Source organism: Promicromonospora sp. NPDC050262, assembly GCF_040655935.1.
Taxonomy (GTDB): Bacteria; Actinomycetota; Actinomycetes; order Actinomycetales; family Cellulomonadaceae; genus Promicromonospora.
Map to the genome: position 1 here is coordinate 1 of NZ_JBFAKX010000026.1, position 56,829 is coordinate 56,829.

General features: G+C 73.4%; 52 protein-coding genes (1 of these 52 only partly in view). 16 read left to right on the plus strand and 36 right to left on the minus strand.

What is annotated here, in order from left to right:
- Window positions 1-418 precede the first annotated feature (418 nt).
- The gene (locus tag AB0I29_RS25525) at window positions 419-1,639 is read right to left on the minus strand and encodes an MFS transporter (RefSeq protein ID WP_357486832.1); all 1,221 of its coding nucleotides are present in this window, start codon (window positions 1,637-1,639) and stop codon (window positions 419-421) included.
- A 94-nt stretch (window positions 1,640-1,733) separates the two neighbouring features.
- Between AB0I29_RS25525 and AB0I29_RS25530 the strand changes: the two genes are divergently transcribed.
- Window positions 1,734-2,714: a DUF5937 family protein gene (locus AB0I29_RS25530; protein ID WP_357486834.1), complete on the plus strand. Its 981-nt coding sequence runs from the start codon at window positions 1,734-1,736 to the stop codon at window positions 2,712-2,714.
- A gap of 7 nt (window positions 2,715-2,721) precedes the next feature.
- Here AB0I29_RS25530 and AB0I29_RS25535 read toward each other — a convergent pair whose 3' ends face one another.
- Window positions 2,722-3,510, minus strand: a complete 789-nt coding sequence (locus tag AB0I29_RS25535) for an MBL fold metallo-hydrolase (protein ID WP_357486836.1) — start codon at window positions 3,508-3,510, stop codon at window positions 2,722-2,724.
- Between the two features lie 131 nt (window positions 3,511-3,641).
- On the opposite strand from AB0I29_RS25535, the gene AB0I29_RS25540 reads away from it, so the two are divergent.
- Window positions 3,642-4,454: an alpha/beta fold hydrolase gene (locus AB0I29_RS25540; RefSeq protein ID WP_357486838.1), complete on the plus strand. Its 813-nt coding sequence runs from the start codon at window positions 3,642-3,644 to the stop codon at window positions 4,452-4,454.
- Between the two features lie 45 nt (window positions 4,455-4,499).
- Here AB0I29_RS25540 and AB0I29_RS25545 read toward each other — a convergent pair whose 3' ends face one another.
- The 3 genes from AB0I29_RS25545 to AB0I29_RS25555 all read right to left on the minus strand — a co-directional run bounded on the left by AB0I29_RS25545 (window position 4,500) and on the right by AB0I29_RS25555 (window position 7,969).
- On the minus strand, window positions 4,500-4,949 hold the full coding sequence (locus AB0I29_RS25545; protein WP_357486840.1) for a nuclear transport factor 2 family protein: 450 nt from the start codon (window positions 4,947-4,949) through the stop codon (window positions 4,500-4,502).
- Between the two features lie 597 nt (window positions 4,950-5,546).
- Complete coding sequence (locus tag AB0I29_RS25550; RefSeq protein ID WP_357486842.1) at window positions 5,547-6,239, minus strand: response regulator; 693 nt, start codon at window positions 6,237-6,239, stop codon at window positions 5,547-5,549.
- The gene (locus tag AB0I29_RS25555) at window positions 6,236-7,969 is read right to left on the minus strand and encodes an ATP-binding protein (protein ID WP_357486844.1); all 1,734 of its coding nucleotides are present in this window, start codon (window positions 7,967-7,969) and stop codon (window positions 6,236-6,238) included. Before AB0I29_RS25555 ends, AB0I29_RS25550 begins: the two co-directional genes overlap by 4 nt.
- A 203-nt stretch (window positions 7,970-8,172) precedes the next feature.
- On the opposite strand from AB0I29_RS25555, the gene AB0I29_RS25560 reads away from it, so the two are divergent.
- On the plus strand, window positions 8,173-9,609 hold the full coding sequence (locus AB0I29_RS25560; RefSeq protein WP_357486909.1) for an SLC13 family permease: 1,437 nt from the start codon (window positions 8,173-8,175) through the stop codon (window positions 9,607-9,609).
- 161 nt (window positions 9,610-9,770) lie between these two features.
- Window positions 9,771-10,325 (plus strand): small multidrug efflux protein, encoded by a 555-nt coding sequence (locus AB0I29_RS25565; protein WP_285101973.1) that lies wholly within the window; start codon window positions 9,771-9,773, stop codon window positions 10,323-10,325.
- Window positions 10,326-10,442: 117 nt separating this feature from the next.
- On the opposite strand, the gene AB0I29_RS25570 is transcribed toward AB0I29_RS25565, so the two are convergent.
- On the minus strand, window positions 10,443-10,844 hold the full coding sequence (locus AB0I29_RS25570) for a hypothetical protein (protein ID WP_285101972.1): 402 nt from the start codon (window positions 10,842-10,844) through the stop codon (window positions 10,443-10,445).
- Between the two features lie 45 nt (window positions 10,845-10,889).
- Here AB0I29_RS25570 and AB0I29_RS25575 point away from each other — a divergent pair, with 45 nt between their 5' ends.
- Complete coding sequence (locus AB0I29_RS25575) at window positions 10,890-11,531, plus strand: sigma-70 family RNA polymerase sigma factor (protein WP_357486846.1); 642 nt, start codon at window positions 10,890-10,892, stop codon at window positions 11,529-11,531.
- Between the two features lies 1 nt (window position 11,532).
- On the plus strand, window positions 11,533-12,045 hold the full coding sequence (locus AB0I29_RS25580; protein ID WP_357486848.1) for a hypothetical protein: 513 nt from the start codon (window positions 11,533-11,535) through the stop codon (window positions 12,043-12,045).
- Between the two features lie 30 nt (window positions 12,046-12,075).
- On the opposite strand, the gene AB0I29_RS25585 is transcribed toward AB0I29_RS25580, so the two are convergent.
- Together AB0I29_RS25585 and AB0I29_RS25590 are read right to left on the minus strand one after the other, a co-directional pair.
- Window positions 12,076-13,086 carry a zinc-binding alcohol dehydrogenase family protein gene (locus AB0I29_RS25585; RefSeq protein ID WP_357486850.1) on the minus strand — a complete coding sequence of 337 codons (1,011 nt, stop codon included), beginning with the start codon at window positions 13,084-13,086 and terminating at the stop codon, window positions 12,076-12,078.
- On the minus strand, window positions 13,083-13,637 hold the full coding sequence (locus AB0I29_RS25590; protein WP_357486852.1) for a PadR family transcriptional regulator: 555 nt from the start codon (window positions 13,635-13,637) through the stop codon (window positions 13,083-13,085). Before AB0I29_RS25590 ends, AB0I29_RS25585 begins: the two co-directional genes overlap by 4 nt.
- 73 nt (window positions 13,638-13,710) lie before the next feature.
- On the opposite strand from AB0I29_RS25590, the gene AB0I29_RS25595 reads away from it, so the two are divergent.
- The gene (locus AB0I29_RS25595; protein ID WP_285101967.1) at window positions 13,711-14,538 is read left to right on the plus strand and encodes a nuclear transport factor 2 family protein; all 828 of its coding nucleotides are present in this window, start codon (window positions 13,711-13,713) and stop codon (window positions 14,536-14,538) included.
- A 161-nt stretch (window positions 14,539-14,699) separates the two neighbouring features.
- Window positions 14,700-15,425, plus strand: coding sequence for a MerR family transcriptional regulator (locus tag AB0I29_RS25600; RefSeq protein ID WP_357486854.1), 726 nt, complete (start codon window positions 14,700-14,702; stop codon window positions 15,423-15,425).
- A gap of 48 nt (window positions 15,426-15,473) precedes the next feature.
- Here the strand turns inward: AB0I29_RS25600 and AB0I29_RS25605 are convergent, their stop codons facing one another.
- Entirely contained in the window at window positions 15,474-16,112 is a 639-nt protein-coding gene (locus AB0I29_RS25605) for an HD domain-containing protein (RefSeq protein ID WP_357486856.1), read from the minus strand.
- Between the two features lie 105 nt (window positions 16,113-16,217).
- Between AB0I29_RS25605 and AB0I29_RS25610 the strand changes: the two genes are divergently transcribed.
- Window positions 16,218-17,222: a DJ-1/PfpI family protein gene (locus AB0I29_RS25610; protein WP_357486857.1), complete on the plus strand. Its 1,005-nt coding sequence runs from the start codon at window positions 16,218-16,220 to the stop codon at window positions 17,220-17,222.
- Between the two features lie 73 nt (window positions 17,223-17,295).
- Here AB0I29_RS25610 and AB0I29_RS25615 read toward each other — a convergent pair whose 3' ends face one another.
- The 10 genes from AB0I29_RS25615 to AB0I29_RS25660 form a co-directional block, all read right to left on the minus strand.
- The gene (locus tag AB0I29_RS25615) at window positions 17,296-18,471 is read right to left on the minus strand and encodes a sulfotransferase (RefSeq protein ID WP_357486859.1); all 1,176 of its coding nucleotides are present in this window, start codon (window positions 18,469-18,471) and stop codon (window positions 17,296-17,298) included.
- Between the two features lie 108 nt (window positions 18,472-18,579).
- Entirely contained in the window at window positions 18,580-19,860 is a 1,281-nt protein-coding gene (locus tag AB0I29_RS25620) for a hypothetical protein (RefSeq protein WP_357486861.1), read from the minus strand.
- 219 nt (window positions 19,861-20,079) lie between these two features.
- Window positions 20,080-20,457 carry a metal-sulfur cluster assembly factor gene (locus AB0I29_RS25625; protein WP_020012947.1) on the minus strand — a complete coding sequence of 126 codons (378 nt, stop codon included), beginning with the start codon at window positions 20,455-20,457 and terminating at the stop codon, window positions 20,080-20,082.
- 10 nt (window positions 20,458-20,467) lie between these two features.
- Window positions 20,468-20,947, minus strand: a complete 480-nt coding sequence (gene sufU / locus AB0I29_RS25630) for a Fe-S cluster assembly sulfur transfer protein SufU (protein WP_285101961.1) — start codon at window positions 20,945-20,947, stop codon at window positions 20,468-20,470.
- A 31-nt stretch (window positions 20,948-20,978) separates the two neighbouring features.
- Entirely contained in the window at window positions 20,979-22,310 is a 1,332-nt protein-coding gene (locus AB0I29_RS25635; protein ID WP_285101960.1) for a cysteine desulfurase, read from the minus strand.
- A gap of 30 nt (window positions 22,311-22,340) precedes the next feature.
- Entirely contained in the window at window positions 22,341-23,111 is a 771-nt protein-coding gene (gene sufC, locus AB0I29_RS25640; protein WP_285101959.1) for a Fe-S cluster assembly ATPase SufC, read from the minus strand.
- A 32-nt stretch (window positions 23,112-23,143) separates the two neighbouring features.
- A complete protein-coding gene (locus tag AB0I29_RS25645) occupies window positions 23,144-23,488 on the minus strand; it encodes a non-heme iron oxygenase ferredoxin subunit (protein ID WP_357486865.1) in 345 nt (114 codons plus the stop codon).
- The gene (gene sufD, locus AB0I29_RS25650) at window positions 23,485-24,702 is read right to left on the minus strand and encodes a Fe-S cluster assembly protein SufD (RefSeq protein ID WP_357486867.1); all 1,218 of its coding nucleotides are present in this window, start codon (window positions 24,700-24,702) and stop codon (window positions 23,485-23,487) included. Before sufD ends, AB0I29_RS25645 begins: the two co-directional genes overlap by 4 nt.
- A 1-nt stretch (window position 24,703) precedes the next feature.
- Entirely contained in the window at window positions 24,704-26,140 is a 1,437-nt protein-coding gene (sufB, locus tag AB0I29_RS25655) for a Fe-S cluster assembly protein SufB (RefSeq protein WP_285101956.1), read from the minus strand.
- The gene (locus AB0I29_RS25660; RefSeq protein ID WP_357486869.1) at window positions 26,140-26,931 is read right to left on the minus strand and encodes a helix-turn-helix domain-containing protein; all 792 of its coding nucleotides are present in this window, start codon (window positions 26,929-26,931) and stop codon (window positions 26,140-26,142) included. The genes sufB and AB0I29_RS25660 overlap by 1 nt, the downstream gene beginning before the upstream one ends.
- Window positions 26,932-27,253: 322 nt before the next feature.
- Here AB0I29_RS25660 and AB0I29_RS25665 point away from each other — a divergent pair, with 322 nt between their 5' ends.
- From AB0I29_RS25665 to AB0I29_RS25690, 6 genes are all read left to right on the plus strand, one after another.
- On the plus strand, window positions 27,254-28,159 hold the full coding sequence (locus AB0I29_RS25665; protein WP_357486911.1) for an ABC transporter ATP-binding protein: 906 nt from the start codon (window positions 27,254-27,256) through the stop codon (window positions 28,157-28,159).
- Window positions 28,156-28,929 (plus strand): ABC transporter permease, encoded by a 774-nt coding sequence (locus AB0I29_RS25670; protein WP_357486871.1) that lies wholly within the window; start codon window positions 28,156-28,158, stop codon window positions 28,927-28,929. The genes AB0I29_RS25665 and AB0I29_RS25670 overlap by 4 nt, the downstream gene beginning before the upstream one ends.
- A gap of 383 nt (window positions 28,930-29,312) precedes the next feature.
- Window positions 29,313-30,527, plus strand: coding sequence for a S8 family peptidase (locus tag AB0I29_RS25675; protein ID WP_357486873.1), 1,215 nt, complete (start codon window positions 29,313-29,315; stop codon window positions 30,525-30,527).
- A 152-nt stretch (window positions 30,528-30,679) separates the two neighbouring features.
- Window positions 30,680-31,603, plus strand: coding sequence for a COX15/CtaA family protein (locus tag AB0I29_RS25680; RefSeq protein WP_357486875.1), 924 nt, complete (start codon window positions 30,680-30,682; stop codon window positions 31,601-31,603).
- Window positions 31,604-31,690: 87 nt separating this feature from the next.
- Window positions 31,691-32,695 (plus strand): ATP-binding cassette domain-containing protein, encoded by a 1,005-nt coding sequence (locus tag AB0I29_RS25685; RefSeq protein WP_285101951.1) that lies wholly within the window; start codon window positions 31,691-31,693, stop codon window positions 32,693-32,695.
- Window positions 32,692-33,513: an ABC transporter permease gene (locus AB0I29_RS25690; RefSeq protein ID WP_357486878.1), complete on the plus strand. Its 822-nt coding sequence runs from the start codon at window positions 32,692-32,694 to the stop codon at window positions 33,511-33,513. The genes AB0I29_RS25685 and AB0I29_RS25690 overlap by 4 nt, the downstream gene beginning before the upstream one ends.
- Before the next feature lie 120 nt (window positions 33,514-33,633).
- On the opposite strand, the gene AB0I29_RS25695 is transcribed toward AB0I29_RS25690, so the two are convergent.
- From AB0I29_RS25695 to AB0I29_RS25770, 16 genes are all read right to left on the minus strand, one after another.
- A complete protein-coding gene (locus AB0I29_RS25695) occupies window positions 33,634-37,326 on the minus strand; it encodes a BTAD domain-containing putative transcriptional regulator (protein ID WP_357486880.1) in 3,693 nt (1,230 codons plus the stop codon).
- 90 nt (window positions 37,327-37,416) lie between these two features.
- A complete protein-coding gene (locus AB0I29_RS25700) occupies window positions 37,417-38,598 on the minus strand; it encodes an FAD-dependent monooxygenase (RefSeq protein ID WP_357486882.1) in 1,182 nt (393 codons plus the stop codon).
- A gap of 174 nt (window positions 38,599-38,772) precedes the next feature.
- Window positions 38,773-39,756 carry a hypothetical protein gene (locus tag AB0I29_RS25705; RefSeq protein WP_285101947.1) on the minus strand — a complete coding sequence of 328 codons (984 nt, stop codon included), beginning with the start codon at window positions 39,754-39,756 and terminating at the stop codon, window positions 38,773-38,775.
- 75 nt (window positions 39,757-39,831) lie between these two features.
- Window positions 39,832-40,596, minus strand: a complete 765-nt coding sequence (locus AB0I29_RS25710; protein ID WP_357486884.1) for a DUF4230 domain-containing protein — start codon at window positions 40,594-40,596, stop codon at window positions 39,832-39,834.
- Between the two features lie 197 nt (window positions 40,597-40,793).
- On the minus strand, window positions 40,794-41,426 hold the full coding sequence (locus AB0I29_RS25715) for an NUDIX hydrolase (protein WP_020012930.1): 633 nt from the start codon (window positions 41,424-41,426) through the stop codon (window positions 40,794-40,796).
- Window positions 41,427-41,463: 37 nt separating this feature from the next.
- On the minus strand, window positions 41,464-43,140 hold the full coding sequence (locus tag AB0I29_RS25720; RefSeq protein ID WP_285101945.1) for a CTP synthase: 1,677 nt from the start codon (window positions 43,138-43,140) through the stop codon (window positions 41,464-41,466).
- Window positions 43,141-43,266: 126 nt separating this feature from the next.
- The gene (locus tag AB0I29_RS25725; RefSeq protein WP_357486887.1) at window positions 43,267-45,003 is read right to left on the minus strand and encodes a lipid II flippase MurJ; all 1,737 of its coding nucleotides are present in this window, start codon (window positions 45,001-45,003) and stop codon (window positions 43,267-43,269) included.
- Window positions 45,000-45,905, minus strand: coding sequence for a hypothetical protein (locus AB0I29_RS25730; RefSeq protein WP_357486889.1), 906 nt, complete (start codon window positions 45,903-45,905; stop codon window positions 45,000-45,002). Before AB0I29_RS25730 ends, AB0I29_RS25725 begins: the two co-directional genes overlap by 4 nt.
- 68 nt (window positions 45,906-45,973) lie before the next feature.
- Window positions 45,974-46,963: a copper transporter gene (locus AB0I29_RS25735; protein WP_285101942.1), complete on the minus strand. Its 990-nt coding sequence runs from the start codon at window positions 46,961-46,963 to the stop codon at window positions 45,974-45,976.
- Window positions 46,964-47,052: 89 nt separating this feature from the next.
- Window positions 47,053-48,276: a putative cytokinetic ring protein SteA gene (gene steA, locus AB0I29_RS25740; RefSeq protein ID WP_285101941.1), complete on the minus strand. Its 1,224-nt coding sequence runs from the start codon at window positions 48,274-48,276 to the stop codon at window positions 47,053-47,055.
- A 5-nt stretch (window positions 48,277-48,281) separates the two neighbouring features.
- Complete coding sequence (gene recN / locus AB0I29_RS25745) at window positions 48,282-50,036, minus strand: DNA repair protein RecN (RefSeq protein ID WP_285101940.1); 1,755 nt, start codon at window positions 50,034-50,036, stop codon at window positions 48,282-48,284.
- Between the two features lie 8 nt (window positions 50,037-50,044).
- The gene (locus tag AB0I29_RS25750; protein ID WP_285101939.1) at window positions 50,045-50,992 is read right to left on the minus strand and encodes an NAD kinase; all 948 of its coding nucleotides are present in this window, start codon (window positions 50,990-50,992) and stop codon (window positions 50,045-50,047) included.
- Window positions 50,989-52,020, minus strand: a complete 1,032-nt coding sequence (locus tag AB0I29_RS25755; protein WP_357486892.1) for a TlyA family RNA methyltransferase — start codon at window positions 52,018-52,020, stop codon at window positions 50,989-50,991. Before AB0I29_RS25755 ends, AB0I29_RS25750 begins: the two co-directional genes overlap by 4 nt.
- Window positions 52,021-52,025: 5 nt before the next feature.
- The gene (locus AB0I29_RS25760) at window positions 52,026-52,202 is read right to left on the minus strand and encodes a hypothetical protein (protein ID WP_357486894.1); all 177 of its coding nucleotides are present in this window, start codon (window positions 52,200-52,202) and stop codon (window positions 52,026-52,028) included.
- 213 nt (window positions 52,203-52,415) lie between these two features.
- Entirely contained in the window at window positions 52,416-53,423 is a 1,008-nt protein-coding gene (locus tag AB0I29_RS25765) for an HAD hydrolase-like protein (protein WP_285101937.1), read from the minus strand.
- Window positions 53,420-54,463, minus strand: a complete 1,044-nt coding sequence (locus AB0I29_RS25770; RefSeq protein ID WP_357486896.1) for a hypothetical protein — start codon at window positions 54,461-54,463, stop codon at window positions 53,420-53,422. Before AB0I29_RS25770 ends, AB0I29_RS25765 begins: the two co-directional genes overlap by 4 nt.
- Before the next feature lie 300 nt (window positions 54,464-54,763).
- Here AB0I29_RS25770 and AB0I29_RS25775 point away from each other — a divergent pair, with 300 nt between their 5' ends.
- Window positions 54,764-55,927 (plus strand): hypothetical protein, encoded by a 1,164-nt coding sequence (locus AB0I29_RS25775; protein ID WP_357486898.1) that lies wholly within the window; start codon window positions 54,764-54,766, stop codon window positions 55,925-55,927.
- A 25-nt stretch (window positions 55,928-55,952) separates the two neighbouring features.
- Here the strand turns inward: AB0I29_RS25775 and glcF are convergent, their stop codons facing one another.
- Window positions 55,953-56,829, minus strand: the 3' portion of a protein-coding gene (gene glcF / locus AB0I29_RS25780; RefSeq protein ID WP_357486900.1) for a glycolate oxidase subunit GlcF. The gene runs 488 nt beyond the window's last position; the window shows 877 of its 1,365 coding nt (coding positions 489-1,365); the start codon falls outside the window, past its right edge; it ends in the stop codon at window positions 55,953-55,955.

Below are 56,829 nucleotides of genomic sequence, written 5' to 3' on the forward strand. Positions count from 1 at the left end.
CAACCACGCCCGGCGAATCGACCCAGCCGGTCACCTGCTCGAGCCCGCACCCGGTCCCGACACCCCGACCTCTCCTGGACCCACCCCACCTGACCACCGCAGCACCGGAGCCGACATCCGCCACAACCTCACTATCTACGACCGCTGACCCCTTGAAACCAACCAACTGGAACAGCGGATCCGACGACAGGGCCGTCGCCCTGACGTCCACCGACCTGGGAGTAAGCTTCGGCAGCGGCTTCGGCGGTGGCCAGCTCTTTCCGTTCTTGTGAAAGAACGGCTGAAGCACGCGCGTGGGAAGCACTCCTCCGCGGACCTGATCGTTGGCATTGTCTCGTGCGCGACGAAGCCGTAGACGTCTCGCGGTCCCGAGCGCGCAGCGACCACTCGTCGAAAAGGCGGGGAAGTCGGTCGCGAGTCAGGTCGACTGCGGCCGCGGTCCCTGTCGGTGGGCGCGCAGGAGGAGCGGCAGGCTGACCACCAGCACGACGGCCCGGAGGGTTCCCGCGATCGGATAGCCGGCGCGAACACTGATCTCGTGGGCAATCAGCCCCCCGGCCAGCGCACCGAGCGGGATGAGTCCCCAGCCGAGCAGCCGGTAGACGCTGTTGACCCGGCCGAGCAGGGCGAGCGGGACCAGCTCCTGGCGGAGTGTGACCGTCAGGACGCTCCAGACCGCCGTGGCCAGGCCGCTGAGAGCAAGCAGCGCGGCAAGGATCCACGCGTCGGGGCTGAGCCCCAGGAGGACGAACACGACGGCGTTCACGGCCAGCGCCACGATCAGCACGGGCATCTGCCCGAACACCGTGACGAGCCGGGCGGCCAGCAGGCCGCCGAGCACACTCCCGACCGCGGCGACAGCAAGGAGCACGCCGTAGCCGGCCACGCTGACACCGAGCTCACCGGTCGCCAGCAGGACCAGGGTGACGTTACCGAGCTGGAAGCAGAACGTGTTGACCCCGAGCAGCAGAGCCAGGGTCCACAACAACCGGTGGCCGACGAGCCAGCGCAGACCCTCGATGACCGCCGGTCCTGCCGACCGGACGGCTCCGCGCGGCTGCGACATGCCCCGCAGCCTCGCCAGCAGGAGTGCGGAGACGACCAGGACCGCCCCGTCGAGCCCGAACGGCAGGGCGATCGCCAGCCCGAACAGGAGGCTTCCGACGGGCGGCCCGATGAAGCTCTGCCCCACGGTCGTGGCCAGGTACTGGCGGGCGTTGGCCCGGCCCAACAGCCGGTGCTCGACGATCTCCGGCACCACGGACTGGCTCGCGATCCCGTAGCCGACCTGGCCGACGCCGACCAGGAATGCCGCGACCATCAGCGCCACGACGTCCATGGCTCCGGCGGCGACCAGGACCGCCAGGGCCGTGACCGCGACCGCCTGGAAGGCCTGGGCTGACCGCATCACGGCGATCCGGCTGAACCGGTCCGCGATCGCCCCGGCCGGGAGCGCGAACAACAACCACGGGACGAAGCTCGCCGCGGCGACCATCGAGACGAGCCGGGGATCGGCGGTGAGGGTGACCGCGAGCAGCGGCAGCGCCGTCACCAGCGCGCCGTTGCCGACGTTGTCGATCGCTCCGGCCCACCACAGCCGCCAGTAGCGGGCGGGCAGCCTGTCCCCTGTCGATGCCATGCCCCGCAGCCTGGGAGCACGCACGACACCGCACCATGTTTGAGCGCTGCGCTACATCATGAGTCGATCATCATGGCTCGATGATCATGGAGACATGGCTCTGAGCATCGAGATCAGCACGACTGACCTCGCGGGTACCCGGTTCGCCGTCTCGCCGCTGGCCGAGACGATCTCCGGGCTGCAGCAGCTGGCCCGGTCCGAGCCGGCTCCCCGGGTCAGGGGGTGGGTGCGGTGGGCCCGCGGCGAGCTGGCCCGGGGGCCGCTACGGCTCGCGGCGACCTGGCCGCTCGTGGTCAGTGACCGCCCGTCCTGGCCCCAGTTCCTCCTGCCGGCACCAGCCACCACTCGTACCAGCATCGACGACGACCTGGACGCCTTGCGGCAGACCACGCCACAGCAGGTGGTCGCAAGCCTGCACCGCGTCTTCGGGAACGATCTACCGCCCGCGGCCCGCGAGCTGGCCGATGCTCCAGCAGCAGGGCTCGCCCTGGTGGCCACAGAGCTCCGCGCGGCTCATGACCGCCTCGTTCTCCCGCACTGGCCGCGAATCCGTGCCACGCTGGAGACAGACATCGCCCACCGCGCCGCGCAGCTCACCTCTGGCGGCGCAACTCGGTTGTTCGCCGACCTGCACCGGGACCTCGACTGGTCCGACGGCCGCCTGACCGTCCTGACCGACCGGCGCGACGCTGCCGCCGCAACCGGAGGACTCGTCCTGCTCCCTGTGGCACTCGGACCGGACCGAGTGATCGTGAAGCGCAACACCACCACCTGGACGACCCTGCGCTATCCCTGTCACGGGATAGCCCGTCTCGACACGGTCGTCGACAGGACACCCGCGTCCGACGGTACGGTCCGGCTCGTCGGCCGGAGCAAGGCTGCCCTGCTCCACGCCCTGACCGCACCTGCCACCACGACGGACCTCGCCACGGAACTGGGCACGACGCCCAGCGCCGTCGCCCAGCACCTCGCGGTGCTGCGGGCCAACGGACTGGTAGGTCGCCAACGGCACGGCCGGCGCGTCATCTACAGCACCACCACGCTGGGCCGGGCGCTCCTCGACGCCGGCGCCTGAGGCGACCTCAGCGCGCCAGCGCGGCCGCCATGAACTCCTCCGGGTACGGCGAGCGGGTCAGGGCCTGCTCCCGTCCGAGCCGGCCGGCGGCCACCTCCCGGCAGAGCTCCGCGACCAGCGCCAGCTCGGCACGCTGGGTCCGGACGAAGTCGCGGCCCACCGGGTCGCCGTGGCCGGGCAGGACGGTCGCCGCCCTCAGGGCGAGGACGCCGTCCAGCGCGGCCGGCCAGCCCTGGGGGTAGGCGTCACCGAACTGGGGCGGCGCCCCGTGCTCCACGAGGTCGCCCGCGAACACCGCGCGCGCGTCCGGGACGTGCACCACCAGGTCGTGGTCGGAGTGCGCGGGCCCGAAGTGCCGCAGCTCGACGCGGCGGCCACCGAGGTCCAGCTCGGCGCCGTCGTCGACCAGGTGGTCGGGCAGGACCGGGCGCACCGCGGCGATGCGGTCGGCGACCTCCGGCTCACCGCGTTCGCGGTAGCGCCGTGCCCAGGTCTCACGCTGTTGCTCGCCCGTCGCCACCAGGTCGGCGCGGCAGCGGCGGTGCGCCCAGACGGCGCAGGGGCCGAAGGCCTCGGTGCCGAAGCTGTGGTCGAAGTGGGAGTGGGTCAGGACCACCTGCCACGGCAGCGGCGTCACCTCGCGGACGGCGGCGGCGAGCTCGGCACCCTGCCCCGCGTCCCCGCCCGTGTCCACGACCAGGCACGACTCGCCGCCCACCACGAGCCCGACCGAGAGGTCCAGCTCGGCGTACCGCCGCACCAGCACACCGTCCGCGGCCTCGATCCACCGTCCCATGGCCCGACCCAAGCAGACGGACCGGGCCGGATCAACCGGCGCCCCGGGGCCGCCGAGCCGGTGTGGTTCGCACGTCGGGCACACGAGGCCGGCCGCGACCCTGTTCCGGTCCGTCGCGTAGGGTCCCGGCCATGAAGGAGACCCATCTCGTCGGGCCCGAGGGCGTGCGCTTCATGCCCGACCGCCCGAACGGGGTCGGCGTGCTCGTCCTGGCCGGATCGAGCGGAAGGGTCGACACGGAACGCGCTCGGCTGCTCGCGGAACGGGGCGCGACGTGCGAGTCGCTGCGATGGTTCGGCGGCCCGGGGCAGAACCCAGGACCGTGGGAGATCCCCCTCGAGCTCTTCCTCGACCGCATCGACTCGTTGGCTGCCGACAGCGACCGGATCGTTGTTGTCGGGACATCGTTCGGGGCGGAGGCCGCGCTCCTCCTCGGCACGGTTCACCCGCGTGTCGACGCCGTCGCTGCGTTCGCGCCGACCGACGTCGTCTGGGCCGGCATCGCACCCGGCGGACGACAGACGTCGCACTGGACGACGGCAGGCACGCCGCTGCCCTTCGTCCCTTTCGACCCCACCTGGACTCCCGACACGGACCCGCCCGAGTTCCGCAGCCTGTATGTCGCGTCCCGTGAAGCTCACCCGGACGCGGTGGCTGCGGCCGCTATCTCCGTCGAGCGGATTCATGAGCTTCTCGTGGTCGCCGGTGGAGACGATCGAGTCTGGGACTCGGTCGACCACGCACGCCGTATCGCAGCGCGGCGCGATCAGGCCGGGCTTGTCACGACCGTCGTCGAGCACCCGCGCGCCGGTCATCGAGCGGTCCTTCCGACTGAGCCTGCTCCGACCGTTGGGCAGCGCATGGCCCGGGGCGGGTCTGCACCCACAGATGCTCGGCTCGGCGAGATGGCCTGGCCTGAGCTGGTTCGCATGCTCGACGGGTAGCCGCTCCCCGGAGGCCGCTCGCCCCTGAGGCCCGGGGTGCTCGACTTAGTGGCCGGAGGCCGCCCAGCCGTCCTCCAGCAGGTGATACCGCGTGATCAGCCCGTGGGGAGTGACGGCGATGTCGAGCACGAAGGCGCCGGCCGCCCCCAGACCCGTCGCACGGACGGTAACCCGGACCGTACCCGTCACCACGGCCCGGCGACCGGAGGCGCGGATGGTCACGAGATCGAACTGCTCGAGATCGACCGTCTCGCGGAGCCGGGCGAAGTGCTCGGCGGCTCGCGCACGGCCGGATCCCCGGCTGCTCCAGGGCGGCTCGCCGTCACCGCTGCGGACCGTCAGGTCTACGTCCGCGTCGAACCGCTGCGCCAGATCGCGTGGCGAGGCGCCCGCGATCCTGGCCGCGAACAGCTCGATCACGGCCACGCGGACGGCGGACTCGGGGGGATCCGCCACGAGCTCGACGGAGGCCGGCGTCGCGGGCCGAGCAGTCATCCCGGCGTCCGTCTCGTCACTCGACGTCCGGGGCGACCTGGCAGGTACTTCCGGCTGCATGGAGGCTGTCTAGCGACCGCAGCCCTCCAGAGGCAAGGGCCTGCGCGACCGGCTCAGGCCACTGGCCGGAACGGGCCACGACTGTTTACCTGCGCGTCACCAGCCCGTGCCGGCTGACACGCGAAGTGCTCGGCACAGAGGTCGTACCGAGCACCGCACGAGCCCCCGTCCCGCGCCGCCTCGCGGCGGACCTTGACCACGTTCTCCCCGAAGCACTTGCGGAGGGCGGGAGCCATATCGTGGCAATTCCCGCCCAGAACGGGAATCGTCAATATCAAAGGTATCAGGCCGGTATTCGATCGCCCTCGGGAAAGGCCCGAGAGAATGCCCAGCACTGCAGACTTCACGTACATGACTGCACGGACACGCCTGCCTGTGCGCCACCGAGAGGCAATGTTCAGGCATTTTTTTTGCCATTCTCCGCACGCCAGGAGATATGCCCCCGGGGTAGACCGTCATTAGCATCCCCCGGGCCTGGTCGATCACCGCTCGGCGCTCCGCGGAGTCCCTGGATGGAGATGGTGTCCTCGCGCGGGGCTACGCGCGCCCCGCCGTGCGGTAGCGGTGCTCAGGGCGCCCCGTCGAGCCGTACCGGAGCTCGACCACGAGATGCCCCTGGTGAGCGAGCGCCGAGAGGTAGCGCTGGGCCGTCGCCCGCGAGACCCCGACCCGGTCGGCGACCATCGGGGCCGAGAGTGCCGATCCGGCCTCGGCGAGCGCCCCCAGCACCGCGGTCTCCGTGGGCGAGCGGCGCGCGGCACCGTCGCGGCCGCTCGCGCCGTGGAGCACCCGGCGGGCGCGGTCGACCGCCTCCTGGTCGAGCTCGGCCTGCGAGTCGACCAGGTTGCGGTAGCGGCCGTAGGCGCGGAGCAGCTCGGTGAGGTCGTCGTCGGCGAAGGGTTTGATGAGGTAGCCGAACGCCCCGCGCTGGAGAGCCTTGCGCACGGCGGCGGTGGCGACGGCGGCCGAGAGCACGATGGCGTCGACGTCCCGCCGGGCGATGAGGTCGAGCCCGGAGCCGTCGGGAAGGTAGATGTCGGCCAGCACGAGGTCCGGGTCCTCGGCGTCGATCACCGCGGCCGCCTGCGCCGCCGAGCCCGCGGTCGCGACCACCCCGAAGCCCTCGACCGACTCCACGATGCGGGTGTGCAGCCGCGCGACGTGGAAGTCGTCGTCGACCACGACGACGCGGAACCGCATCGCGGGACCTGCTTCCTTCGCCGCGTTCATCGGCCGTCCTCCTCCTCGAACTGGCGCTCCAGGCGGGCCACGAAGACCGCGCCGTGCCGCTCGGTGCGGCCCATCGCGAGCCTCAGCTCGCCGCCGTGCCGCCGTGCCACCTCGGCCGACAGGCGCAGCCCGATGCCGTGACCGTGCGCCGGCCCGGCGGCGCCGGTCTCCCCCGGACCCGGATCGCTCGCCGGTCGTGCCTCCGGCGTGAGCGGATCGGACGCCGCGCCGTCGCCGGAGTCCATGACCGACACGTGGAGCTCGTCGCCGTGCCGGAGCGCCTCCACCTCGACCCAGCGGGGAGTGCGCTCCGAGGCCACCGCCGCCGCGATGCCGTTGTCCACGAGGTTGCCGAGCACGGTGGTGACGTCCTCGGGATGCAGCAGCGACCCGCTGACGTCGGCGTCGGGACCGATGCGCAGCGTCACCCCCTGGCGCTCGGCCTCGAGCGCCTTCGCCCCCAGGAAGGCCTGCAGGTAGGGCTCCCGGACGAGGCCCGCGTTGGCGATCGGGAAGCGCACCGGGCCGTGCTCGCCGATGCGGTCGAGGTAGTCGAGGGCCTCGGCCGTGTCCCCGGCCCGCACCAGCCCGGTCACCACGTGGATGCGGTTGGCGAACTCGTGCCGCTGCTCCCGGAGCGCTCCGGCCAGGGTGCCGACGGCGGTGAGGCGCCGGGACAGGTCCTCGACCGCCGTCACGTCGCGCACGATCACCACTCGCCCGAGCAGCCGGCCCTCGCGCCGCACCTCGTGCACGTCGACGTAGACCAGCCGCCCGTCCACGACCAGCGGAGGGGCCGGCGGGGTGACCGAGCGGGCGGCCTCGATCCGCGCGAGGACACCCGCGTGCCCGATCGCCTCCTCGACCCGGTGGCCCACCGGGTCGTCGAGGCCGAGCAGGGCGGCGGCGCGGTCGTTGCACACCGTGACGACGTCGTCGCCCGACAGCCCGACCACGCCGTCGTCGACACCCTGGAGCACGGCCTGCTGGTCGTGCACCAGCGCGAGCAGCTCCTCGGGCTGGAGCCCGAGCGTCTTCTCGCGCAGCTGGCGCGTGATGAACCGGGCGAGCAGCCCGCCGACCGCGAGCGCGAGCGCCGTCGAGAGCACCACCGGGACGGCGTCGGCCAGCACGGTCGACCACACCTCGGTGGGTGGCAGCCCGACGCTCACCTCCCCCACGACCGTCCCGGGGCTGTCGAGCCCGTACACGGGGACCTTGGCCCGCGCCGAGTCGCCGAGCGTGCCGCGCTCCCAGCTCACCGTCTCCTCGCCGCGCAGCGCGGCGTCGGGGCTGGTCGACACCGGGTCGCCGATCTCGTCGGGGCTGGGGTGCGCGAGGCGCCGCCCCGTGTCGTCGGTGATGACCACGAACAGGGCGCCGGTGCGGTCCTCGACCTCGCGGGCGTAGTCGTCGAGGGTGCCGGCCACGAGCTCGGCGTCGGTCGACGGCCGCTCCCGCCGCGACTCCTCCTCGGCCCCCGCCCGGACGCCGGGGGTCTGCGCCACGGTCTGCGCGATGCGCAGCGCGGACTCCTGGGTCTGCTGCACGAGCCGGTTGAACCCGGTGACCGCGAACAGCCCGAGCGTGATGAGCGACACCACGATCATCGCGGCCACGATCGAGCGGTTGACCTGGGTGGTGAACGGGGTGGCCGAGCGTCCCCCGGCGGCCACAGGCGCGACGGCAGCCGCCCGGGCGGGCTGCTGGAGCGGATGCGTCGTCGCCATGCTCGCATGCTAACCACGCGCACGGCCGCCGCCCGAGCCGTGAGCAGAATGCGCACAACGAGTTCTGTGCGGTATTCCGCCAGAACGCGCAGTAGCGCGCGTCGGAGGCCGACCCGTTCCTAGGGTGACCGGGTTATCGCACCCGCCGCCCCCCAGCCGGCCAGACGAAGGAGTCTCCCGTGCTTGTTCTGCTCGGATTCGGAATGGTCGCCACCTTCATGGTGCTGATCATGACCAAGCGCATGACCCCGGTGCTCGCGCTGATCATCGTCCCCACGGTCTTCGGGCTGTTCGCCGGTGCCGGCCTCGGGATCGGCGACATGGCGCTGGACGCCATCGGGGGCCTCGCCCCCACCGCCGCCCTGCTGATGTTCGCCATCATCTACTTCGGCCTGATGATCGACGTGGGGCTGTTCGACCCGCTCGTGCGCGTCATCCTGCGGCTGGTCGGCCACGACCCGGTGAAGGTCGTCGTGGGTACCGCCCTCCTGGCGGCGGTGATCTCGCTCGACGGCGACGGCTCCACCACCTTCATCGTGGTGACGAGCGCCATGCTGCCGATCTACCTGCGCCTCGGCCTCAGCCCCGTGGTCCTCACCTGCGTCGCGGGCCTCGCGAACGGCGCCATGAACATCCTCCCCTGGGGCGGCCCGACCGCCCGCGCCGCGGCGGCCCTCGACCTGTCCCCGAGCGACGTGTTCGTGCCGATGGTGCCGTCGCTGCTGGCCGGGCTCGCCGTGATCTTCGCGTTCTCGTGGCACCTCGGGCTGCTGGAGCGGCGCCGGCTCGGCACGATCGACCTGCCCGGGGAGGGCGTGAACGCGGCCGCGCCTGCAGGTCCGGGCACGGGTCCGGGGTCGGGCTCGGTCGGCGGCGTGGAGACCAGGACCACCGGCCCGCGGGGCACGGGCGGGACCATCACCCGGCTCGGTCCGCTCTCGTCCGCGGCCATCCAGACGCTCGTGAAGCCGGACGACACCGCGATGGCCGACAGCATGCTCGACCCGCAGCGCTCCACCCTGCGCCCGCGGATGTTCTGGTTCAACCTCGTGCTCACGGCCGCCGTGATGGTGCTGCTCGTCGCCGACGTGCTGCCGCTGGCCTACGTGTTCATGGCCGGGAGCGCCGTCGCCGTCATCGTGAACTTCCCCCGGGTCTCCGACCAGGCACAGCGCATCGTGGCGCACGCCCCCTCGATCGTCGGCGTGGTCTCGATGGTGCTGGCGGCAGGCGTGCTCATCGGCGTCCTCGAGGGCACGGGCATGGTCGACGCCATGGCCGCGTGGGTGTCGGGCAGCATCCCCGACGAGCTCGGCGCGTTCTCGGCGGTGATCACGGGGCTGCTGAGCATCCCGATGACGTTCTTCCTCTCGAACGACGCCTTCTACTTCGGCATCCTCCCGGTGCTCGCGGAGAGCGCCGCGGCCTTCGGCATCGACCCGGTCGACATGGCCCGCGCGTCGATCACGGGCCAGGTGGTACACATGCAGAGCCCGCTGGTGCCCGCCATCCTGCTGCTGATCTCGCTCGCGGGGGTGAACCTGGGCGACCACCACAAGAAGGTCCTGTGGCGGGCCGTGGTGGTGGCGCTGGTGATGCTCGTGGTCGGGATCGCGGTCGGCTCGATCGGCATCGGCTGAGCGAGGGCGGTGCGCGCAGGCATGACACATGTCATGGACCGGGCGTGCACAACGCCCCGGGAGCCGGTGACAGCACGGCACTTCTGCGCGGCGCGCCCGCGCGGTGGACTGGAGTCAGCGCCGAGGAGACACCCCGGCGGCCGTACTGACAGGAGCACACCATGGACCTCGTCGACACCCTCCAGAACCTGATCGGGCGGGTGCCCGAGCTTCTCCAGCCGCTGATCGTCGCGCTCGCCGGCGCGATCCCCTTCATCGAGGGCGAGGGCGGGGTGGCCATCGGCATCCTCGGCGGCATCCCCCCGGTGGTCGCCGCCGTCGCCGCGATGATCGGCAACTTCCTGACCGTCGCCGTGCTCGTGCTGCTCGGCACCGGGGCCCGCAACGCCGTGGTGACCCGCCACCGCGCGAAGGTCCAGGCACGCGACGCCGTGACGGTCGGCGGCGGCACCACCCTGCGGACGGCGTCGGAGGTACGCGAGAACGACCGCAGCACCGCCCGGCGGGCCAAGTTCCAGCGCGCCTACGAGCGCTACGGCGTGCCCGGCGTGAGCCTGCTCGGCCCGCTGCTGCTGCCCACGCACTTCACGGCCACCATGCTCGCCGCCTCCGGCGTCGGCAAGGCCCGCATCCTCGTCTGGCAGGCCGTCGCGATCGTCGGCTGGACCACGCTGACCGCGCTCATCATCAGCGGCGTGCTCCAGGCCGTGCGGTAAACCAGGAGGGTGACCAGGGGCGGCCGACCGTGAGGACAGGTGTGGGCGGGGGCGGTGCATGCGGTACGCCGCACCCACCGCCCCCGCCCGTCCGAGGCCAGGTCGTCGGGGTACGGCTCAGCCGGTGACGACGAGACCCTGTTCCGGCTCGCCCGGGACCGTCGGGACGGGCCGCGGCTCACGCTCGTCGGTGAGTCCGGTCTCGCTCGGCGCGGCCGGGACCGGCGACGGCTCTCCCTCGTCCGAGGGCTCCGGTGCGGCCTCGGCGGGCGCCGGGGCCGCGTCTTCGGCGGGCTGCTGCGCGACGTCCTCGGCGGGCTCCGGCGCGGCGACCGAGGGCACGGGCGACGGCTCCTCCGGGACGGCGGCGCTGGCCTGGGTGCAGGCCGTGGCCAGCAGCGCGACGGCGAGCGCCCCGCCCGCGGCGGTGACGCCGCGCACGGCCGAGCTCCAGGTGGCACGACGGCGCGGGGCCGAGGTGGTGGTCGATGGGACGGGTGTGTTCGGGTTGATGGTCACGCAGCGGTCAGTGTGCGCGGGGGCACGATCCGTCACGACTTCGGGATGTGGCGTGGTCCACACGAGCAGACTGTGACGACGGGGGCGTTGCCGGACACAGACCCTTGTGCAGACCCGCGCCCGCCATCGCACCCGCCACTGGAGACCACCCTGTCCACTCACGCCGAGCCTCGCGACCTCGAACGGGGCACGCTGACACCGGAGCAGACCGAGGCACTGGTCGACGAGCACGCACGCGCCGTGCACCGCTACGCGCGCACGCGATTGAGCGCCGCCGAGGCCGAGGACGTCGTGGCCGAGGTGTTCCTCATCGCCTGGCGCAAGGGCGAGATTCCCGACGAGCCGCGCTCCTGGCTGCTCGCCGTCGCCCGGCGGGTGCTGGCCAACCAGGTCCGGGCCGACCGGCGGCGGGCCGCCCTCGCGGACCGGGCCGTGCGACATCCCGCACCGCCCGGCCAGGACGACGCGCGGCTGGTCGACGAGCTCGACCTCCTGCACCGCGCCCTGGCGCTCCTGCGTCCGGCCGACCGTGAGGTGGTCGAGCTGCTGGCGGCCGCCGAGCTCAGCACCGGGGAGCTGGCTCGCGTGCTCGGCTGCTCGGCGACGACCGCGGCCACCCGCCTGTACCGGGCCCGACGGCGGCTGCGAGCCGCGTACCGCACCGTGACCGAAGGCCAGGAGGACTGACATGAGAGCGCTGACGAGAGCACAGGGCGATCCCCTGGCACGTGCCCGCCGGGCGCTGGACCAGGTCGACGAGGAGCTGGACCTGGCCCGCGTCCACGCCGTGACGTCCGGTCACGGCCGGGTGAGTGCGGACCCGCTCCCCGTGGACGACGACGCCGAGCCCCGGGTGGAGATCCTGACGCCCGGGCAGCGGCCCGCGCGCCCCCGTCGTCGGGCGACCGCCTGGGCACTGGCCGCGACCGTCGCGCTGCTGTGCGGCGCGGGGGTCGGCACCGCGATGCTCTGGTCCGGGTCCGGCGAGACGGTTCCCGGGTCGACGCCTCCCGCGTCCCCGGCACCCGAGCAGACCGGACCGACCCAGCCGCCGGCACAAGAGCCGAGCCCGGACCCGCGCGAGTGCTCGCCGGCACGTCCGACGCCGTCGGCCACGCCGGAGCCGACGACGGACGACCTGCCGTCGGACGCCTGCGACGTGCCCTCCCCGTCGAGCGACAGGGCCGGGATCCGGCCGTGACCCGACACCCGTGACCCGACCGCCCGCGGCTCACCGGACGACGGGTCCTCGGCCGTCCCAGGGCAGGACGACGAGCTTGCCGCGGGCGTCGCCGGACTCCATGAGCGTGTGCGCCTCGCGGACCTGGTCCAGCCCGAACACCCGGTCGACGGGGATCACGGCGCGTCCGGCGGCGGCGTCGTCGAGGAATCCCTGCAGGACGGCGGCAGGCAGGTTCTCGGCCTCGCCCGAGTAGCCGGTCAGGCGGACACCCGACGGCAGGTACCCGATGGGGTAGAAGTCCTTGACGATCCACTCGTCGGAGAGCATGCCCGTGAAACAGACGGTGCCGTGGACCCGGACGGCGCGCAGGGTGTCGGGCAGCGTGGGGGTCCCGACGAGCTCGATCGCGCCGTCGACGCCATCCGGCAGCAGCTCGCGCACCTGCCGCGCCACGTCACCGTCGTCGATCAGCACGTGGTCGACCCCGACCCGCTTCAGCGCCTCGCGCTTGCCGGCGTTCCGGGTGGTCGACAGGACCGTCATCCCCATCCGCTTGCCGAGGACGGCGGCAGCCATGCCGACCGACGACGTCCCGCCGCGCACCAGCAGGGTCTGCCCCGGCCGGGCGTCCAGCCCGACGGTCAGGGACCCGTAGGCGGTCTGCAGCATCTCGGGGACCGCGCCGAGGGTCGCCCACGGCAGCTCGGACCGGAACGGGATGACCTGGCCGGCCGGGACGCAGGTGTACTGGGCGTAGCCCCCGTCGTAGGAGCGGCCCATGCCGCCCATCATCGTCATGACCTGCTGACCCGGGGTGAAGGTGCCGGTGGGGTCGGCGTCCACGGTGCCCGTGGCCTCGATACCCAGGACGCGCGGGTAGGTGACGGCGTCGCCGGCGAACCCGAACCGGGTGTGCAGCTCGGACCGGTTGAGCCCGAAAGCCTCGACGCGGATCCGTACCCGGCCCGGCCCGGGCTCGGGCACCGGGAGGTCGCGGACGTGCAGGTTGGTCACCGGGCCGGGTTCGTCCAGCACGACGGCGCGCATGGTCTCGGTCATCGTGCGGCCTTCTGGGTGGTGTCGTCCTGGCGGGTGGTGTCGTCGAGCAGCTCACGGATCCACGTGCGCTCGGCGCGGCTGGTCGCACGGGCCGAGAGCAGGATGCCGCGGCGGTACGGGTCGGCGACGTCCGCTGCGCGCAGCGGCCGGTCGCCGTCGTAGAAGAAGCTGGCCGGCTGCTCCAGGTAGTCGAGGCGACGGCGCAGGACGGCGTCACGCTCGGCCCGGTCGGGCAGCAGGGACAGGAAGGACAGCACGACGAAGAACCGGCTGCCGTCGGTGATGTCGTGGCCGTCGACCTGGCGCAGCCGGTCGAGGAGACGGGCCCGCCCGGCGTCGGTGATCGTCAGGGTCTGGCGCGGCGCCCCGGCGCTGCCGGGCTCCGTGGCGCGGCGGACGAGCCCGGCCTTCGCGAGGCGGGCGATGGCCGGGTAGAGGGTGCCGTCGCTGATGGTGCGGGCGTACCCGTGCAGCTGCTCCATGCGGCGGCGCAGCTCGTACCCGTGCTGCGGCCGCTCCGCGAGGAAGCCGAGGATCATCAGTTCGATCACACCAGGATCATACCTCGTTTCGAGATACCTCGAATCGTAGTACCATGAGGCGACAGCACCGATGGAGGAACCCATGCCCTGGCTACCCGAGCACTTCTCCGCGAAGTACGTCGCGGAGCTGTCCCAGCGACGCCAGTCGCCCCCGGTCGCGATCTCGTTCTTCGACGGCATCGCGTCGGGCCAGGTGGATGCCCTCATCGCGTCCTTCGCCGGCGAGCCCGAGCTCCACCACCCGGTGCGCGGCAGGATCAGGGGACGCGACGCGTTCCGGTGGTTCGTCGAGACCACGGGCGAGCAGCTGCGCGCAGCGGGCTTCACCGTCGAGGACGTCGACCTCGTCGTCACCCCGCACCGGACGGTCGAGGAGGTGGTGCTGTGGTACGACGTCGGGCAGCGGCGGGTCGGGCTCCCCGTCGCGATCGTCACCGAGCGGTCGGACGCCGGCCTGCACGAGCTGCGGATCTACTTCAGCACCTGGCCGATCACCGGGTCGCACGCCAACCGGCCGCCGCTGCTGCAGCCCGACGAGAGGGCGACGGAGCCCGACGTGGTGGGCGAGTACCAGCGGGCGCTGGCGGCCGGCGACGTCGAGGCCACGGTCGCGGCCTTCGAACCCGACGCGAGCGTGCGCGAGCCTGCCGGCGGGCAGTACGTGCACCGCGGCACCCAGGAGCTGCGCGCGCTGTTCACGTCGTTTTTCTCCAACGGCGGCGGCATCCCGCTGGAGCACTGCACGGTGACCGACGACGGGCGCGCCTGCGCGCTGGAGTACAACGTGGTGCGGTGGGGCGTGACCGACCTGCCGCCCGAGGCCGGTGTCGCGGTGTACGTGCGCGGCGCATCGGGTCTGCTGACCGCGGCCCGGATCTACGACGACTCGAATCCCCCGCTGCGCGGCTGATGCCCTGGGCGCGACGTCGAGCGCTTGCCTCTGCCCCTACGGCACAGTGTCCACTGGGAGGTGGATCACCTCGATCCGCCTGCGAGAGAAGGATCGTTCATCGTGCGCACCTCAGTACCTGACGTCGACAGCTCACGGCCGTTCGGCGAGCGCCGCGCACGATGAGCTGGAGCACGCGCGAGGTCGCCGAGCTGTCGGGCACGACGGTGAAGACCGTGCGGTACTACCACGAGATCGGCCTGCTGGAGGAGCCAGAGCGCGAGCCCAACGGCTACAACAAGCGCTACGAGGTGCGCCACCTGACGCGGCTCCTGCAGATCAAGCGGCTGACCGGCCTGGGCCTGTCGCTGGCGCAGGTCGCGGACCTGGAAACGGCGGGCGGCGGACACCCCTCCGTGTTCCAGGAGATCGACGCCGAGCTCGCGGCGACGGTCGAACGGATCCAGGGCATCCGGCAGGAGCTGGCCACGCTGGCCCAGCCGGGCGCGACGCCCGACGTCCCCACGGCGTTCCACGGCGTCGCGCACCGCCTGCGTGACAACGACCGCGCGCTCCTGACGATCTACGCGCAGCTGTTCACCACGGAGTCGATGGCCGCGCTGAGCGAGCTCCTGCGGGCCAACCCCCACGAGGCGCTCGACGAGGCCTTCCGCGACCTGCCCGCGGACGCGGACGAGGCCACGCGGCAGGCGCTCGCCGAGCGGATGGCCCCGTTCGTCGGCGCGAACACGTCGGTGACGATGGAGCCCCGGGCCGCGACGCCGCGCCAGGCCGAGGCCGCGCGGAACGCCGTGGGCCAGGCCCTGCAGGCGCTGTACAGCTCGGCCCAGCTCGACGTGCTGCGCCGGGCGCACGAGCTGAGTGCGGGGCCGAGCGGCGGCCGATGACCGTCGCCGCGGCGACGTGGTCCGGCACCTGCGCGCGCGTGCTCTCCTTCAGCTCTGCCACGGCGAGCCGAGGACCCGCTCGACCGTCGTCGTCAGCCGGAGACCCGGGATGAAGTGCTCCAGGATGTCGGCGTTCACCGTGCCGTTCGCCGTCTCGGGCCGGTGCCGGAGACCCTCCACGGTCTCGCGCAGGAACTCGTTCTTGAAGTCACCTCGCGGGTGCGCCGCGACGATCTCCTCGACCTGGTGCGGGTCCAGCTCGTCGAGGCCGAACCCCAGCACGTCGGTCAGGACGCCGAGCTGCGTCACCGCGATCTCCGGGGCCATCCGGCCGGGGATCCCCGGGGTGGTGTGCAACGCGACGGCGGCCCAGACGGTCTCCGCGGCCGACACCGGGAAGCCGCTGTCCACGAGGAACCGCCGCGCGTGGTCGGCGCCGTCGACCTCGAAGCGCTGCTCGGCCTCCGAGAACGGGTGGGCCAGGCCGACGTCGTGGAACATCGCCGACACGTACAGCAGCTCCCGGTTCGGCCGGAGGCCGAGCCGGCGCGCGTGCAGCAGGCCGAACAGGTAGACCCGGCGGGAGTGGTGGTAGATGACGGGGCTGATCATGGACCGGACGCGCTCGGTCGCCTCGGCGACCACCGCCGTCCGGGGAATCTCCGGCCCCTCGGTGAGCTCTTGCATTCCCTCATGCTGTGCCCCGCACCCCGCCGGGCGCCGCCCTCGACCGGCCAGGAACCCCCGATATCCGGACAGGGACGCCGCTCCGTCGTGTGCTACCAATGGACGGTGCCCACGCCCGTCGCACCACCGCACCACGTCGCGATCCTCGTCTACGACGGTGTGACGCTGCTGGACCTCGCGGGCCCCGCGCAGGCGTTCGCCGAGGCGAACCGGCTCGGCGCCGACTACCGGCTGACGCTCGTCTCCCCCGACGGCGCGGACGTCACCTCGAACATCGGGGTGCGGATCCCCGTCGACGGACCGGTCTCCGCCGGCGAGGCCGCCGACACCTTCCTGGTCCCCGGCGCCGACATCTATCCGCGTGCCCGCGTCCCCCGCGACCTGGCGGACGCCGCGCGCGTACCGGCCGCGACGGCCGGCCGGGTCGCGTCGGTCTGCACCGGTGCCTTCGTCCTGGCGGCCGCCGGCCTGCTCGACGGGAAACGCGCGACCACGCACTGGAAGGTCACCCACGAGCTCGCCGCCCGGTGCCCGACGTGCCGCGTCGACCCCGACGCCATCTACGTCCGCGACGGCACCACCTGGACCTCCGCGGGCGTGACGGCCGGGATCGACCTGGCGCTCGCCCTCGTCGAGGAGGACCACGGCGCCGACGTCGCGCGCGACGTCGCGCGCTCCCTCGTGGTCTACATGCAGCGCGCCGGAGGCCAGTCCCAGTTCTCGGCGCCGCTCCGGGCTCAGCCGCCCCGCTCCCCTGCGCTGCGCACCATCACCGACCTGGTGGTCGCCGACCCCGGCGGGCGGTACTCCCTCGCGGACCTCGCCGGGCACCTCAGCGTGAGCACCCGGCACCTCTCCCGGCTCTTCCGCGACGAGCTGTCCACGACTCCGGCCCGCTACGTGGAGGACATCCGGTTCGACCTGGCCAGGGCCCTGCTCGACCAGGGGCACACCGCGACCCGGGCCGCGGCCCTCGCCGGGTTCCCGAGCTACGAGAGCCTGCGCCGGGTCTTCGCCAGGAAGCTGTCCACGAGCCCCGCCGCCTACCAGCGCCGGTTCTCGACGGCGCTGCGGTCGCCGGACCCGCCGGGCGGCCCGGAACCTGCCTGACCCTCGGGTCGCGAGCGGATCGCCTGTCGGCGGCGGGGCCGCGCCGGGTCGCGACGCCGGGCAGCAGCGCCGGTCAGAGCTCCACGGCCGCCTCCGCGTCGCGCATGTCGAGGCGGTCCAGCAGCCGGTTGTACGGCGCGAACGTCTGCTCGACCTCGGCGGGGTCGAGGTAGTGGGACAGGTCGTACTGGTGCGAGGGGGTGCCCTTGGGCTTGGCGACCACGTCGGCCAGGTTCTCCTGGTCGCGGGTGGTCCAGGTCGCTCCGATCGCGGCGTACAGGCGGGGCACCTCGGTGAACGGGTCGGCGGACAGCTTGTGGTAGGGCACGTCCACGATGGAGGCCGGCGGCAGGCTCCGGCGCAGCTCCAGGCCGCGCTCGACCTGCGTGAACAGGTGGTCCAGGGCAAACCTCCCGATCTCCCGGCGGTCGGTGTCGTGCTGGTACATCCCCCAGAAGGTCTCCACCAGACTGCAGAACGACCCGATGACCGTGACCGGGTCACGATGGGTCCACACGAACGTCGCGTCGGGGAACACCTTGCGGATGACGTCCATGTCCTCCAGGTGCGCGGGGTACTTCAGGACCCACCGCTTGGCCGGTCGCCCGTGCTGCAGCACCTGCAGCGCCCGCTTCAGGTACTCGTAGTCACCGGTCACGTCACGCCCGGCGGCCCATGCGGTGTAGGAGGGCATGAGGCCGTGCAGGATCGGCCAGTGGCTGCCGTGCGGCAGGATGAACATCGACTCCTCGGGCTTGTCGATGTTGATCGGGTGGATGTGCGGGATGTCGGGCGCGAACTTCTCCATCATGGCCGCGCCCTGCTGCAGCTGCTTGATCAGCTTCCGGGCGGACCGCGGGTCGTCCAGGCCGGTGTTCTGCATCTCCCACAGCAGCGGGGCGCGGTGGTCGGGCGAGGCGGACAGGACCCGGTGGGCCAGGGTCGTGGCGGTGCGCGGCAGCCCGCACACGATCACCGGTGCGGTGATCTCCTCGTCAGCGATCTCCGGGTGCTCGGCCAGCATGCGGTCGATCCGCAGCCGGTTGACGTACCGGGCCTTGACGTCGGCGGTGATGAGGTACCAGCCCAGCGGCGACAGCCGCGGCATCTCGGCCGCCGCCCGCACGATCACCGCGAGCTCGGCGGCGAACCGGGGGTCGGCGGTCCCGGCCTCCTTCTCGACCTGCGCGACCGTCCTGGCCCAGGACGCGTCCGGGTCCTGGTGGCCCTTGATGACAGGGGCAAGCACGGTATTCAGCACGCGGGTCGTGCGGGAAGTGCGACTCACTGGTGGTCCTCCGGGGATGTATGTAGATGTGCTCGGTGTGGACGTGCTCGGTGTGGACGTGCGGGCAGGTCAGCCGGCCAGGCCGGTGGGGCGGAGCGTGACCGGTAGCGACGCGGGGCGGCGGTAGCGGAGGTCGGGCGCCCAGCGGATCTGCTCGGCGCCGGTGGTGAGCACGGGTTCGACCTGGCGCAGGAGCGTCTCGACCGCGGTGCGGACGATCAGCCGGGCCTGCCGGGGCGCGGGGCACCGGTGGGCGCCCGCGCCCCAGGCCAGGTGGGCCCGGTTGCCGAGCCCGTCCCAGGTGCCCTCGCCACGGATGCTCGGGTCCGAGGCCGCTGCCCCGACCGCCAGCAGGACGGCGTCCCCGCGCTCGACGTACGCGCCGTCGCCGAACAGGTGACCTTCCTTCACGGCGAACCGGGGCGCCATGATCGTCACCGGCGACGCGTCCCACAGGACCTCGTCCAGCGCCTCGTCGGTCCCGAGCCGCCCGCCGGCCAGCCGCCGGGCGAACTGCTCGTCGCTCAGGGCGAGCAGCAGCGCCTGCCCCAGCCAGGCCTGCAGGCCCTGGCTCGCCCCGGTCACCACGGACAGCATCCCGGCGACCGCCTCGTCGGTGCCCTCGTAGGCGGGATGCTGCGCGAGCAGGCCGGACGGCGTCGGGCCGCCGTTGGCGTCGCGCCCCATGACCTGCCCGCCGAGCACGAAGCTCAGCTCGTCGACGCTCGCGGCATCTCCTTCTCCCGCCGCGAGGGCGTCGGCGATCTCGAACACCTGGCGACCGGTGGCGGGGTCCAGCCCCAGGACCGTGCCGAAGGCGAGACGAGTCACCGGGACCACGTAGTCGTGCATCAGGTCGACTCCGTCCCCGCGACCGAGCTCGTCGAGCACCTGCTCGCACGCCGCACGGGTGACGCGGCCGACCTCGGCCGCGTCGACCGCCTCGAGCACCTCGTCCAACGGACCGCGCAACCGGGCATGGACCGGCCCCGACGCCGTCTCCACCCGCTGCCCGAACCAGGGCCGGAACGACGCCCGCAACGAGGTGGGCAACGATCCGGGCTCTCCGTTCCAGGCGCCGGTGTCCGTGGTCACCATGCTGGAGTCCCGGGCGAGCATGACGATGGTCTGGTACCCGCCCACCAGCCAGGCGCGCGCGCCCGACCCGAGATCGACCGGAAGGGCGTCTCCCCACTCCTGTCGCAGGCCGGACCATGCGGCGTCGATGTCGCGCGCCGAGAGCACGTCGCCCAGCACCGGGACGGTCTCAGGGTCGTACAGGCGCATCCGGTACCCGCCGGAGGCCGAGCCTGCCAGCACCGAGCCCGGGCCGCGCGCAGCCACAGTCACATTCGGATCCGTCATCGTCCTCTTCCGCCAAGGGCCAGGGCGAGATTTCCCAGACCACACAGACGATAGCGACAAATAGAACGTATCAGGCCTTTTTCACCACCCCAGGATTCCTGCCCGGGTTCCGGGCCGTGGAACTACCGGGCCCGGGCACGACAATGCCCCGGGCCCTGAGGACCCGGGGCAAGATCGCCGGTCATACCGTGCAGCGCCTTCGGCTCAGACGTTGAAGCCCAACATCCGCAGCTGCTCCTTGCCGTCGTCCGTGATCTTCTCCGGACCCCACGGCGGCATCCAGACCCAGTTCACGCGGAACCCGTCCACGAGACCTTCGAGCGCCTGGGCGCTCTGGTCCTCGATGACGTCGGTCAGCGGGCACGCCGCCGACGTGAGCGTCATGTCGATGGTCGCGTGGTTGTTCTGGTCCACCTGGATGCCGTAGATCAGGCCCAGGTCCACGACGTTGATGCCCAGCTCGGGGTCGATCACGTCGCGCATGGCCTCCTCGACGTCCACCACGGTGGTGGGCGAGGGGCCTACGCCCTCGGCCGGAGCGGCCGGGGCATCCTGCCCGACGTCGGTGCTCGCCTCAGTCATCGGTCTCTCCTCAGCTCGTGGCCAGCGCGCCGCTGCGCGCCAGCGAGTCCTTGAGCGCCGCCCAGCCGAGCAGCGCGCACTTGATCCGGGCGGGGTACTGCGAGACGCCGGTGAAGGCGGTCGCGTCGCCGAGGGCGTCCTCGGCGTCGTCGTCGCCCAGGCCCTTGCCGCGGGACGACATCAGGTCGTGGAACAGGCCGTCCAGCCGCGCCACCTCGTCGAGGTCCGCGCCCTCGACGAGCGAGGTCATGACCGACACGGACGCCTGCGAGATGGAGCATCCCTGCCCCTCCCACGAGACGCCCGCCACGGACCCCTCCGGCGTGACGTCGACCCGGAGGGTCACCTCGTCACCGCACGTGGGGTTCACCTGGTGCGACTCCCCCGCGAGGTGTCCCTCCACCGACGCGAGGTCGACGAGCCCACGGCCCACCGGGTACTTCGCGTGGTCCAGGATCACCTGCTGGTACATCTGCTCGAGCGTGCTCACGACGCTGCCTTTCTAGATCTCACCGAAGAAATCACTCTGCTCCGAAGAACGCGCGGACCCCCGCCAACGCTTCCCGGAACGCCACAACTTCTTCGACCGTGGTGTAGACCGACGCCGAGGCGCGCGCCGTGGCGGCCACGCCGAACCGGCGGTGCAGCGGCTGCGCGCAGTGGTGCCCCACCCGCACGGCGATGCCCTTGTCGTCGAGCACCTGCCCGACGTCGTGCGCGTGCACGCCGTCGACCACGAACGAGACCACGGCGAGCCGGTCGGCCGTGTCGAGCGGGCCGATCACCCGGACGCCCGGGATGTCGGCGATCTTGAGCATCTCGGCGGCCAGCTCGGTCTCGTGCCGGGCCACGCCCGCCATGCCGAGCTCCCCGAGGTACTCCGCCGCACAGCCCATGCCGACGGCCTGGGCCACCATCTGGGTGCCCGCCTCGAACCGCTGCGGCGGCGGCGCGTAGGTGGTCGCCTCCATGGTCACGACCTCGACCATGGACCCGCCGGTGACGGTGGGCGGCATGGCCTCCAGCAGCTCGCGCCGCCCGTACAGGGCGCCGACGCCGGTGGGGCCGAGCATCTTGTGCCCGCTGAACGCGGCGAAGTCGACGCCGAGCTCGTGGAGGTCCACGGGCATGTTCGGCACGGACTGGCACGCGTCGAGCACGGTGAGCGCGCCGACCCGGCGGGCCGCCGCGACGAGCGTGGCGACGGGCGCGATCGCGCCGGTCACGTTCGACACGTGCCCGAAGGCCAGCACGCGGGTGCGCTCGGTGACGATCGAGTCGAGGCCCGAGAGGTCGAGCCGGCCGTCGTCGGCCACCGGGATCCAGCGCAGGACGGCGCCCGTCCGGGCGGCCAGCTCCTGCCACGGGACGAGGTTGGCGTGGTGCTCCGCCTCGGTGACCACGATCTCGTCGCCCGGCGCGAGCCGGAACCGCGCAGCTGCCTCTCCCCCGCGACCCAGGGTCGCGTTGGAGAAGGCGTAGGCCACGACGTTGATCGCCGCGGTGGCCCCCGGCTGCCAGACGATCTCGCCCTCGTCGGCGCCCACGAACGCGGCGACCGCCGCGCGCGCCTGCTCGAACGCCTCGGTGGCCTCCTCGGCGAGCTGGTGCGCGCCGCGGTGGACCGCGGCGTTGCGCTGCTCGTAGAAGTCCACCTCGGTGTCCAGCACCACCTGGGGTTTCTGGGACGTCGCGGCGGAGTCCAGGTACACGAGGGGCTTGCCACCCCGCACCGTGCGCTCGAGCAGCGGGAAGTCCGCCCGGACGGCGGCGAGCTCGGTGGTGGAGAGCGATCCGCTCTCGGCAGCCTGCAACGCCGGGTCGCCCGGTCGCACGGTGGCGGTGGTGGTCATCATGTCCCCTCGAAGTGCCTCAGCGGTCGGTCAGGCCGAGACCGTCGTGTTCGCGCCGACGTACTTGTCGTAGCCCTCTTCCTCGAGGCGGTCGGCCAGCTCGGAACCGCCCTCCTCGGCGATCTTGCCGTCGACGAAGACGTGCACGAAGTCGGGCTTGATGTAGCGCAGGATCCGCGTGTAGTGCGTGATGAGCAGGATCCCGATGTCGGTGTTGTCCTTGGCCCGGTTCACGCCCTCCGACACGATGCGCAGCGCGTCGACGTCGAGGCCCGAGTCGGTCTCGTCGAGGATGGCGAAGCGCGGCTTGAAGAGCTCCATCTGCAGGATCTCGTGGCGCTTCTTCTCACCGCCGGAGAAGCCCTCGTTCACGGAGCGCTCGGCGAAGGCCGGGTCCATGCGCAGGTTCTCCATCGCACCCTTGACCTCCTTGCCCCACGTACGCAGGGCGGGGGCGGTGCCGTCGATGGCGGTCTTGGCGGTGCGCAGGAAGTTCGCGACGGAGACGCCGGTGACCTCGACCGGGTACTGCATGGCCAGGAACAGGCCGGCGCGGGCGCGCTGGTCAACGGTCATCTCCAGCAGGTTCTCGCCGTCGAGCGTGACGGTGCCCGAGGTGACGGTGTACTTGGGGTGGCCGGCGAGCGCCGAGGCCAGGGTGGACTTGCCCGAGCCGTTGGGGCCCATGATCGCGTGGGTCTCACCGCTGGCGATCGTCAGGTCGACGCCGCGCAGGATCGGCTTGGGGCCTTCCTTGGTCTCGACGCTGACATGCAGGTCGCGGATCTCGAGGGTGGGCATATCTGTTACTCCAGGGTTGCGAAGTCAGTGGTTCAGGAGACGGGGACGGTCACGTCGATGTCGACGAGCACACGCTCGCCGTCGACGGTCACCGGGTAGACGGGCACGGGGCGCACCGCCGGGAGCTGGACGGGCATGCCGGTCCGCAGGTCGAACTGGGAGCCGTGCAGCCAGCACTCCACGAGGCAGCCCTCGACCTCGCCGTCGGACAGCGAGACGGCGCCGTGCGAGCAGACGTCCGAGATGGCGTGGAAGTTGCCGTCGGCGTCGCGGGCCACCGCGACCGCGACCGGGGCGCCGTCGGCGCCGTCGAGCTCCACGAGCATCGCCTCCTCCGGTCCCAGGTCGTCGGTCATGCAGGCCAGCTGCGCGGTCATGCGGTCGGAGCCTCGGCGGCCGGCGCCCCGGTGATGACGCTCATCGACTTCTCCAGCTCGGCCTCGATGGAGGCCAGCAGGCGCTCCTCGACCGACGGGACGCCGATCTCGTGGATGAGCTCGGCGAAGAAGCCGCGCACGACGAGACGACGGGCCTCGATCTCGGGGATGCCCCGGGCCTGGAGGTAGAAGAGCTGCTCGTCGTCGAAGCGACCGGTGGCGCTGGCGTGGCCCGCGCCGGCGATCTCGCCGGTCTCGATCTCGAGGTTCGGCACGGAGTCCGCGCGCGCGCCGTCCGTGAGGACCAGGTTGCGGTTGAGCTCGTAGGTGTCGGTGTTCTCGGCGTTCGCGCGGATCAGCACGTCACCCACCCACACGGTGTGCGCGCCGGAGCCCTGCAGGGCGCCCTTGTAGGTCACACGGGACTTGCACTCCGGCACCGCGTGGTCCACGAAGAGGCGGTGCTCCTGGTGCTGGTCGGTGTCCGCGAAGTAGAGGCCCACCATCTCGACGTCGCCGCCCTCGGCGGTGAACTCGGCGTCCGGCGTGATGCGCACGACGTCGCCGCCGAACGTCACCACGACGTGCTTGAGCTTCGCGTCGCGGCCCAGTCGGGCGCGGTGCGACGAGGCGTGCACGGCACCCTCGGCCCAGTCCTGCACGCTGACGACGGTCAGGTGCGCGCCGTCCTCGACCACGATCTCGACGGTCTCGGCGAGCGAGCCGACGCCGTTGTGGTCGATGACCACGACGGCCTCGGAGTGCCGCTCCGCGCGGACCAGCACGTGGGCGGCGGTCGCGTCGGTCGACACGCCCTCCAGGCGCACGGAGGTGACGTCGGAGGCCACGGCCTCGGCCGGGATCGTCACCACGGTGGCCTGCTCGAAGGCGTTCCACGCGGTCACGGCGGTGCGGTCGCCGGGCTTGCCGGCGGTGCCCAGGCGGGCGTCGTCGCGGGCGACGGTCTCCACCTTGACCTCGGGCGCGGCGGTCACCTGGACCGTGACGCCCGAGGAGCCCAGGTCCGCCTGGAACAGCGGCTGGAGGCGGTCGGCCGGGGAGAAGCGCCACTCCTCCTCGCGGCCGTTCGGCACGGGGATGTCCTCCAGGGAGAACGACGTGAGGCGCTCTGCTCGCGAGCCCTGGGGCTTGACGGCGCCGTGGGAGTGGGCGCCGTCGGCAACAGCGCGCGAGTGATCGGTCGTGAGAGTCATGTCAGCCGACGGACCCTTCCATCTGCAGCTCGATGAGGCGGTTGAGCTCGAGTGCGTACTCCATGGGCAGCTCGCGCGCGATGGGCTCGACGAACCCGCGCACGATCATGGCCATGGCCTCGGTCTCCTCCATACCCCGGGACATGAGGTAGAACAGCTGGTCCTCGCTCACCCGCGAGACTGTGGCCTCGTGACCCATGGACACGTCGTCCTCGCGGACGTCCACGTACGGGTAGGTGTCGCTGCGGGAGATCTGGTCCACCAGCAGCGCGTCGCAGAGGACGTTGGACGCGGAGTGGGTGGCACCCTCGAGCACCTGCACCAGACCGCGGTACGACGTGCGGCCGCCGCCGCGCGCCACGGACTTGCTGACGATCGACGACGACGTGTTCGGCGCCGCGTGGACCATCTTGGCGCCGGCGTCCTGGTGCTGGCCCTCGCCCGCGAAGGCGATGGACAGCGTCTCGCCGCGGGCGTGCTCGCCCAGCAGGTAGATCGCCGGGTACTTCATGGTGACCTTCGAGCCGATGTTGCCGTCGACCCACTCCATGGTGGCGCCCTCGGCGGCCGTGGCCCGCTTGGTCACGAGGTTGTACACGTTGTTCGACCAGTTCTGGATCGTCGTGTAGCGAACGCGCGCGTTCTTCTTGACGACGATCTCGACGACGGCCGAGTGCAGGGAGTCCGACGTGTAGATCGGCGCCGTGCAGCCCTCGACGTAGTGCACGTACGAGCCCTCGTCGGCGATGATCAGCGTGCGCTCGAACTGGCCCATGTTCTCGGTGTTGATCCGGAAGTAGGCCTGGAGCGGGATCTCCACGTGCACGCCCGGCGGCACGTAGACGAACGAGCCGCCCGACCAGACGGCCGAGTTCAGCGCGGCGAACTTGTTGTCGCCCGACGGGATGACCGTGCCGAAGTACTCCTGGAAGAGCTCCGGGTAGTCGCGCAGGCCGGTGTCGGTGTCGACGAAGATGACGCCCTGCTCCTCCAGGTCCTCGCGGATCTGGTGGTAGACGACCTCGGACTCGTACTGCGCGGCGACACCGGCGACGAGACGCTGCTTCTCCGCCTCCGGGATGCCGAGCCGGTCGTACGTGGCCTTGATGTCCTCGGGCAGCTCCTCCCAGGACGTGGCCTGCTTCTCCGTGGAGCGCACGAAGTACTTGATCTTGTCGAAGTCGATGCCCGACAGGTCGGAGCCCCAGCTCGGCATCGGCTTCTTGCCGAACAGGCGCAGTGCCTTGAGCCGCTGGTTCAGCATCCACTCGGGCTCGCTCTTGAGCGCCGAGATGTTGCGGACCACTTCCTCGCTCAGGCCTCGCTGCGCGGACATGCCCGCGGCGTCGCTGTCGTGCCAGCCGTACTCGTAAGAGCCGATGCTGGCGATGATCTCATCGTCGGAGCGCTGCTCTGGCGCTTGCGTTTCTGCGCTCATCACTTTCCTTCGGTGGGGGTCGTCGCGGGGAAGGACCTCGGGACGCCCGCGCCCTGGTGGGCGGAGACGTTCACGGGGATGTTGGTCGTGCAAGCATGTGCGCCGCCGGCGATGGTCGCCAGCCGCTGGACGTGCGAGCCCAGCAGCTCGCTGAACGCGCGGGCCTCCTGCTCGCACAGCTCGGGGAACTCCTCGGCCACGTGCTGCACCGGGCAGTGCCCCTGGCAGAGCTGGACGGCGGGCGCCACGACACCGGCCGCGGGGCCGGTCAGCGGCGCCGGCACCGGCCGCACGGAGGCGGCGTAGCCGTCCGCCGACAGGAGCTGGACGAGCTGGGCGGCGCGACCCTCGGCGTCGGACGCCGTGAGGTGCGGTGCGTAGCTGCGCGCGACGGCGTCGAACCGCTCCTTGGCGAAGCCGGCCACCGCCTCGCTGCCACCGGTCTCCTTGAGGAACCGCAGCACCTGCCGGGCGATCTCCTGGTAACCGCCCGCCAGCTCGGACTGGCCGCCGCTCGTGACGACGTACCGCCGCGCGGGGCGCCCGCGCCGGGGGGTGCCCGACGGCGTGGCCTCGTGGACGGTGATCTTGCCGTCCTCCTCCAGGAGCGTGAGGTGCCGGCGCACGGCCGGGGCCGTCAGCTCAAGCACGGCTGCCAGCGCGCCCGCCGTGACCGGTCCGCGGGAGGCGACGAGCTCGAGCACGCGCCGTCGCGTGGTGCCGTCGGTCTCGTGGGTCGCCGCGTGGTGGCTCGCCACGTGCCCGGCGGGTGCCTGTGCCGGTGCGCTCATGCTGGTCACCTCCCTCACGTCGGTCCACGGGCATGCTTCGCCCCGTTTGCACGCCTTCGTAGACGCAATGCTTTTGAGAACATCCTTGTTCCCTAATTCGAGATGCGCAAGGAAGGCGACCCTCAGTTGGTGGCGATCGCGACACATCTCACACGCGAGGTCCACGCCCAGGCCACGCCGGACGACGTCGTCCGCGCGCGCCGCCGCCTACGATTGTGCGGTGCCCCTGTCCGACGCGCCCGCGATCGACCCCGCCCAGGCGGCCACCGCGGACGCCGCCACAGCCAGCCCCGCCGGTGCCGACCACGAGGTCGCCGTCCAGGTGCGCGGACTCGTCAAACGCTACGACGGCCGCGCCGTCGTCGACGGCCTGGACCTGACCGCCCGCCAGGGCGCCGTCACCGCCGTCCTGGGCCCCAACGGAGCGGGCAAGACGACCACCATCGAGTGCTGCGAGGGCCTGCGCTCCCCCGACGGAGGCACCGTCCGCGTGCTGGGCCACGACCCTGTGGCGGACGCCCGGGCGCTGCGCCCCCGCGTCGGCGTCATGCTGCAGGACGGCGGCCTGCCCACCGGGGTGCGCGCCCTGGAGCTGCTGCGGCACGTCGCCGCCATGTACGCCGCACCCCGCCCCGTCGACGAGCTCGCCGAACGCCTCGGCCTGCACGGCTTCGCGCGGACTACGGTGCGCCGCCTGTCGGGCGGGCAGCGGCAGCGTGTCGCGCTCGCCGCGGCCGTGGTCGGGCGGCCCGACGTCGTGTTCCTCGACGAGCCGAGCGCCGGCATGGACCCCCAGAGCCGGCGTGCCGTCTGGGACCTCGTGCGCGAGCTGCGGTCCGACGGCGTCGCCATCGTGCTGACCACCCACCTCATGGACGAGGCCGCCGACCTCGCCGACCATGTGCACGTCGTGGACCACGGCCGTGTGATCGCCTCCGGGAGCGTCCGCGAGCTGACGTCCGGGAGCGGTGCGGGCCCGAGCTCGATCCGCGTCGAGGCCTCGCCGGGACTGGACCTGGCGACCCTGCGGTCCGCGCTGCCGGGCTCCTGGGACGCGAGCGAGGGCGAGGCCGGGGTCTACACCCTGACCGGGGCCGTCGACCCGGCGGCCGTCGCCGCCGTCACCGGATGGCTCGCCGGGCAGGGCGTGCTGGCCCGGTCGGTCACCACCGGCAGCCGCACCCTCGAGGACGTGTTCCTCGACCTCACCGGAAGGCACCTGCGATGAGCGCGCCCACCGCGCGGGTCGAGCCCGCCGCCGCGCCGGTCGCGCGCCGGATCGTCGCCCAGGCCTCGTTCGAGACGCGCGCGATCCTGCGCAACGGCGAGCAGCTCCTCGTGACGATCGTGCTGCCCGTCCTGGTGCTCTTCGCCCTGGTGCGCACGTCGTTCATCGACCTGGACACGCACGGGTTCTCGCGCGTCGACTTCGTGACGCCGGGCGTGCTGGCGCTCGCCGTGATGTCCACGGCGTTCACGTCCCAGGCGATCGCCACCGCCTTCGACCGGCGCAACGGCGTGCTGCGGCTGATGGCCACCACGCCGTTGGGCCGGTCCGGGCTGCTGGCCGGCAAGGTGCTCGGCGTGCTCGCCGTCGAGGTCGTGCAGGTGGTCGTCATCTGCGGCGTCGCGGTGGCGCTCGGGTGGCGGCCGGAGCTCGGGGCGCTGCCCGCCGTCGTCGGCGCGGGGCTGCTCGGGACCGCCGCGTTCACGGCCCTGGCCCTGCTGCTCGCCGGCACCCTGCGCGCCGAGGGCGTGCTGGCCGTGGCCAACCTCGTGCTCGTGCTGCTCACCGTGGGCGGCGGCGTGCTGCTGCCCGCCCAGCAGCTCGCGGGTCCGCTGTCGCACGTCGCGGTGCTGCTGCCGTCCGGCGCGCTGGGCGAGGCGATGCGCGGCGCGCTGCTGTACGGCGCGGTGCCCCCGTTCTCCGTGGTGGTGCTGCTGGCCTGGACCGCAGCGCTCGGCGCGGGCGCGGCCCGCCTCTTCCGCTGGCACTGACGGAAGGCTGGCGCTGACGGGCGGGTGGCTTCGACAGGCGCCGCCTGACGCCCCGCCCTCACGGTCGGCAGTTGGCCCACGGGGTTCAGCAGTCGGCACCGCGCTGTCGGCAGCTGGCATCGAGATCGGCACAGGGCTGTGCCGATCTCGATGCCAACTGCCGAACCCACGGGCCAACTGCCGAAGTCACGGCACAGCAGAGCCCACCGCCACGCCCTGCAACGCGGGCATTACAACGCAGGCCATGCAACGCATGCTCCCTGCCCGGTTTAGGTAAGTAAATCCCCAACCCCATACCCGGGGAGTATGACCAATTCGTAGGGTATGCGGGTGAAATATGCCCATTTAGGGTCTACTTCACCTACATTCCCCAGGGAGGCAGCGTGACTTCCACTCACAGCAACCGTCGTCGGCTGATCGTCGGCGCCGGTATCGCGATCGCCCTCGCGGCGGCCCCGGCGGCAGCAGCCGTGGCCTCGGCGACGCCGGACGAGGCACCCGCGCCCGTCGCGGGCGCGCTGATCGAGGACTCGTACATCGTGGTCCTCAAGGACAGCGGTGTCAGCAAGGGCCAGGTCCGGGCCGCGGCCAGCGGCCTGGTGCAGGAGTACGGCGGCGAGGTGCAGCGCTCCTACACCAACGCGGTGCGCGGCTTCTCGGCGTCGATGTCGGCGGCGCAGGCCGAGCGGCTCGAGGCGGACCCGTCCGTCGCGTACGTGGAGCAGAACCGGGTGATGACCGCGACGGACACGCAGTCGCCGGTCCCCTCCTGGGGCCTGGACCGCATCGACCAGGAGAGCCTGCCGCTCGACGACTCGTACACCTACGGGAACTCGGGCTCGGGCGTGACGGCGTACATCGTCGACACCGGCATCCTGACCACCCACGAGGACTTCGGCGGCCGCGCGGTCAGCGGCACCGACACCGTGGACAACGACGACGACGCCACGGACTGCGCGGGCCACGGCACGCACGTCGCGGGCACCGTGGGCGGCTCGTCCTACGGCGTCGCCAAGGACGTCTCGCTCGTCGCGGTCCGGGTGCTGGACTGCGGCGGTTCCGGGACGTACGACGGCGTCATCGCCGGCATCGACTGGGTGACGGCCGACCACCAGGCCGGCGAACCGGCCGTGGCCAACATGTCGCTCGGCGGCGGCTTCTCGCAGGCCGTGAACGACGCCGTGTCCGAGGCCGTCGCGGACGGGGTCACCTTCGCCCTGGCGGCCGGCAACGACTACGCCGCCGACGCCTGCGACGGCTCGCCGGGCTCCACGCCGGAGGCCCTCACGGTGGGCGCCACCGAGGACACGGACGCCCGCGCCGTGTACTCCAACATCGGCACCTGCGTGGACCTCTTCGCGCCCGGTACCGACATCACGTCGGCCTGGTACACCGGCGACACCGCCACGAACACCATCAGCGGTACCTCGATGGCCACGCCGCACGTCGCGGGCGCCGCTGCGCTCGTGCTGGGCGGCAACCCGGGCGCGACGCCCGCCGAGGTCGGTGACGCCCTCACGGGCGCCGCGGTGCAGGACGCCGTGACCGACCCGGGCACCGGTTCGCCGAACCTGCTGCTCAACGTCAGCGGTCTCTGACCGTCCAGCTCCTCCTCGTCACGGTCACGCAGGGGTCCCGGCATCGCGCCGGGGCCCCTGTGGCGTTCCTGACAGCTAGTCGGCAAAGAATCACACCCGGTGCGGGACCAGCACGGGAGGCGGCGCCGTCGTCGGGCACTAGCGTGGGACCCGTGACCGCACCCGCCGCCCCCGTCTCCTGGCTCGACGCGCTCCCCGGCCGCGTGGACCGCTTTCGCCACTGGACCCGCGCGGTCCTGATCGCGAACCTGATCGGCCAGATCGGCATCATCGGGACCGGCGGTGCCGTGCGGCTCACGGACTCGGGCCTGGGCTGCTCCACCTGGCCGCAGTGCGAGCCGGGCAGCTTCACGCCGCAGTTCCACGAGGCGACGACGCTGCACCCCTACATCGAGTTCGGCAACCGCACGCTGACGGGCGTGCTGGGGGTCGTCGCGGTGCTGCTCGCGGTGCTGGTGTGCACCGACCTGAAGCGCACGGCGTCCTACCGCATGCTCGGCCTGGCGCCGATCGTGGGCGTGATGATGCAGGCCCTGATCGGCGGCATCGTGGTGCTGCTCCACCTGCACCCGGGCTGGGTGTCGCTGCACTTCGCGGTCTCCGGCGCGCTGGTCGCCGTGTCCCTGTACGTGCTGCACCGGCACGGCGAGGGCGACGGCGCCCCGCGGCTCGTGGTCCCGCCGCGCGTGCGCACCCTCGCGTGGGCCCTGGCCGGGCTGACCGCCGTCGTGGTCGTGCTCGGCGTGCTGACCACCGGAGCCGGCCCGCACAGCGGCGACTCCGAGGTGGGCTACCGGTTCGCCATCGACCCGGCGCTCCTGACCAGGTGGCACGCCGCCGCGGTGTGGGTGTTCCTGGCTGCCCTGGCCGCCTTCCTCGTGGCGGTCCGTCGCGGCCCGGCCGAGGTGCGCCGTGCGGCCGTCATCCTGCTCGTCATCACGCTGGCGCAGGGCCTGATCGGGTACGTGCAGTACTTCACCGACCTGCCCGAGCTGCTCGTCGGGCTGCACATGATCGGCGCGGCCGCGCTCATCGCGGGCACCACCCGCGTGTGGCTGACGACGCGGGTGCGCTGACGTCGCGTCCGCGCCGAACCGCACGGTGAGCGCGCCGTGACAGCGGTCTGACAGTCCCGTGCGAGCGGCCCCCCGCACGCTGGGGGCATGAACACGAACGCGATCGAGGCACAGGGCCTCGTCAAGATCTTCGGCGACAACCGCGCCGTGGACGGCGTCGACCTCACCGTCCGCACCGGGACCGTCTACGGCGTGCTCGGGCCCAACGGCGCGGGCAAGACCACGACCATCCGCATGCTCGCCACCCTGCTCCGGCCCGACGGCGGCGAGGCCCGCATCTTCGGCCACGACATCGCCCGCGAGGGCGCCGCCGTACGCTCCCTGATCGGGGTGACGGGCCAGTACGCGTCGGTCGACGAGACGCTGAGCGCCACCGAGAACCTCGTGGTCTTCGGGCGGCTGCTCGGGCTGTCCGCACGCGCCGCGAGGGCCAAGTCGGCCGAGCTCCTGGAGGAGTTCTCGCTGACCGACGCCGCCCGGCGGCCGCTGCGCAACTACTCCGGCGGCATGCGCCGCCGGCTCGACCTGGCGGCCAGCCTGATCGCCCGGCCGCCGCTCATCTTCCTGGACGAGCCCACCACGGGCCTGGACCCGCGCACCCGCAACCAGATGTGGGACACGATCCGCCGCCTGGTCGCGGACGGCTCCACGGTGCTGCTCACCACCCAGTACCTCGACGAGGCCGACCAGCTCGCCGACCGGATCGCGGTCATCGACCGCGGCACGGTGGTCGCCGAGGGCACCGCCGACGAGCTCAAGGCCACCGTCGGCGCCCAGTCGCTCCAGGTCGGGCTCGCCGACGCCGACGACCTCGGCACCGCGCTCAGCCTGGTGCAGCAGGTCTTCGGCGCCGCGGGCGCCGTCGCGCCGGAGGGGCTGCGCGTCACCGTGCCGGTCCCCCACGCCGAGGCCGTCGCGGACCTGCTGGTCCGGTTCCGGGACGCCGGGGTGCCGATCGACTCCGTCAGCCTGGACAAGCCGACCCTGGACGAGGTCTTCCTGAACCTCACCGGCCACGCGGCGTCCGACGACGCCCCCGCCGCCGGCAGCCCCGAGAACACCCGGAACGACACCGAGAAGGTGACCGCATGAGCACCGCCACCCTGGCCCCCGTGCCGCACACCGCCACGATCCAGCCGGCCCGGGTCGGCCTGGCCGCCACCGTCTCCCAGTCGTTCACCATGGCGTACCGCGGCCTGCTCAAGGTGCGGCACACCCCCGAGCAGCTCATCGACGTGACCTTCCAGCCGATCATCTTCACGCTGATGTTCACGTACCTGTTCGGCGGCGCGGTCTCCGGCAGCGTCGGTGCCTACCTGCCGCTGATCATCCCCGGCATCCTGGCGCAGACGGTGATCACGGCGTCCGTCGTGACCGGCGTCCAGCTGCGCGAGGACATGGACAAGGGCGTGTTCGACCGGTTCCGCTCCCTGCCGATCGCGCGCATCGCGCCGCTGGCCGGCGCCCTGCTCGCCGACACCGTCCGGTACCTCGTGGCGACGACGATCACGTTCCTGACCGGCCTGGTCATGGGCTGGCGCCCCGGTGGCGGCTTCGGCGGCGTGGTGCTCGCCGGCCTGCTCGTGATCGTCTGCGCCTGGGCGCTGAGCTGGATCTTCGCCTACATCGGCGTGATCGCGCGCTCGGCCACGTTCGTGCAGGGCGTGTCGTTCATGGTCCTGTTCCCCCTGACGTTCCTGTCCAACGCGTTCGTCGAGGTCGACACCCTCCCGGGCTGGATGCAGGCGTTCGTCGAGGTCAACCCGGTGTCCCACCTGGTCTCCGCCGTGCGGTCCCTCGCGAACGAGGGCCTGGTCACGGCCGACGTGGGCTGGACGCTGCTGAGCGCGGCGGTGGTCGTGGTGATCTTCGCCCCGAGCGCGGTCCGCAGCTACCTGCGCAAGGCCTGACCGGCCGCTGCCCGCCGCGGACGGCTGCGCGGCGTCGAACGTAGGGATCGTCGCCCCATGACTGCTCATGGAGCGACGATCCCTACGTTCAACCACCCGGAACGACCAGCCCAGCCGGGCTCAGCCGGCGACCAGCTCCGCCGTGGACAGGTTCTCCAGGGTCGTCAGGGCGTGCTCCGCGAGGTCGTCGCGGGGGATCGCCGCGATCCTGGCCCGCGCCGCTGCCACTGCGTCCGGCCCGTGCCGGTCGGCCGCCGCGGCGAGGACGGGCTCGCGCCGCAGCGCCATGAAGTCCTGCCGCGAGCCCAGTGCCTCGGCCAGGGCGAGCAGCTCCAGCCCGACGGCGGCGTCGGGCCGCGGACCCGCCGTGAGCACCGCGCCCACGGCGAGGCACACCGTGCCGAGCACGGGGTGGTCGGCCACGTGGCGCATCCACTCCCGGTACAGCCGCACGGCACGACGCCGCACGACGTCGGCCACCTGCCGCGCCCGCACGTCGTGCCCGGCGTCGACGAGCCGCACGATCCAGGCGGACCCCACGATCACCGCCCACGGCGCGGCCGGGGACGGGTCCCCGCGGCCCGCGGGGGGCGGCCCGACGGCGGGCGCCGCGGGCGATCCCGGGCCGGCGGACGTCGCGTCGTCGGCGACGCCCGGCAGGTCCGCGAAGACGTTCACCGCCTGCTCGTACAGGTCGAGCGCCCCGGCGGCGTCACCCTGCGCCCAGGCGATCTCGGCCCGGCCCGCCCGGACCACGGCCCGCGACTCGTCTCCCCCGCGCTCGGACTGGTCGGCGTCCTGTCCGGCCCGCTCGACCCGCGCGCAGATCCGCTCGGCCCCGGCCAGGTCACCGTCGGTGATCGCGGTACCGAGGTCCACCCAGTCGAGCTGCCGCATCGCGCCGTCGGCCCCGATGACCGTCAGGCCCTCCCGCGCCACGCGCGACCAGTGCTTCGCGGTCCGCGTGTCCCCGGCCCCGAACGCCGTGGTGGCCAGGAACATCGCGGCCCCGGCCCGGCTCGCCACGTCGCCGATGCCCTGGGCCAGGTGGTAGGCGCGCTCGGCGCCGTCGAGCGCCTCGTCGAGCCGCCCGGCGTTCTCCGCCTCCTGCGAGGCGACGAGGTGGGCGAGAAAGGCGATGAGCGGGTCGTCCGAGCCGCGCAGCTCCAGGACCGCGCCCGGTGCGGGCGCCAGCAGCATGCTCGCCACCGCGCGGGTCCGCGGTCCCACCGCGTCGCCGTGGTCGCGCAGCACGCGCCGGAGCCGGGCCAGCGCCCGCAGGTTGCCCGTGATCCCGGAGAACGCCGTGGTGGCCGCGGCGTAGGCCAGCGCCAGCGCGGTCATGTCCGCGTCCGCCGCCGGGACGGTCCGGCCCGTGACGGCGTCGAGGACGGCGGGCGCCAGGTCGGCCGCGCGCTCCTCCGCACCGCGCAGGGTCCACGCCCCGCCGAGCGCGACGAAGCCGTGGACGACGACGTCCTGCCGGCCCGCGCGCGCCGCCTGACGGATCGTGAACAGCAGGTTCTCGTGCTCGCGCCGCAGGAGGTCGACCGCGGCCACCTGCTCCGGCCCGAGCAGCCGGGACGTGCACCAGCGCGCCACACCCATGCCCCAGCTCAGCAGCGCGTCGCGGACGGCGTCGTCCTCGCCCGCCTCGGCGAGCCGCAGCAGGCCGAACTCCCGGACCGTCTCCAGCATCCGGTAGCGCACCGGGGCAGGCCGGTGCACTCCCCCGCCCGGGCCCCGCAGCCCGGGGTCCTCCTCGACGACGAGCAGGGACTGGGTCACGAGTCCGTCGATGTCGTCGAGCACGTCGAGCGGGACGAGCCCCTCGGGCGGTACATCGCCCGGGCCGGGCGCGGGCTCTCCCTCGGGTTCGACGGCGGCGCCGGCGGCCGTCCCCGCCGAGGCGCCGGCGGCCGGGTCCACCACGAGCCGCCCCAGGGCCGCGGCCGCGTGGGCGGACAGCCCGTCGGGCAGCACGGAGACCCGGCGCCACAGCTCGCGCTGCGACGGCTCCAGCAGGTTCCAGCTCCACTCGATGACGGCTTCGAGCGTCCGGTGCCGGTCGGGCACGGTCCGGTCGCCGCCGCGCAGCAGGGCGAACCGGGCGTCAAGGTGCCGTTCGATCTCCTCGACCGACAGGGTGCGCACGCGTGCCGCGGCCAGCTCGATCGCGAGCGGCAGCCCGTCGAGCCGGTCGCAGAGCCGGGCGACGACGGCGTCGGGCAGCTGGGCCCCGGGCCGCGCCGCGAGCGCCCGCTGCCGGAACAGCTCGGCGGCCGGGCCGCGTCCGGTCCCGGACCCCGCGCCTCGCGCACCGCCCGAGGCGAGCGGCGCCAGCGGGTACACCTGCTCCGCGGCGACCTGCAGGGGCGCACGGCTCGTGGTCAGGATCCGCAGGCCGGGGGCGGCGGAGAGCAGGACGTCCGCCCAGCGGGCGGCGCCGTCGGGCACGTGCTCGCAGTTGTCCAGCACGAGGAGGGTGCGGGCGGTGCGGGCCCGCTCCACGATGCGGTCGTGCAGGTCGCCGGCGAGCAGCCGGTCGGACAGGCGCGCGGAACCCACCGCCGACACCCCGAGCCCGTCGGCGATCGCGAGCGCCACGTCGTCGTCGGTGCGCACGCCCGCGAGCTCGGCGACCGCGATCGAGAGCCCGTCCAGCGGGTCCGACGGCGTCGTGGCCCGGTCCTCAGCGACCGTGCGCGCCACCTCCTGGGCCAGCCGGGTCTTGCCGAGCCCGCCCGCGCCGAGGATCGTCACCAGCCGGTGCCGGGTGAGCTCGCCCACGACGGCGCGCACGTCGTCCGCGCGCCCGATCAGCGGCGTGGCGGCGGCGCGCAGCCCGCGCACGAACCGGCCTGCGGTCGTGCGCCCGGCGGCCGGCGGCGGTTCGACGGCGGTCGGCGGGGCACCGTCGACACCCTGGACCGACGCCGTGCCGGAAGCGCCCGTCGTGCCCGCTGTGCTGTCCACGCCTGACGCCGCCGCGGCGATGCGCGCGTGCAGCGCGACGAGGTCGGGCGCGGGGTCGGTGCCGAGCTCCGCGACCAGGGCGTGCCGCAACCGTCCGAACACTCGCGATGCCTCGTCGGGACGCCCCGTGGCCGTGAGCGCCGTCATGAGGTCGCGCGCCGCGTCCTCGTCGAGGGGGTCGGCGGCCAGGGCCGCGCTGCCGAGGACGGTCACGGTCGCGGCGTCCCCCGCGGCCGCGGCGGCCCGACGGCGCAGGGTGGTCAGCTCGTCCCGGAGCCGTCCGGCGGTGTCCCGCAGCTCCTGTGCGAGGCCGGGTGTCACGTCGTCCAGCCCGTCGCCGGGCTCTCCGCGCCAGAGCGCGAGGGCGGCGTCGACGACGGCGGCCGCCGCTACTCCGCCACGGGACGTGCCGGGAGTGCCAACCGCGCTGTGTGCCGCGCCGCCGTCCGACCCCGCGACACGTGCGGACCCGAGGAGCTCCCGCGCCTCCGTCACGGCCGCACGAGCCCGGTCGAGGTCGCTCGGGCCGCCCAGCGCGTACCCCGCGGAGGTGAACCGCACGACGTCCGGACGCAGCGAGCGCAGCCGGGAGACGAGGCTCTGGAGCGCCGCACGCGGGTTGGCGGGCAGGTCGTCGGCCCACAGCGCGTCGACCAGGGCCGACACCGTGACCGTCCGGGGCGCGGCCAGCGCGAGCAGCACCACGAGAGCGGCTGCGCGGGTGCCGCGTGGGGCGACCGGACCGGCGTCGGACAGCACGGCCACCGGCCCGAGAACCGCCACCACCGGGTGCTCCCCGAGCGCTCCGGTCGGGGGGCCGGGGTCGACGTGCTGCATGCGCGCCACTCTAAGCCGTGCACCTGGGCCGACGCCCCTGTACTCCCACCGCGGACCAGCAGCGTCAGGTCGGCACGGCGCCGGCGGAAGTCACCCCGCAGGCAGCGTCGGCGGGGTCCACCTCGCGAACCGCGACATGCCGTCGAGCATGACCCGGGCGGGAAGCGCACGCAGTGCCGCGTTCCGCAGCCCGACGAGCGCGGGGTTACCCAGCTGCTCGCCGATCCGCGCGCTCGCCCACGCCGCGCGGAGCACCCCGGAGGTCCGGGGCCGGCGCACCCGGTCGTAGGCCGCCAGCCCGTCGACCACGGAGTCGCCACCAGAGCCACCCGACACCGACGCCGCCAGCACGACGGCGTCCTCGATGCCCTGGCAGCCGCCCTGGCCCACGTTCGGCGGCATGGCGTGCGCGGCGTCGCCGACCAGGGCCACCCGGCCGCGGACCATGCGCGGGATCGGCTTCGGGAACCCGTAGAGGTCGAGCTGCTGTACCTGCTCGGGCGTGGTCGCCGCCAGCACCTGCGGGATCGGGTCGTGCCAGCCGGCGAACGCGGCGCGCGCGGCGGCCAGGTCGGCGGCGGGGTCCCCGGTGGGCCGCCCCGCCGGGCCCACCTGCGTGGCGTACCAGTACAGCCGCCCGTCGCCGAGCGCGATCAGGCCCACCTCGCCGCCCGGGCCCCAGGTCTGGGACATCTCGGTGATCCCGGGGTTGTCGAGCACGGCGAGCCAGGTCGTCGACCCGACGTAGACCGGTTCCGCGGCGTCGGGCGCGACGGCGGCGCGCAGGCGCGACCGGACGCCGTCGGCGGCGACCACGAGGTCGGCGCCCAGCGTGGTGCCGTCGTCGAGCGTGACCACGGCCGGCCGCGCGGCGTCGCCCGGGTCGACGGCCGCTGCCGCGGCACCGTAGGTGACCTCCACGTCGCCGAGCCCGTCGAGCAGCGCCTCCTGGAGCCGGGGCCGGTGGAAGGCGATGGCCACCGTGCCGAGCCGGGCGGCGATCTGCTCCGCCGAGACGTGCACCAGGGCGCGTCCCGCGCCGTCCCGGAGCGTGCCGGGATAGGCCCGCTGCCCGACGGCGCGGACGGCGTCGCCCACACCCGCGGCGTCGAGGCCGCGCAGCGCGTTGGCGAGCAGCACGATGCCCGCGCCGGTGGTGCGCGGCTCGGGCGAGCGCTCCAGCACCCGCACGTCCCACCCGCAGCGTGTCAGCGCGTTGGCAGCGGTCAGTCCCGCGATCCCTGCTCCGACGACGATCGCGCTCCTGCTCATGAGTCCTCCCGACACTCCGAGAACGGGCGGCGGGCCTCCCGTCCGGGACCGCCTCCAACTATTTTCCCCACCGCGAGGAGCTGCCGGTCGGCGGCGGAGCGGCTCCGAAACGTGTCAGACCTCCAGGTCACCGGGGTGACCTGGAGGTCTGACACGTCGAGCGGGTGCGAGGGCTCAGACCTCGGGGACCCAGAGGTCCTCGCCGTTCGCGGGCGTACCGACGGCGCCGACCCCCACCGGGACGGCGTCGGGCACGTCACCCAGGGCGCGCTGCGCCACGGCGCCCGACGAGAAGTTCGCGTAGCACTCCGGGCAGTACCAGTCCGGCGTCGGCACCGGGGTGTCGAAGCCGCCGTACACGACGTCCGGCTCCAGCTTCATGTTGTCGTGGATCGTCTGGCCCCACACGATGCGCTTGGTGGCGCCGCGCTGACCGCACGACGGGCACGACGGGCGCATCTGCGCGCGCTGCGACAGCACCGCGTGCGGGTGCAGCAGGGCGTGGCACGGGCCGCACACCAGGAAGGTCTGCTCGATGAGGTCCGCCAGGGGACGCTCGCCGGTCTGACCGGTGTGGGCGCCGTCGTCGTGCGGGCGCAGCTGCATGACGTCGACGAACCGCTCGCACGACGCGCAGCGCTCCTCGCGGCGCAGGTCCGTGCCCGAGACCTGCTTGTGGCCCAGCAGGCGCAGCACGTGCAGGTTGGGCGACAGCTCGTCGGTCTCGCAGTTGCCGGCGTCGAGCGTGCCGGTCGCGCCGTGCTTGTACTGGTGGGCGATGCCGTCGAGCACCAGGCGGGCGTGCTCCTGCGGCAGCCAGCCGGACGAGCGCGCGTAGGCGGCCGCGCCGTTGAAGAGGTCGTCCCAGACCACGGGCTTGTCCGGGCCGAAGACCTCGTCGCTGACCCAGTCCTCGCCCTGGCTGGCGCCCATGAGCTCGACCGCGGCGACGATGCCCGGCTCGGAACCCACGACGGTGACGACGACGTCACCACGCTGCGGGCCGTCCGCGCCGCCGGGCAGGCGGTGCTCGTGGCTCCGGCTCGCGATGGCGACCGCCTCGCCCAGCCAGTCCTCGGACCAGTTGAGGTAGACGGACGGAACGAGCCACGCCGGAAGGGACGAAACGTTGGGAAGCATGTCGGGTTCGCTGGTCACGCGGGGAGAATAGCGCAGCCCGGTGACGCCGTTATGACACGCCCGGTGAGCGACCTTCGCGACTTACCCGGACACTTACCCGAACTCGACCACCACCTGGTCGTACCCCAACGGGGACAACATCGCCTCGAGGGTCGCGGTCGTGTTCGCGCGGGCCCGTTCGTCCAGGTCGGAGCCCGCCGCGGCGTCCGAGATCCGGTCCTGGGCCGCCGCGAGCGCCTCCTGGCGGGCGTCCGTGTCGGCGTCGAAGAGATCACCCACGCGGTCGACGAGCCCCCGGTCCTCCGTCAGGGCGCGGCTGGCGTCGAGGTCGATGCGGGGCTCGGCGAGCTCCGGCTCCGGCAGCGTGACGGTGACCGTCGTGCCGTCGTCCGAGATCTCGATCGCGTCCTCGTCCAGGTCCCGGAAGTCCACGTACGCGTCGACCGAGCCGTTCACCGCGAGCACGATCCGCTCCCCCGCGAGCCAGCTCGGCACGTACCTCACGTCGTTCTCCAGGTCGACCAGCACCTCGTACTGCGCCTCGGCCGCCACGAACCGCGCCAGGTCGTGCATGCTGACCAGCACCGGCGTCTCGGACCGGTCGACCTGGCCCGTCGTGAACGGGTTGAGCCCGTCGAGCAGCGTCCGCCAGATCGCGTCGCGGAAGTCGTCGCGCAGCGCGGAGACGGCGCCCGCGACGAGTCCGGCGGTCAGCGCCGCGCCCAGCACGAACCCGAGCACGCCCGCCATCCCGGCGGACATCCTGCGGCGCGGTTCGCCCGGCGTCGGCCCGCTGCCGGACGGCGCCTGCTCGGTCCTGGAACCCACCTGCTCGGTCTGCACCTCGGTGCCCGTCATCGCCGCGCCCCTTCCCGGGGAGATACCAGACATATCTCCCGCCAGAAACCACGCTAGCCGCACCCACTGACACCCGCGCGGCAAGCACGCGGCAAACAGCAGGTGGTCGGCAGATCGTCAGGAGATCGGCACCTCGAATTGCCGAATACCTGACGTTCTGCCGACCACCCTGGCCGGCCCCGCCCCGCAGCGAGAACTCAGTTCTTGCGGTACTCCCACGGGGAGTCCACCGGGCGCAACGTCTCCCAGTCGGAGGCCCGCCCGATCGCCGCCGCCAGCACGCCCGCGATCGTCGCCGCGTTGTGCAGCCGGCCCGCGAGCGCCAGCGCCGCGGCCTCCTCCAGGGGCACCGGGACCACGACCATGTCGGCCTCCTCGGCCTCGCGCGTGTGCCGCTCGTCGTCGGGCACGGGCGTGAGGTCGCGTGCCAGGTACACGCGGACGGCCTCGTTGCTGCCGCCCGGCGTGGGCAGCAGGTCGAGGAGCACGTCCCATGAGCCGGCGTTCATGTCCGCCTCCTCGGCCAGCTCGCGGGCCGCCGCGACGTGCGGGTCCTCGCCGTCCAGGTCGAGCAGGCCGGCGGGCGCCTCCCAGAGGAAGGCGCCGACCGGGTGCCGGTACTGGCGCAGCAGCAGCACGTTGCCGTCGTCGGTCAGCGCCACGACGACGACCGCGCCGGGGTGGTCGACGTACTCGCGCCGGACGATGCCGCCGGCCTCACCGAGGTCGACCTCGTCGGAGACCATGTCGACCACAAAACCCTGGAACGGTACGTCGAGCCGCCGCGCGGGGCGGGGGTCGATGACGTCCGTGACCTCGTCGCTGCTCATGCTGTCCCTCCGCCGCGCCTGCCGACGATCCCCGGTCTCATGAGGACTGCTTCTCGAGCGCCGCCGCGATCAGGCCCGCGAACAGCGGGTGTGCCCGCGTGGGGCGCGACTTGAACTCGGGGTGTGCCTGCGTGGACACGAAGTACGGGTGCGTCTCGGCGGGCAGCTCCACGAACTCCACGAGCGACGAGTCGGGGGACGTGCCGGAGATCAGCAGGCCGGCCTCCTCCAGCTCGACGCGGAACGCGTTGTTCACCTCGTAGCGGTGGCGGTGGCGCTCGGTCACCTTCTCGCTGCCGTAGGCCTTGGCCACCACGGAGCCGGCGGTGAGCTGCGCCTCGTAGGCGCCCAGGCGCATGGTGCCGCCCATGTCACCCTCGCCCTCCACGATCGACTTCTGCTCGGCCATGGTCGCCACGACGGGGTGGCTGCTGGTCGGGTGGAACTCGGTGGACGACGCGTCGGCCCAGCCCAGCACGTTGCGCGCGTACTCGATGACCATCGACTGCAGGCCCAGGCAGATGCCGAGGGTCGGCACCAGGTTCTCGCGCGACCAGCGCAGCGCCCCCACCTTGCCGTCGATGCCGCGCACGCCGAACCCGCCGGGCACCAGCACGGCGTCGACACCCTCGAGGGAGGCCTGGGCGCCCTCCGGCGTCTGGCAGTCGTCGGCGGCGACCCAGCGGATGGCCACCTTCGCGTCGTTCGCGAAGCCGCCGGCGCGCAGCGCCTCGGTCACCGACAGGTAGGCGTCGGGCAGGTCGATGTACTTGCCGACCAGCGCGACCTCGACGTTGTGCTCGGGCTCGTGCACGCGCTCCAGGAGGCGGCTCCAGCCGTCCCAGTCCACGTCGTGGAAGGGCATGCCCAGGCGGCGCACCACGTAGGCGTCCAGGCCCTCGGAGTGGATGACGCGCGGGATGTCGTAGATCGAGGGCGCGTCGGCGCAGTTGATCACTGCCTCGTTGTCGACGTCGCACATGAGCGCGATCTTGCGCTTGATGCTCTCGGGGACCACGCGGTCGGAGCGCAGCACGATGGCGTCGGGCTGGATGCCGATCGAGCGCAGCGCTGCCACGGAGTGCTGCGTCGGCTTGGTCTTCAGCTCGCCCGACGGGCCGATGTACGGCACCAGCGAGACGTGCAGGAAGAACACGTTGTCGCGGCCGAGCTCGTGCCGCACCTGGCGGGCGGACTCGAGGAAGGGCTGCGACTCGATGTCGCCGACGGTGCCGCCGATCTCCGTGATGATCACGTCGACGTCGTCGGACGCCTGCTCGCGCATCCGGAACTTGATCTCGTCGGTGATGTGCGGGATGACCTGAACGGTGTCGCCCAGGTACTCGCCGCGGCGCTCCTTGGCGATGACACGCGAGTACACCTGGCCGGTGGTCACGTTGGACGAGGCGGGGAGCTCGACGTCGAGGAAGCGCTCGTAGTGCCCGATGTCCAGGTCGGTCTCGGCGCCGTCCTCCGTGACGAAGACCTCACCGTGCTGGAACGGGTTCATGGTGCCGGGATCCACGTTGAGGTAGGGATCCAGCTTCTGCATCGTGACGCTGAGGCCACGGGAACGGAGCAGGCGGCCGAGTGACGACGCCGTCAGACCCTTGCCGAGAGAGGACGCCACACCACCGGTGACGAAGATGTGCTTGGTCGGCGTGGAGGCGCCGGACCGCTGACGGGACTGGAGACTGCTTCGGTGTTCGACCACGGAACTCCATCCTAAACGAGGTACGGCGTGCTGGTGGTGTTACGACCAGCACACGCGCTCGCCGCGCGGGACCATCGACCGGTTTTGGTCGAGTCTGCCCCTGCTGCGGCCTTCGCGCTCGCTAAGTCAGGCCTTCCGGGAGAACTTCCTCCCCAGCTTCCTGAACAGCGGCCCGACGGCGGCACGCAGGTCCCGGTCGAGCAGCACCGCCACCGCCAGCGCGACGAGCGCGGCCAGCAGCCCGAAGGCCAGCCCGAGGCCCAGCTCGGCGGCGAACTCGCCGCCGTCGAACGGCACCTCGTTCAGCGCCGGGTCCGAGAACGAGAAGTAGGACGTCGCGGTCAGGCCGAGCTGCCACGGCAGCCAGAGCCCGGCCGCGGCGCCGACGGCGGCCGCCACGAGCACCACGAGCAGCGCCCGCCAGACGCGGTCCAGCGCGGGCGGGCCCAGGTGCCGCCGGACCGCCAGGAGCAGCCCCAGACCGGCCACGACCATCCCGGCCGTGCCCACGGCACCGAGCGCCGCCATCACGTTGGTCCGCAGCGCGAGGTCGACGCACGACGTCGCGGCACAGGCCGGCTCGCGGCCGGCGAACAGCAGCGGCACCAGGGCCGCGCCGACCGCCGCGACGCCCCACCCGCTCGCGGTCGCGGTCACCGCGGCCCGCCCGTGGTCGACGGCGTACAGCGCGCGCGACAGGTGCAGGATCAGCGCGAACCCGATCAGCCCGGGCGCCATGGTGATCAGTCCCGCCGCCAGCCCGGGGGCGTCGCCCAGCACGATGAGGTCGAAGACCTGCTCGACGAACGGGGCCGCCGCGATCAGCGCGGCCATGCCCAGGGCCGTCACGAGCAGCAGGGTGCGCGTCGTGCGGGCCACCAGGGCGCGCAGCTCGCCGGTCCGGCCGGCCGAGGCGTGCTCCGCGAAGTGCGGGAACGCGCTGGTCGCGATCGGGAACGCGAGCACCGCGTACGGCAGCAGGTAGACCTGCTGGGCGTACAGGTAGACCGAGAGCGTGCCGTCGCCACCGGCGGCGTTGGCCGCGCGCAGCGTGAGGAACACCGAGAGCTGCTGGGCCACCAGCGCGCCCACGCCCGCGAACGCCAGGCGGGCGGCACGCGGCCCCTCGCCGGACGGGAACCGCAGCGTGGGCCGCAGCCGCAGGCCGGTGCGCCACACGGGCACCACCAGCGGCAGCGCCAGGAAGAGCACGCCCACCGTGGTGCCCCACGCCAGCCAGACCAGTGCCTGCGACGAGAGCGCGGCGACGTCCCGCTGGTCGCCGTCGGCCAGCAGGTAGAAGACCCCGTAGACCACGATCACGACGAGGCTGGAGACCAGCGGCGCGAACGCCGGCCAGAAGAACCGCTTGTGCGCCTGGAGGATGCCGCCCAGCACGACGGCGATCCCGTAGAGCGGCACCTGCACGGCGAACACCCGCAGGAACGCCGTGGCGACGTCCACCTGCGCCGGGTCGTCCAGCCCGGTCAGGCCGATGATCGGGCGCGCGAGGAGCGCGGTCAGCCCGGCCAGCGGCACGAGGACCACCAGCGTCCAGCCCAGCAGCGCCGACGCGATCCGGGAGGCCTGCTCCTTCGAGGCCGCGGTGCCGTCGGCGGTGAACGCCGCCCGGGCCAGGGGCCCGGCGAGCAGCGGCACGACGGCGCCCGCGAGCGCGCCGCCGGCCGCGACCTCGAACAGCAGGTTGGGCAGCTGGTTGGCCGAGTTGAAGACCGTCCCGACGCCGTCCGACCCGAGCCACGCGCCCTGCGCGAGCCAGCGGCCGAAGCCGACCAGGCGGCTGGCGAGGGTGACGACGGTGACGAGCAGCGCCGCGCTCGCCAGGGACCGGGTGCGGCTCACGCGCCCGGGGTGGCCACGGGCTTGGTCTGCGCGAGCTCGGCGACCGACTCCTCGACCGCGGCCGAGGGGCGCCGGCCGAGCATGTCGGCCTTGTTCAGCCACTCGTTGTCGGCGATCACCTTCGAGAAGCTCACCTTCTCGGACGCGAGCATGAGGCCGACGACGCCGGTGAGCGCCGCCCACCGCACCGCGCGGGGCGCGTTGAACGCGACCTGGCTGCCGACGAGCGCGCCGAGGGCGTTGGCGCCGCCGTCGCCCAGCATGTCCTTCTCCCCCAGGTCGCCCGGTGCCGCCGCCGCGGCGGCACCCAGCACGGCACCCGCCGCGCCGGTACCGGCGAGGGCGAACGGCAGGCTCGCCGCGACGCCGGCCTTCAGGGCCCGGCCGGGGCGCAGATCGAAGAGGTTGATCAGGTTGGCGGTGCCGCCGATGAGCGCGCCGTTGAGGCCGATGTCGACCAGGTGGCCGAACGCGCTGCGTGCCGTGCGGGGCGTGCCGACGGCGGACGCCAGCAGCGCGGAGCCGGAGATGCCGAGCACCTTGAGGCCGCCCGTGGTCAGCCGGCCCTCCTTGAGCGCCCCGAGGTGGCCGCGCAGGCCCTTGGTGCGGGTGGCGGTGTCCTCGGCGAGGTCGTCGTAGAGGCCGAACGCGCCCGCGGCGGCCGTGGCGAACGCCGTCGCGCCCGGGGCGGTGCCGCCCCCGACCGCCGCGCCGGCCACGAGACCGGCCGTGACCGCCGGCCCCTCCAGCAGGCTGATCGGCTCGCCGCGGTGGTTGGTCCGCGTCCACGTGTCGTCCCCGCCGAGGGAGCCCCCGGCGACCTTCTCGTCGAGCTTGCGGCGCGCGAACGCCGTCGCGATCCCGGCCACGACGCCCGCGACGATGAACCTTCCTGCACCCATGACTACCCCTCGGTCCGTGTATCGGTCTTTTCGCTGCCCGTGCCGGCTCGGCCTCTGCTCGTACCTGCTCAGCCCGCGGTGTCGCCGACGGTGTCGCCGGCCGTGTCGTCCGCGGCGGGCGGCAGCACCGCCGTCGCGTCGTCCTCAAGGCCGTACTGCCCGACGACGCCGTCCAGGCGCGCCGCGACCGCGAGCGGGACGTTGATGCGGCCCACGAGCCGGTCGACGCCGCTGACGGTCGTGACCACCGCGGCGATGTCCTCGTCGTCGCGCACCGCCTGCACGGCGTCGCCCGGGTCGTCCGTCGGGCCGGCGAGGATCGCCGCGCCGGTGACCTCCTGGGCCGCCAGCGTCACGGCCGTCCACACGTCCGGCGTCGGCTCCGCCTCCTCGGTGGTGCCGTCCGCCGTCTCCTGCGGCTGCCCGGCGGGGCCCACGAGCAGCACGAGCGCCTGCGCGGCCTCCGTCTGCTCGTCGCCCGGCTCCGCGAAGCCGAACCGCTCCAGCTGGGCCTCCAGGTCGGTGGCCTGCGAGCTGCGGTCGGCGCCGCCGTCGCTGCCGGTGAGCGAGAGGGCCAGCGCGGCGCCGAGCAGGGCGTTCGGGTCGTCCGTCTCGGGGACCGCCGAGCCGAGGTTGACGCGCAGCCCCTCGGCCACGGTCTCGCGGGTCGACTCCTCGGCGGGGTCGGTCCACGCCTCCGTGAGCTCCGTCTTGGCCACGACCGAGGCGCCCGCGGTGTCGAGCTGGTTCAGCACGCCGTCGTGCACCTCCTGCGAGACCTCGCCGAGCTGCACCACCGCCACGCGCTCGCCCTCGAGCGAGCCGGAGACCAGGCGCGTGCCCACCGCCTCGATGTACCGCTCGTCGCCGTCCAGCGCGCCCTGCGTGGCGTCCAGCTCGGTGCGCAGGTCGGTGCGCTCGGCACGCAGCGCGTCCACCTGTTCCGTCAGCGTCTCACCGATCGCCCCCTGCAGCGGGCCGGCGCCGAGGATGATGCCGACGGCGAGGGCGAGGAAGACGGAGATGAGCGAGACGAGGTGGTATCGGAAGTCGATCACGGTGGGAAGGAGTCCTTAAGCATGTTCCGGGCGGTGGGAGGCCCGGTGTCAGGTCGGGGCGGCGTGCTTGCGGGAGGCATCCTCGCAGGTCAGCCGCCGAAGAGGTTACCGATCCAGGACACGACGTCGTCGAACCGTGCCCCCATCAGTCCGAAGAAGGTCTGGCCGGCCGACGTCGAGGCCAGTGCCGCGAGCACCGCCGCGACGCCCGCGCCCGACAGCAGCGTGAGCTGGGTGTTCGAGATCCGCGTGCGGTACAGCCGGGACACGCCCTTGGCGTCGACCAGCTTGCCGCCGACCCGGAGCCGGGTGAGGAAGGTGGAGGCCATGCCCGAGCGCCCCTTGTCGAGGAACTCCACGAGGGTCGCGTGCGTGCCGACGGCGACGATCAGCTCGGCGCCCTTGTCGTCGGCCAGCAGCATGGTGATGTCCTCGCTGGTCCCCGTGGCGGGGAAGACGACGGGCTCCACGCCGAGCGCCTTGACGCGCTCCAGCCCGGGCGCCTTGCCGTCGCGGTAGGCGTGCACCACGATCTCCGCACCGCAGGCCAGCGCCCGGTCGGAGACGGAGTCCATGTCGCCCACGATCATGTCGGGCTGCCAGCCCGCGTCGATGATCGCGTCGGCACCGCCGTCCACGCCGATCAGGACGGGGCGGTTCTCCCGGATGTAGGACCGCAGCTGCGCCAGGTCCTCCCGGTAGTGGTAGCCCCGCACCACGATCAGCACGTGCCGGCCGTCGATGTGGGTCCGGATGTCCGGGACGCCGACGCCGTCGAGCAGGAGGTCCCGCTCGCGGCGCAGGTACGTCATCGTGTTCTCGGCGAACCGCTCGATCTCGGCCGACAGGCCCTCGCGGGCCGCGGCCATGTTCGCGGCCACGGTGCGCGGCGTCTGGTACGTGCCCGTGGCCACGACCTCGCCGTCGACGACGACCTCGCCGCCCACGATCTCGACGTCGGCGTGCTCGTCGATCGTCATGACCGACGGCCCCAGGTCGTCCACCAGGACGATCCCGGCCTCGACCAGGATGTCCGGGCCCGTGTTGGGGTACCTGCCGGACGTCGACGGGGCGGCGTTCAGGACGGCGACGGGCGCGGCCGACACCAGGGCGTCGGCCGCGACACGGTCGATGTCGACGTGGTCGATCACGGCGACGTCGCCGTGGTTCAGCCGGGACGTGAGCTCCTTGGTGCGCGCTCCGATCCGGGCGGGACCGTGCGCCACGGCCTGCGGCAGCACCGGGGCCTGCTCGGCGGCACTCTTCGCTGCGCCCTTGTCGGCGCGCTTCTCGGGTCGGGAGATCAGCTTCATCCGCTCTATCGTCCCACGACCGAGGACTCCAGGAGCTCCAGCGCGTGGGTACGCGCCGTCTCCGAGTCGTCCTGGCCGGACAGCATGCGCGCCAGCTCGCGGACGCGTGCGTCCGCGGTGACCTCGCGCACGCCCGTGACCGTGATCATCCCGTCGTCCCCGTCGCTCGCGCCGGCCTCGCCGTCCGAGCTCTTGGTGACCACGAGGTGGGCGTCCGCGAACGCGGCGACCTGGGCCAGGTGGGTCACGACGACCACCTGGGTGCTGCGCCCGAGCTGCGCGAGCCGGCGGCCGACCTCGACCGCCGCCCGGCCGCCGACCCCGGCGTCGACCTCGTCGAAGACGAACGTGCTGCGCGGGGTGTCGGCCGTGCGCGCCGCGGCCGCGCCGCCCGACGTCGCCAGGGCGACCTCCAGGGCGAGCATCACGCGGGAGAGCTCACCGCCGGACGCGCCCTTGCCGAGCGGGCGCTCCGGGGCGCCCGGGTGCGGCACCAGCAGGAACGTGACCTGGTCGGCGCCGAACGGACCCGGCTGGTCGAGCAGGTCCACCGTGACCACGAGGTGCGCGCCGCCCATCGCGAGGCCGTGCAGCTCGCTCGTCACGGCCTCGGCCAGCTCGGTCGCGCCGCGGGTGCGCTCGGCCGTGAGGATCTCCGCCAGCCGGGCCAGCTCGCCGTCCAGCTCGGCCACGCGGGCCCGCATCGAGGTGAGGCGGTCGCCGCCGTCGTCCAGGTCGAGCAGGCGCAGGCCCGCGTCGCTGGCCCACTGCAGCACCTCGTCGATGGTCTCGCCGTAGGACCGGGTCAGGGCGTTCAGCTCCGCCATCCGGTTGTGCGCCGTCTCCAGCCCGGCCGGGTCGGCCTGCAGGTCGTCCACGTAGGCGGCGACGTCGGTCGCGACGTCCGACAGCAGGTAGCCCACCTCGGCGAACCGGGTGGCGAGCACGCCGAGCGCGGCGTCGGAGTGCGCCGCCGCGTCCAGGGCGCGCCGCGCCCGCTCGACCAGCGCGATCGCGTTCTCCCGGGCGCCGTCGGCGTCCTCGCCCGCGACGGCCTCGTGCGCCTCGGTGGCCGCCGTGCGCAGGCCCTCCGCGTTGGACAGGCGCTCGATCAGCGCCTGCAGCTCGACGTCCTCGCCGCTGACCGGGTCGACCCGCTCGATCTCCTCCAGGCCGATGCGCAGCAGCTCCACCTCGCGGGCCCGCTCGGCGCCGCGCGCCTCCAGGTCCGCGATCTCGGTCAGCAGGCCGCCGCGCTCGCTCCACGCGGTGCGGTAGGCGGCCAGCACGCGCTGGTGGGCGGGGCCCACGAACGTGTCCAGCGCGTCGCGCTGCTTCGCGGAGGTGCGCAGCCGCAGCTGGTCGGCCTGGCCGTGCACGGTGAACAGGTCCTCGGCGATCTCCGCGAGCACGCCCTGCGGCACGGCACGGCCGCCCAGGTGCGCGCGGGAGCGCCCGTCGGCGATGGTCCGCAGGATCACGACGGTGCCGTCGTCCTCCACCTCACCGCCCGCCTCGTCGACGCGGCCCAGCACGGCGTCGCGCCCGGAGACGCGCACCCGCCCCTCGACCGCTGCCGACGACGCGCCCGGGCGCACCGACTGCGGGTCCGCCTTGGCGCCCATGAGCAGGTTCAGCCCCGTGAGCACCATCGTCTTGCCCGCGCCCGTCTCGCCCGTGATGACGGTCAGGCCGTCCGACAGGGGTACCCGGGCCGAGCGGATGACGCCCAGGTTCTCGATAGCGATCTCCTCGAGCACCTGACTCCTTAATTCTCTGTTGTGGGGTCGGCTGGGTCAGAAGGTACATCCTGCCCTGCTGCCTGCCCCGACCCGACACGGTCCCGCCAGCCCGAGACGGGCAGGCTGAACTTCGACACGAGGCGGTCCGCGAACGGCGCGTTCGACAACCGTGCGAGCCGCACCGTACCGCCCTGGCGCACGACGACGCGAGAACCGCGGGGCAGCCGGATCTCCCGGCGCCCGTCACAGGTCAGCACGCCCTCGACCGTCGACTGCGGCAGCACGTCGACCGTGTACCGCGACTTCGGGCCGATCACGAGCGGCCGCGCGAACAGCGCGTGCGCCGACAGCGGCACCATCAGCACGGCGTCGACGTCCGGCCAGATCACCGGCCCGCCGCCCGAGAAGGCGTGGGCCGTGGAGCCCGTCGCGGTGGACATCACCACCCCGTCGCAGCCGAACGACAGCAGCGGACGGCCGTCCACCCCGATCGCGACCTCGAGCATGCGGTCGCGCGACGCCTTCTCGACGGTCGCCTCGTTCAGCGCCCAGCCGACCACCGGCTCCGCGGTGCCCGGCAGATGCACGGTCACGTCGACCGTGGCACGCTCCTCCACGTCGTAGTCCCGGGCGACCAGCCGCCGGACGGCGGCGCCGAGGTCCTCGCGCTCCGACTCGGCGAGGAAGCCGACGTGCCCGAGGTTCACGCCGAGCAGCGGCACGTCCGTGCCGCGGGTCAGCTCCGCCGCGCGAAGGATCGTGCCGTCGCCCCCGAGCACCATCACTGCCTCGGCGTTGTGCACGCCCTCCGCGAGGCGCTTGGCGGCCATGTGGTCGCCGAACTCCTCCGCGAGCGCGTCGTCGTGCAGCGTGTACTCGAAGCCCGCCGCCTTCAGCTCGCGCAGCGCCTCGGCCAGCGCGGCGACCGCCCGGGGACGACCACCATGGGTCACGATGAGGACGCGCCGGGTCACGGTCGGGACTCCTTCTGCTCGGTCTGCTGCTGGACGGTGTCCTGCTGGTCTGTCTGCGTCTGGTCCGTGTGCTGCTCCTGCCGTCCTGCCGGCCGGTCGGCCGGGGGTGCGTCGTCCTGCCGTCCGTGCACGACGACGGCCGGCGGCTCCGGCGGGTGGCCGGGCCGGGCCGCGGGCTCGCCGTGGGCCGGGTCCCAGCCCACCGCCGTCTCGACGGCCGCCGCGAGGGCCAGGTCGTCCCCGGGGGTCCAGTCGGTCGCGCCCGCCGGCGTCAGCCACACGAAGAACTCGCGGTTGCCGCTCGGACCGGGCAGCGGGCTCGGCACCACCGCACGCGCCAGCAGGCCCAGGCCCTCGGCGGCGCGCAGCACGGTGGTGACCGCCTCGGCGTGCAGCGCGCGGTCGCGCACCACGCCGCCGCTGCCCAGGCGCTCGCGCCCCACCTCGAACTGCGGCTTGACCATCAGCAGCGCCTGCGCCCACGGGCGCAGCACGGCCGCGACGGCGGGCAGCACCACGGTCAGGGAGATGAACGAGAGGTCGGCGACCACGAGGTCCGGGGCCCGGGCCAGGTCGCCCGGCGTCAGGTCGCGGACGTTGAGGCCCTCGACCACCGTCACCCGGTCGTCGTCACGCAGCGCCGGCACGATCTGGTCGTGGCCCACGTCGACCGCCACCACATGGGCGGCGCCGCGGCGCAGCAGCACGTCCGTGAAGCCCCCGGTCGAGGCGCCGAGGTCGGCGCAGAACGCGCCCTCGACCACCGGTCCGCCCGGCACGTGGGCCAGGGCGTCGAGCGCCCCGACCAGCTTGAGCGCGGCGCGCGACGCATACTCGTGCTCGGGGTCGGCGCCGGGGGCGACCGACACCTCGTCGCCGTCGGACACCGCCGACGAGGGCTTGACCACCGCCCGCCCCGCCACCGTGACCCGGCCGGACGAGACGAGCTCCGCGGCGTGCCGCCGCGAACGGGCCAGCCCGCGGCGAACCAGCTCCGCGTCCACGCGCGTGCTCACAGTCGTCGTCACCACCGTCAGGCGTCACCGCTCAGGTGCGCGCGCAGGGCGTCGTGGACCGCCTCGAACCGGGCGACGTGCTCGGCCGGGGGCAGGTCGTCGAGCCCGTCGAGCGCCTCGAGCGCATGCCGGACGCCCGCCTCGGGATCGGCCGGGCCGGTCGCGGGTTCCTGGGTCTCGTAGAACTCGTCCATCGTGCGTCAACGCTCCACTGTGCTCGTCCGTGCTCGTGCCTGCTGGTGCCTTCTCTTGCCAGCTCCCTGGTGACGGCCCACCGCGCGCGAACCGTCGGCATGCTGCAAGACACGGTACCTGTCGCCTCCGACAGAACCTGGGAGAACTCCGTCAGGTTCTCTGCGGGGAGAAGCGGTACCGCGCGGCCTGCCCGGTCCCCGCCTTCGAAGAGATCAGAGCGAGAAGTCCGGGACCGACGCCGGGTCCAGGGGCTCGCCCGCGTCCGTCGCGGCCCAGGACGCGGCGCACGCGGCGCGGACCAGGTCGATCCCGGCGCCGTCGAGCCGCAGCTCGCCGTCGGCCACCTGGGCCGCCGCGCCGCCGGACACGAACCACCCGTCCGCGAGCTCCGGCGCCCGGTGCGACTCCAGCAGGGCCCGCAGGTCGGCCCCCACGAACGACGGGCGCTCCCCCGGCACGGCCAGCACGGCGTCGCGCGCCGTCGAGACGCCCGTCAGGACGTGCAGTCCCGGGTACCCGCCGCCGCGCGCGCCGGCGAGGTCGGTGTCGAGCCGGTCCCCGATCACCAGCGGCCGGCTCGCCCGGGCCCGCTCGACCGCGAGCCGGTACATGGTGGGCGACGGCTTGCCCGCGCTGTCCGGGGTGACCCCCGTCGCCGACACCACGGCCCCCACCAGGGCGCCGTTCCCCGGCGCGAACCCGCGCGCCGTCGGGAGCGACAGGTCGAGGTTGCTCGCCACGTGCCAGGCGCCGCGACCGACCGCGTACGCGGCCTCCGCGAGCTGCGCCCAGCCCAGCTCGGGGGAATAGCCCTGGGCGACGGCGTCCGGCTCGTCGTCCGCCGACTCCACCACCGTGAAGCCCGCGGACCGCACCGCCGTGACCAGGCCCTTGCCGCCCACGACGAGCACCTTCGCGCCCTCGTCGAGCCGCGTGGTGAGCAGCGCCGCGCACGCCTGCGCGGCGGTCATCACCTCGTCCGGATCGGTCGGGATGTCCAGCCCGGTGAGCTGGCCCGCGACGTCCTCCGGCTCGCGCGACGCGTTGTTCGTCACGAACAGCAGCCGCATCCCGCCCGAGCGTGCGGCGGCCAGGCTCGCCGACGCGTGCTCGATCGGCAGGTGCCCCTTGTACGCCACGCCGTCCAGGTCGACGAGCGCGAGGTCATAGGCCTCGGCGAGCGGGACGTCGCTCGCCAGCAGCCCGGCGGTCGCCGTCACGCCTTCTCCTGCCCGACGTCGGACCGGTCGCCCTCGGCGGCCGGCTCACCCTCGGCATCGGACGCCTCGGTGTCGGTCGCCTCGGTGTCGGACGCCTCGTCGGACTCGGCGGCACTCGGCTCGTCGACGGCGTCTGCCTCGGGCTCGTCGGCTCCGTCGTCGTCGGTGTCGGGCTCGTCGCTGTCCTCGGGCTCGTCGGGCGAGCCGGCGGAGTCGGCCGAGTCAGCTGACTCAGCCGAGTCTGCCGAGTCCGGGGAGTCGGCAGAGTCCGGGGAGTCGCCGGAATCGGCCGAGTCCGAGTCCTCTTCGTCGTCGTCCGAGTCCTCGTCGTCGTTGGAGTCCTCGTCCGAGTCGTCCTCGTCGTCCGCGAACTCCTCCGGGTGCTCGGCGGCGTACTCCTGCTCGGCGATCGCCGCGTCCTCCTCGACGTCGAAGACGGTGATGTCCTCGTCCGGCGTCTGCGCGCCGATCGCCCGCTCGAGGGCCTCGCTGTCGACCGTCGCCAGGAGCGCGGCGGCCTCGTCGGCCCGGCCGGCGGCCTCGAGCGCCACGGCGCGAGCCTGCACCACGCGCAGCCCGAGGTCGCCCTGGGCGTCCTCGGCGGAGACCTTGTCCAGCACGGCCAGGGCGGCGTCGTGCTCGCCCAGGTCGGAGCGGGCGCCGCTCGCCACGATCGCGAGCTCGATCCGGCCGGTCGCGTCGAGCGTCGCCGCCTCCTCCGAGGCCGCGAGCGCCAGGGCGCGCTCCGGACGGCCGAGGCCGCGCTCGGCGTCCGCCATGATCGGCAGGTGCTCCGAGGAGCCGTTCAGCCGGCGGACGGTGCGCAGCTCGCGCAGCGCCTCCGCGAACCGGTTGGTGTGGTAGGCGGCGAGGCCCGCGGCCTCGCGCACGATGTCGATCCGCCCGGCACCGCGCACCGCGGCCTGGGTGTGCTCGTAGGCGCGCTCCGGGTCGACGTCGAGCAGCCGGCCCGCCATCACCAGGTGCAGCCCCACGTACTCGGCGTGGTCCTTGCTCAGCCCGCGCAGGCGCGAGCGCACGTCGCGGTCGAGCTGGCTGAACGAGGCGTCCTCGGCGATCTCCGGCTCCGGGGCGCGGGGAGCGCGCTCCTCACGCTCCTCGCGGTTCTCCTGGCGGGGCCGGTCGTCGCGGTCGCCGAACGAGCGGCGCGGACGGTCACCACCGCGCTCGTCGTGGCGCGAGCGGTTGCCGCCGCGGTCGTCACGGCGGGGACGGTCATCACCGCCGCGGTCGTCACGGCGCGGACGGTCGCCGCCGCGGTCGTCGAACGACCGACGCGGGCGGTCGTCGTTCCCCTGGAACGAGCGGGCGCCGCCGGAGTGCCCACCGCGGCCGCCGCGGTCGTCCCGGTCGCCGTACGAACGGCGCGGACGGTCGTCGTCGTTGCGCCGGAAGGGGCGGTCACCACCACGGTCGTCACGACGCGGGCGGTCACCACCACGGTCGTCGAAGGACCGACGCGGACGGTCGTCCCGGTTGTCGAAGGAGCGCTGCGGGCGGTCGTCGCGCCCCCGGCTGTCGCGGGCGCCGTCACGGTCCTCGAAGGAACGGCGCGGACGCTCGTCGCGGTTGTCGAACGAGCGGCGGGGCTGCTCGTCGTCGTTGCGACGGTACGGACGGTCACCACCACGGTCGTCACGACGCGGACGGTCACCGCCACGGTCCTCGAACGACCGGCGCGGACGCTCGTCGTCATTACGCCGGAACGGACGGTCACCACCACGGTCGTCACGACGCGGACGGTCACCGCCGCGGTCGTCGAACGACCGACGCGGGCGGTCGTCACGGTCGTTGAACGAGCGCTGCGGACGGTCGTTGCGGTCGCCGAAGGACCGGCGGGGCCGGTCGTCGTCCTGCCGCGCCGGACGGTTCTCGCCGCGGTCGTCGAAGCTCCGGCGCGGCCGGTCGCCGCCCCGGTCGTCGAAGGACCGGCGCGGCCGGTCGTCCCGGTCGAAGCTCCGGCGGGGGCCGTCGTCGCGGCGCGCGGGACGGTCGCCCCCGCGGTTGTCGCGCTCCTCGTACCGGCGCGGACGGTCTGCGTCGTTGCCACGGTACGGGCGGTCGTTCCGGGCGCCGCGGCCGTCGCGGCCGCCCCGGTTGTCCCGGTCTCCGTACGAGCGACGGGGACGGTCATCGCCGCCCCGCTGGTACGGACGGTCGCCGCCGCGGTCGTCCCGACGCGGACGGTCGCCGCCGCGGTCGTCGGAGGACCGGCGCGGACGGTCGTCGTCGCGCCGGGGCCCGCTGCCCCCGCGGCCGCCGTCATACCGGCGGCCCCGGTCACCACCGCGCTCACCGCCCCGGTCGTCGCGACGCGGCGCGTGGCCGTCGTTGCGGTAGGCGCCCTTGCGCTCGCCGCGGCGGTCGCCCTCGCGGTCGTTCCCCTGGTCACGGGGCGTTTCGTTCACGGTGTTCCCTTCGATGACAGATGCCCGGACATTCTCCCACGGGAGCGGCCGCTCCCCGTGGTCGAGGGACTGTGACGTGCACGTCCACGGGCTCCGCGCATCAGCCCCGGGACGGGCCGAGCAGCTCCTCCGGGCCTGCCCCGCGCAGCGACGCGTCCAGCACCAGCACCATGTGCGCGGTCGGCATGGCGCGCCCCTGCCGGGACAGCGCGTCGGTGATCTGCAGCAGGCAGCCCGGGTTGGACGTGACCAGCAGCTCGGCGCCGGTCGCCGCCACGTGCGCGGCCTTGCGGTCCCCCAGCTCGCGCGCCGGCTCCGGGTTGGTGAGGTTGTAGATGCCGGCCGACCCGCAGCACATGTCGCCCTCGGCGATCTCCTTGACCACGAGCCCCGGTACGGTCGCGAGCACCGTGCGCGGCTGGGCCTTGACGCCCTGCGCGTGCCGCAGGTGGCAGGCGTCGTGGTAGGCGACGGTCAGCGGCAGCGGATGCCGCGGCGCCACGGGATCCAGCTCCGCCAGCACCTCGGAGACGTCCCGGGTCCTCTCCGCGAAGGCGGCGGCACGCTCGGCGTACTCCGGGTCGTCCGCCAGGAGGTCCGCGTAGTCCTTCATCGTGGAGCCGCACCCGGCCGAGTTCGCCACGATCCGCTCCACGCCGGCGTCCGCGAACGCGTCGATCAGCGCCCGCGCGTAGTCCAGGCCTTCGGCCTCCCGCCCGGCGTGCACGGACAGCGCACCGCAGCACCCCTGGTCCGGCGGCACGACGACGTCGCAGCCCTCCGCCGCGAGCACCCGCGCCGTCGCGGCGTTGACGCCGGGGTAGAACTCCCGCTGCACGCAGCCCAGCAGCAGCCCGACCGTCATCCGCCGCTCCCCGACGGCGGGCACGCGCGCCGGCACCGGGATGCGCGGGCCCACGGGCGGCGCGATCGCCTCCATCGTCGCCAGCGTCGGCGAGACCCGGGCCAGCACCGGC

Coding starts and splice junctions, on each gene's coding strand:
- AB0I29_RS25555 (WP_357486844.1), bottom strand. CDS start 7,969: ATGGCGACGACGCATCCGCTCCAGCAGCCCGCCCGGGCGGCTGCCGTC.
- AB0I29_RS25710 (WP_357486884.1), bottom strand. CDS start 40,596: ATGACGGGCACCGAGGTGCAGACCGAGCAGGTGGGTTCCAGGACCGAG.
- AB0I29_RS25645 (WP_357486865.1), bottom strand. CDS start 23,488: ATGACCGCGCAGCTGGCCTGCATGACCGACGACCTGGGACCGGAGGAG.
- AB0I29_RS25715 (WP_020012930.1), bottom strand. CDS start 41,426: ATGAGCAGCGACGAGGTCACGGACGTCATCGACCCCCGCCCCGCGCGG.
- AB0I29_RS25530 (WP_357486834.1), top strand. CDS start 1,734: ATGGCTCTGAGCATCGAGATCAGCACGACTGACCTCGCGGGTACCCGG.
- AB0I29_RS25550 (WP_357486842.1), bottom strand. CDS start 6,239: ATGAACGCGGCGAAGGAAGCAGGTCCCGCGATGCGGTTCCGCGTCGTC.
- sufC (WP_285101959.1), bottom strand. CDS start 23,111: ATGCCCACCCTCGAGATCCGCGACCTGCATGTCAGCGTCGAGACCAAG.
- AB0I29_RS25685 (WP_285101951.1), top strand. CDS start 31,691: ATGAACACGAACGCGATCGAGGCACAGGGCCTCGTCAAGATCTTCGGC.
- AB0I29_RS25580 (WP_357486848.1), top strand. CDS start 11,533: ATGAGAGCGCTGACGAGAGCACAGGGCGATCCCCTGGCACGTGCCCGC.
- AB0I29_RS25560 (WP_357486909.1), top strand. CDS start 8,173: ATGGTCGCCACCTTCATGGTGCTGATCATGACCAAGCGCATGACCCCG.
- AB0I29_RS25670 (WP_357486871.1), top strand. CDS start 28,156: ATGAGCGCGCCCACCGCGCGGGTCGAGCCCGCCGCCGCGCCGGTCGCG.
- AB0I29_RS25525 (WP_357486832.1), bottom strand. CDS start 1,639: ATGGCATCGACAGGGGACAGGCTGCCCGCCCGCTACTGGCGGCTGTGG.
- steA (WP_285101941.1), bottom strand. CDS start 48,276: ATGAAGCTGATCTCCCGACCCGAGAAGCGCGCCGACAAGGGCGCAGCG.
- AB0I29_RS25575 (WP_357486846.1), top strand. CDS start 10,890: ATGTGGCGTGGTCCACACGAGCAGACTGTGACGACGGGGGCGTTGCCG.
- AB0I29_RS25595 (WP_285101967.1), top strand. CDS start 13,711: ATGCCCTGGCTACCCGAGCACTTCTCCGCGAAGTACGTCGCGGAGCTG.
- AB0I29_RS25625 (WP_020012947.1), bottom strand. CDS start 20,457: ATGACTGAGGCGAGCACCGACGTCGGGCAGGATGCCCCGGCCGCTCCG.
- AB0I29_RS25730 (WP_357486889.1), bottom strand. CDS start 45,905: ATGGGTGCAGGAAGGTTCATCGTCGCGGGCGTCGTGGCCGGGATCGCG.
- AB0I29_RS25565 (WP_285101973.1), top strand. CDS start 9,771: ATGGACCTCGTCGACACCCTCCAGAACCTGATCGGGCGGGTGCCCGAG.
- AB0I29_RS25585 (WP_357486850.1), bottom strand. CDS start 13,086: ATGACCGAGACCATGCGCGCCGTCGTGCTGGACGAACCCGGCCCGGTG.
- AB0I29_RS25540 (WP_357486838.1), top strand. CDS start 3,642: ATGAAGGAGACCCATCTCGTCGGGCCCGAGGGCGTGCGCTTCATGCCC.
- AB0I29_RS25660 (WP_357486869.1), bottom strand. CDS start 26,931: ATGAGCGCACCGGCACAGGCACCCGCCGGGCACGTGGCGAGCCACCAC.
- sufD (WP_357486867.1), bottom strand. CDS start 24,702: ATGACTCTCACGACCGATCACTCGCGCGCTGTTGCCGACGGCGCCCAC.
- AB0I29_RS25600 (WP_357486854.1), top strand. CDS start 14,700: ATGAGCTGGAGCACGCGCGAGGTCGCCGAGCTGTCGGGCACGACGGTG.
- AB0I29_RS25535 (WP_357486836.1), bottom strand. CDS start 3,510: ATGGGACGGTGGATCGAGGCCGCGGACGGTGTGCTGGTGCGGCGGTAC.
- AB0I29_RS25690 (WP_357486878.1), top strand. CDS start 32,692: ATGAGCACCGCCACCCTGGCCCCCGTGCCGCACACCGCCACGATCCAG.
- AB0I29_RS25695 (WP_357486880.1), bottom strand. CDS start 37,326: ATGCAGCACGTCGACCCCGGCCCCCCGACCGGAGCGCTCGGGGAGCAC.
- AB0I29_RS25700 (WP_357486882.1), bottom strand. CDS start 38,598: ATGAGCAGGAGCGCGATCGTCGTCGGAGCAGGGATCGCGGGACTGACC.
- sufB (WP_285101956.1), bottom strand. CDS start 26,140: ATGAGCGCAGAAACGCAAGCGCCAGAGCAGCGCTCCGACGATGAGATC.
- AB0I29_RS25605 (WP_357486856.1), bottom strand. CDS start 16,112: ATGCAAGAGCTCACCGAGGGGCCGGAGATTCCCCGGACGGCGGTGGTC.
- AB0I29_RS25635 (WP_285101960.1), bottom strand. CDS start 22,310: ATGACCACCACCGCCACCGTGCGACCGGGCGACCCGGCGTTGCAGGCT.
- AB0I29_RS25760 (WP_357486894.1), bottom strand. CDS start 52,202: ATGGACGAGTTCTACGAGACCCAGGAACCCGCGACCGGCCCGGCCGAT.
- AB0I29_RS25545 (WP_357486840.1), bottom strand. CDS start 4,949: ATGACTGCTCGGCCCGCGACGCCGGCCTCCGTCGAGCTCGTGGCGGAT.